This is a genomic window from Alkalibacillus silvisoli (assembly GCF_039521975.1).
In the GTDB taxonomy this organism is placed as follows: domain Bacteria; phylum Bacillota; class Bacilli; order Bacillales; family Alkalibacillaceae; genus Alkalibacillus; species Alkalibacillus silvisoli.
On record NZ_BAAACZ010000019.1, the window covers coordinates 1 to 57,671 of the forward strand.

A 57,671-nucleotide genomic window follows, 5' to 3' on the forward strand; every position below is an offset into this window, starting at 1 on the left:
CAATGGTTACATTGAAGGGATTAATAATCAAACCAAAGTGATTAAACGCCAAGCGTTTGGTTTTCGACGATTTGATCGCCTGCGTCGAAAAGTTTTATTGCATCATAAATATAAGAATATACAAGGCCAAATGGCATAAATAAGGAGTGCTCTTAAGAGAGCACCCCAACATTTGACTTAGAACCTGAAGAATCAAGCCATCAGAAAGTATCAAAATAGTTGCTGACCCATCCATAAAAGCGAAAGTTGTTGTGGATTACAACACATGCACCGACTAATTCAATTAAATAATGATAAATGATGATTAACCTGTCATACTTAATGAAATGGATACAAGTAGGATGAACAAGGCTGAAAAAGCCCAATATCAACATATCAATAGACGACTCCTTCATTTGAACCTAGCTAAATTTCAAACTATAATAAAGAAAATCGTATAAGGGAGAGTGTATGGGTCATGGTCAAACATAAAATCTATACAATGAGTTTTTCAAATGTCTATCCCCATTATGTTACGAAGGCAGAGAGAAAAGAGCGCACTAAAAGAGAAGTAGATGAAATCATCTGTTGGTTAACAGGCTATAATCAAGAAGAGTTAGAGGAGCAACTGGAAAGACACACAGACTTTGAAACCTTCTTTACGAATGCTCCCAAACTGAATCCTTCGAGGTCTTTGATCAAAGGTGTCGTCTGCGGTGTCAGAGTAGAAGACATTGAAGAACCCACTATGCAAGAAATTCGCTATTTGGACAAGCTGATTGATGAGTTAGCAAAAGGTAAAGCAATGGAGAAAATTTTATGGGACTCATAATAAAAATGATGGAGAAAGCCCCCTTTTTTAATACCTCTAAATTGCATCTCTAACCCAAAAAAATATTACAGCCTAAAAAACTAAAAAACACGCAACCCTTGTAAAGAATTGCGTGTTATATGATCACATTAACTTCATAGATATATATACTGCTCTCTAGTTAGACAGCAAGATTAACCTCTTTTAGCACCTCGACCTCCGCGACGGGATTCTGTATGCTTCTTAAGTGAGGCTAACTTATCTTCACTATCTTTCAAAAAATTACTCATTTTTGATTCAAAGCTTTCAGTTCGTTTTTTCTGTTGCTGTTTTTCGAACTGTTCATCTGCCTTTTTAATGGAAAGACCAATCTTACCATTATCTTCTACGTTCAATACTTTAACATCAACTTCATCACCGACTGATAAATGTTCATTGATGTCTTTTACATACTTATTAGCTACCTCACTAATGTGGACTAATCCTGTTGAGCCTTCTGGTAGTTCCACAAATGCTCCAAAGTTAGTAATGCGGGTAACTTTACCGCGCACCTTGCTGCCTACTTCAATTGACATAAAGAAAATGCTCCTCCTTAGAAATATTAAAAAATCTATTCTATACTATTATATATAAGCTTTTTAAAAAGTGTCAATAAGAAGGCTCTTCTTCATCTTCTGGTAATGTAAAGATAATTTCCCCTTCTTTAGAGAAAAAGTAATCTTTTCTTGCGATTTGCAGTAAATAATCAACATCATTTAACAACTCAACTTCACGCTCTAGGCTTTCTTGTTCACCTAACCCGGCTTGAAGTTCATTTTGGAGTTCTTCGTACTCGTTTTGCTTTTCATCATGAACCGCACGCTGTTGCATATAATAAGCAGAAAGTGTCCCAACTATTAAGAAGAAAAGGATTCCAAAAGCTACTAATCGACGAATTAGCAAACTTTTTTCACGTTTTTTACGCGCCAAAAATTCCTCTTGTTGTTTAACGTAATTGGAATCTATTTTTTTAACCTTATTCGTCTTTTGACTCCTCTTCTTTAACACTGTTCTGCCTCCTTTTCTCCCAAAGGTAAACGAGTATTTTCCACCAATTTCTAATTATATTATCGCAAGTTTGAGCCCAAATTATAAGGTGCTTTTTTACTATTCCTGGGATGAAAGGTGAAAGAATAGTGAAGATCACCTTAAATAATAGTATTATAACTTTTAGTAAAAACTTACCAGTTGCCACTATTATACTAAAAGTTAAAAAAAATATCCACACAGTAGGTCTAATTACAAATATTTCCGTTAAATTCTTAATAAAATAATAAACGTTAATTACTAGTCGTATAACAACTTCTAATAGCCTTAAAAAGAAAGATTGTATTAAAGCGTAATAAGCTGAAACTCCTAACAAAAAGGCTATCACTAAGTAGAACCGTAAAATACCGCCATTTGCTAGAAATAATAGATAATAGACTACAGAACCCATTGTAAGAAAAAATAAAACATCAATAAAAAATTGTTGCCAATATACTTGAGGCCTCAAAAGCCTCTTATAAGTATCAAATGCTGAAGTAGATAGAGCGCCCGCAAAAGCCATTGTTAACATAGTTATAAATTGTATACTTAAGGTCATTTAAACAACTTGCTAAAGATTCCTTTAGCTTGATTTTGCTTATTTTCATCAATATAGTCAAAGGAATGAATTTTCCCTTGAATCGTTAGAAAGCCTTCATCGACATTTAAGTTTTTCATATGCAAATTATGACCGCGTATTAATAAATAACCCGCTGTTGTCTTTAATAAAAACTCTTCTGTATCAAAACTATCAACATCTAATACACCTGTAACCTCAAGTTTACGGCGGTCTTTTAGCTTTAAATCATGTTCTCTTTTGGTTTCTCGTTCTCCTTGGTATAACTGTTTTTCATATGGCATGTCCTTCCCTCCTATTCACTACTACCGTATGACAGGAGGTAGATAAACATGCTATTAAATTGAATTTGATTCTATTTTTTCTTCTTCAATAACAGAGTATAACCTAGAAGTTTGGTCTTTTTTAACATGTTCTTGTAGTGATTCGACCTTGACAGTTAGCTTTTTATGGCCGTACTGAATCATCACTTCATCACCAACGTTAAGGTCAGTTGATGCTTTCGCTGATTGACTATTAACATGAATTCTCCCTTGATTTGCAACGTCTTTAGCGACTGTTCTTCTTTTAATCAACCTTGATAGTTTTAAAAATTTATCTAAACGCATAATTACACCTCATTTCATAACCGATTTAACTTAACTTGTTCCCAATAACCATCTAATTCTTCTAACGTTAATTCTGACAAGGTTTCATCGTTTTTTTTGACAAGCTCTTCTACTTGCTTAAACCGCGCTATAAACTTTTCGCATGTCCGGTTTAAGGCCACTTCAGAGTCTAGTTTGTAAAATCGACCTAAATTCACAACCGAAAATAACACATCTCCAAATTCCATTTCAGCTTCATCTATTGATTTATTCGATATCGCCTCATGAAATTCCTCTAATTCTTCTTGAACTTTATCAATTACAGGACCTTTTTCGTCCCAATCAAACCCTACTTTAGCTACTTTCTTTTGGATCTCCTTAGCATACAATAACCGCGGTAAGGCTTCGTTTAAACCATCTAATACTGATTCCTTTTTTGGTTTACCTTTTTGCTTAATCTCTTCCCAGTTGCTTACAACATCATCCGCTGAATCAACAGTAGTATCTCCAAATACATGTGGATGACGTTCAACCATTTTATCAGTTATATTTTTGATCACATCATCGACTGTAAAGTAACCATTCTCTGCTCCAATCTGACTATGTAACATCACTTGTAGTAGCACATCACCTAATTCTTCAGCGAGATGCTGATCGTCTTGTTGGTCTATTGCTTCTATTACTTCATAGGCTTCTTCAATTAAATAAGGCCTTAATGTTTCATGGGTTTGTTTTTGATCCCACGGGCAGCCACCTGGACCTCTTAGACTTGCAATCACTTCTCTTAATGCATTAAACGTATGATGTAATTCATGACGTGATTGTGGTTTTACATATAACGTAATTAAGTTACTAACCGGGAATTGATGGTCTAATTCATGTAACGACACGTTCTTAATCCACTCTTGGTCACTACCTGCTGCATGAACAATCGTAATAGGATAATCATGTGGTAGGTCTTCCATCAATGTAATCTTTACTTCTGATGCAGTAAATGTATCGAACACTTGGCTGATGAGTAAATGGTTTTCATATTGTATTTTCGCCCGGTCTAATGCCGTCCCATCTAATAATTGGAATCCTTCAATCGGATCTACTTGAATAGCAGTGAATAAAGGGTCAATAAAGCTTTGTCCACCTTCGATTTTAACGTCCACCTCATCAGATTGGATTAATAACTGTATAGTTCTTTCAGCAACCATAGGGTGACCTGGAACTGTATAGAATAGATCATCCACTGTTTTCGCTTTTTCTATTAAATCTCTCGCAATTTCCTCATACACATTTTCAAAATGTTCATTTTTTTCATAGAGCGAATCATAGCTTTTAAAATTGACCCCTTCTTGAACTAACTGCTCAATTACAGGATGATCCATTGTTCTTGTGTATACTTGACTACTATGTTGTAATTGCCGATAAACCCCTAAAGGAAGTTGCTCAATTGTACCAGCCCCTAATCCAAACACTTTAACCTGATGCATTTTCCTCCTACTTTCTTAGTTTATTTATTAAAGGTAGCCCCTCTAATATTTCTTGTTCTTCTTTAGTAAATAGTCTCCATTTATAGATTAAATATATAACAATCATAACACCCATAACACAAAGGCCTAATACAACTAACAGTAACAAAACTCTCTCATCTGTTGGAATAACCAAGCTTAATAGAGACGTTGAACTAGATACTGCTAACATCATAACGAACACAATCGCAACTGATTTTAATATAAATGGATAAACCCCATTTAAAGACAGTTTCGATGCCCATTTTTTATAGAAAATAATGACGACCACTATAGCTGCGATAATAGATGCAACACTCGCACCAACAATCCCATATTGTTGTATGAGAATAAGGTTTAGAATCGCTTTAATTACAAACAACAACACTAAGTATTTCACCTGTTTCAATCTAACACCATGCGCTTGTAACATAACGGATAATGTCATAATCATCGACAGTAAGAACACTAATACAACCATAAGCTGAATCGCAACTGTCCCATCACTAGATTGATAAAATAACGGATTTAACAAAGGCATAATCGCAATTAAACCTGCTGAGGCGCTTAGTGAAAATAATAACGTTAATTTAAATGCAAATACTTGATTCCATACAGATTGTTTAGATTGAATTGCCTCTTGATTTTGTACTGCTGGGACGATTGAAAATGCTAATGCTGCTGCAAAAACCAACCCTAATTGAATTAATGGATTGCCTCGGTCATAAATACCTTTTAAAATTTTGGCTTCTTCAAATGTCACACCGTAATGGCGTAAACTATTAATCATTGTAAATACATCAACTAATTGGACAATCAAATGTAAAATATGAGTCAAACTATAAATGACGATACCTGTTAGTAACGAGGCTAAAATGAGCCTAAGATTAATGTCAGTTGCTTGTTGATTCGAGATATTCCTTTTACGAAAGACGATTAACAAAACTGCACTTGCTACAATCATACCTAGAATCGTAGAAGCACTAGCAATCCAACCAATGTGATATAGTGAATAGTTAAAGTGAACGATGACTATGGTAGAAATAACGATGAGTATAACACGAATAAATTGTTCTATAACTTGTGATAACGCAACAACATTAGTTTGCTGTTGAAATTGGAAAACCCCTCTAAAAAATGCCGTCACTGGAATAAGTAAAAACAAGACACTTGTTGATCTTAACGGCCATAACAAACTGCTATCGCCCATTAACTGGACGAGTAAAGGTGCCATAAAATAAATAATCAAAAACAATGAAAAACCTATTACGACTAATAAATAAAACACCACAGACACGTTTTTATAACGAATCTGGGCGTTTTGTGAAGTGTAATATGTTAAAACGTGAGAAAAAGCACTTGGCAAACTATATATAGATAAGATTAAAGCTAATGAGATAACAGGATAAACTTGTTGATAAATATATAACCCTTCATCTCCAGCTAAGTTTTGCAATGGAATACGATAGACCATACCAAGCACTTTTCCTATTAATCCTGCAATGGCTAATATAACCGTACCTTTAATCCATGTATCTGATTTAGACATGTTGTTCCTCTCTTTACCGATCACATTTAGTAAAAACTTGGTTATATTATAGCACAATCCATAGTTATAAAGTTGATTTGAATTATTCCATTTGTCTTGCTAAAAAGTTACTAGCTGTTTCACACACTTTTGTTTCCACATCTGTAAGAGACCCTTTGTCTGAAAACATCATAATACTACCTACTGGATCTCCATTTGTCACAATAGGCTGGATTAAAAATGAAGCAACGCTTTCCTCATTTCCTTGAACTATTTCTAATGTATAGTCATTTCGTTCCACAACTGTTTCACGCTTTTCCATAGCATTCTCAATTGATTGTCCGATATTTTTATTTAAATAATCTTTCTTTGATGCTCCAGCGACAGAGATAAATTCATCTCGATCAGAAATTAAAACTTTATGGCCTGTTGCATCAAAAAGTGAATGCGCATACTCTTGAGCAAATTCACTTAATTCATTTATTGGTGAGTATTTCTTTAAGATGACTTCACCTTCACGATCAACGAAAATTTCTAAAGGGTCCCCCTCTCTAATGCGTAACGTGCGCCTTATTTCTTTAGGGACAACAACTCTTCCTAGGTCATCAATACGACGTACTATTCCTGTTGCTTTCATACTTTGCAATCCCCACTTTCTTTAATGTACTCATCTACTCATGAGTCTTAATGGTTTGTTCGTGTTTGTAGTATGAAACAACAGGAGAAAACTATTCATGATTTGGTTTATTTTTCACCTTATTTAGTTTTGATAAAATGTCTTCTAAAACATCGTATCGCTCGTTCTTATTTTTATTGGAGTATTGAATTATTACCTTTAACTGGTTGCCTTCAGTCCCAAGCTGAACCATTCGCCCATACTCATTTGCTAGCATAAATAATTCAGATCCATCCACTGTAAGGCTTGCTTCCTCTTGCATAAGCAATTCAATTTTATTGTTTTTCTCATGGACTGTTTCAATCTTTTCTTGTTGCGCTAAAAGACGAATACGCGCAACTTGCATTAATTCTTCTACTTCTTGAGGGTATGGGCCAAAGCGGTCTAATAATTCATCCTTGATCTCAAAAATCTCCTGTACTTCTTTTACTGCATGAATTCGTTTGTACATATGGATCTTCTGAGTCTCATCTTCTATATATTCACTCGGGATATAAGCATCTAAAGAAAGTGTCATTTCAACTTCAAATGGTTTCGTTTCTTCATATGTTTTCCCTTCTTGTTTAGCTTGAATAGCTTCATTCAACATTTGAGAATATAAATCAAACCCTACTGAATCAATAAATCCATGTTGCTCCGTTCCTAATAAATTGCCCGCACCTCGAATCGATAAGTCACGCATTGCAATTTTAAAGCCTGATCCTAACTCTGTGAATTCTTTAATCGCCTCAAGACGCTTTTCAGCTACTTCTGTTAGGACTTTATTTTGTTGATGAGTGAAATAAGCATAAGCTAACCTGTTTGACCGTCCAACTCTTCCTCTTAACTGATAAAGCTGACTTAAGCCCATCTTATCAGCATCATTAACAATTAACGTATTAACATTTGGAATATCGATCCCTGTTTCAATAATTGTTGTACTAACTAACACATCATAATTACCTTCAAGGAAATCTAGAATAATATTTTCTAATTCACGTTCATTCATTTGACCGTGAGCAAAAGCGACCCTGGCGTCTTCTACCAATTCATCAATCTCAGCTGCTACACGATCAATCATATCAACACGGTTATATAGAAAGAAAACTTGGCCATCACGTGACATCTCACGTTCAATCGCTTCTTTAACAAAAGGTGGATTATATTCAACTACATATGTTTGAATTGGAAAACGATTCTCAGGCGGTGTCTCAATAACTGATAAATCTCTTACCCCAACCATTGACATATGAAGCGTTCTTGGAATTGGTGTTGCAGTTAACGTTAACACATCGACATTAGACCTAAGCTGTTTAATTTTCTCTTTATGTTTAACACCAAACCGTTGTTCTTCATCAATAATTAATAACCCTAAATCTTTAAACTTAATATCTTTTGAAAGTAATCGATGAGTCCCAATAACAACATCAATTAACCCTTTCTCTAGCTGATTTAATGTCTCTTTTTGTTGCTTAGCTGTTTGGAAACGACTTAAAATACCAACGTTAATACCGAAATCCTGAAATCGTTCTTGAAATGTTTCAAAATGCTGTTGGGCTAGAATAGTTGTAGGGACAAGTAAAGCCGCTTGTTTGTTATCGACAATGGCTTTAAACGCCGCACGAATGGCTACTTCCGTTTTGCCATAACCAACATCTCCACAAAGCAAACGGTCCATTGGGCGCACTTTTTCCATATCTTCTTTAACTTCTTCAATACAACGTATCTGGTCTTCTGTTTCTTCATAAGGAAATGCTGCCTCAAAATCTTTTTGCATCTCTGTATCTTTTGAGAATGCGTGTCCTTTTGAAGATTCGCGTTCTGCATATAACTGAATTAAATCATCTGCAATATCTTCAACAGATGATTGGACGCGAGATTTGACCTTTTTCCATTCAGAACCACCTAAACGATAAAGCTTAGGCTCTTTACCTTCAGACCCGACATACTTCTGAACTTGGTCAATCTGTTCTACAGGTACAAATAATTTATCATTACCAGAATAGCGTAACACCATATAATCTTTATGAATGTCATTAACTTGTAATGTCTCAATGCCTAAATACTTACCAATACCATGGTTCGTATGTACAACATAGTCACCTGTTTCAAGTTCTTGATAACTCTTAATTCTCTCCGCATTAGAAATTTTTTGCTTCTTGCGCTTTTTCGGCATTTTCTTTTTAAATAATTCTTCTTCTGTTAATACAGCAAGTCTATAGCTAGGCATTTCAAAACCTTCACTAATACTACCCTTTATAATAATTGGCTCAGATACAGGTAATTCGGTTGTATCATGAGGTCTATGAACGATCATTTCATAATCATCTAATACCCGTTCAACTCTAGAAGCCCGTTCATCACTAGAGACTACAATGACAACAGAATACTGAGCTTGACTAAAGCGGTCCATTTCATTCTTTAACAGGTTCATTTGACCGTGGAATTGTTGCATTTGTCGACTTGAAATATTAACAATGTTTTCAGGTTTTGTATTTGGAATATGCCGTAAAAATAGCGACATATAAATTTTGGGGTATGTCACCTTATTCCAAACAGTTTGCCAATCAAATGATAGTTTCAAACCGTTAACCATCGAATGCTGGTCTAACATTTCAGTATACCAATTAGCCTCTTCACGATCTAATTGCTCAGCTGTTTCAGATATACGACTCATTTCATCTAATAACACAACACTTTCTTTAGGCAGATAATCTAGCAAACTACTTGGCTTTTGATATAGCAAGGTTAAATATTGATATATACCTGAGAATGTTTCGCCTTGTTCTAAACGCTCAATATCATAGTTTATCTTTTCATATAACTGTTCTTTTGCTGTCTCATCATTTAACTTTGCTAAAGACGTTTTAAGCATCTCTTTTAGCTGTTGAGCTGCTTCATACCTTTGTTCACTTGTAAAAACAAATTCATCTGCTGGTGTTAATTCAAACTGATCCACTTCACCTTGTGAACGCTGCGTTTCAGCATCAAAGAAACGAATCGACTCGACTTCATCATCAAACCATTCTATTCTAATCGGATACGCTTCAGTCAAAGGATAAATATCTACTATACCACCACGTCTACTCATTTCTCCTGGTGCATTAACTAAATCAACCATTTTGTATCCGAGACTTTGCATTTGCCTTACCGTCTCTTCAAACGGCATGATATCACCCGTACTTAATTTTAATTTATAATGGTCGATTAGTTCTTTAGGCGGTAACATCCGCTTCAATGCTGAAATAGGTACAACTAAGATTCCTTTTTGGCTTTTTTGCCATTGTTTTAATGCTTCAAGACGTTGGGCTTTAAGTTCAGGTGAGGAAGAGACTATTTCAGCTGCTAACAATTCATTAGCAGGATATAAGTAAACTTCTTGATCATCTTCAACTACGGATACTAATTCATCATATACCTTATGTGCTTGAGATAATTGATGGGTAACATAAAGAATTGGTTGATCAGTAGACTCGTGAACCATCGAGGCTAACACAGCTCTAGTAGGGTTGGTTAGCCCTGATACGAGCTGCTCATTCATCCCACCTTCAATCCCATCAATAATATGAGCAAAGTCATCTTGGTTTAGTAGAAAGTCTTTTATGTTTTTCATATATATCTCCTCCTTGCTACTTCGTCATATTACGTTTTAACCCAACAGAAAAATGCTTTGGTCTTCACCAAAGCGGCTCCTAATGGATAAAATTATCTTGTTCAAAAAGACTTGGGTTTTGTGTGAGAATCTCTTCACACTCTTCACAAACAAGAAGGACATTTAATTCACCTTGTTCATCTTCCTGTAATATCTCATTTAACTCATCATTTGATAACGGTTGTTCTTGTACGAGTTGTTGGACTTGATTAGAATCTTTCATTTCACCAATTGCTCTTAGGCAATGTCTACACTTTACCTTTACTGACACAAAAGAACCCCCTCTAAAAACTGTAACATAAAACACGTTACATCATGTTATGCGTAACCCTTCTTAAATGTTTTAATTCTTGATATTAAAACTAGTTATAGGTTTACCAAAGGTGAGGTTCCTTATTCAAAACGAACTATTGATTAAAGTCATTCATCACTTGTAAAAACGGCTTTTCACACCAAGCTTCACAAGCATCCATGGAACGACTAATAGATGGGGTGATGTCTTTTTGTTCCGCTTTTGAAAACTTACTTAATACATAATCTGTTACACTTTCACCGCCTTCAGGGCGACTAATTCCAAAACGAATACGATTAAAATCCTTTGTGCCTAACTGATCAATTATATCTCTTATTCCATTATGACCACCATGTCCACCTTTTTGTCTTAAACGAATCTTTCCAGTCGGTAAGTCAAGATCATCATAAATCACTAATACTTGATCAAGATCAATATTGAAGTAATCAACTGCTGCCAGAACTGATTGCCCTGAGCGATTCATATAAGTTTGTGGTTTAAGTAATAATACCTTTTCTCCGTTCCAATTTTCTTGGATATAATGCGCGCTAAATTTATCTTTTTTAAATTTCCAACCATTTAGAGAAGCCATGTGGTCAATCACTTGAAACCCAATATTATGTCTTGTTTTTTTATACCGTAAGCCTGGATTACCTAAACCGACAATGCATTTCATTATATGTAACTCCTTTATTCGTATGCTGTTATATATTATGGACAATTTTGTTATTCAATTACAAACAGATTGCTTTAACAGCTAGATGGCTATAAAAGTAGAAAACAGATCGAAGCTCACAACTTTGCATGACTTCGATCTGTTCACTTCAAGTAAATATCAAATTATTCTTCGTTTTTACCTTCGTTATCTGATTTCTCATTAATAACCTCAGGCTCAGCTTGTTCATCTCCAGCTGCTCCCTCTTCACCTTCTTCAGGAACATCTGCTTGTTGTGGTGGTAATACCGTCACAATCGTCGACTCATCATCATCTAGGATTTCGTAGTCTTTGTTTGCTTTGAGGTCGCCAACTGTAACACTGTCGCCAATATCTAATTCAGCTGAAGCTATTGTTATTTCATCAGGGATTTTGTTAGGTGTCGCTCGTACATTTAATGCATGCAACGTTTGCTGCATGACGCCACCTTCTTTTTCACCCTTGGATTCACCATCAATATTTACAGACACTTCAACATCAACCTCAGTAGACATATCTACTAAGTAAAAGTCAATGTGAGTTAAATCTTGTTTAATTGAATCAGTTTGATAATCATATAGCATTGCATCTAAAGACTTACCGCCTTCAATTTGTAATGAAAATACAGCGTTACGGCCTTCTTCTCTTACTTTTTTAACTAGATCCATACTATCAACTGAAACTGTTACTGGTTCTTTCCCTTTGCCGTATACGACTGCAGGTACTTGACCTTCTGCACGAATTAATTTGTTTGCAGAACGCCTTGTGTCTGGTCTTTCCTTCGCTTGAATTACTGCTGCCATGTGTTACAACCTCCGTTTTAAGAAATCTCTGATATTTACTCTTACCCTTTATTATACCTTTTTAAACGTAAAAGTAAAATTATATCAACAACAAGCCCGGTTGCAAGTTCTTAATGTCAAAGTCTAAAGATGTCGTTACACATTTAAAATCTAGGTTAAATTTTAACTTTTTTTCTTAGTCAAAAAGAGTGCTTATTGAACGGTGCTCATGAACACGTTTAATCGACTCACCAATTAAATTACCAACTGACAACGTAATAATCTTATCAGTTCCTAAATCATCAGTTAAGTTAATCGTGTTCGTCACAACACATTCTTTAATCGCAGAGTTTTCAAGACGCTCAATAGCAGGACCAGATAACACTGGATGTGTACAACAAGCATAAACTTCTTTGGCACCGTTTTCAATCATTGCGTTAGCCGCTAATGTAATCGTACCTGCCGTATCAATAATGTCATCAATTAAGATCGCTGTTTTACCTTCGATATTACCCACGATGTTCATCACTTCAGCAACGTTAGGTTGAGGGCGGCGCTTATCAATAATCGCAATTGGAGCTTTCAGACGATCCGCCATTTGCCTAGCACGTGTTACTCCACCATGGTCTGGGGATACGACGACGACATCTTCTAATTCTTTATCTAAGAAATAATCTGCTAAAGTTGGCACACCAACTAAGTGGTCAATCGGGATATCAAAGAAGCCTTGAATTTGAGCTGCGTGTAAATCTAATGTAACGACACGATCTGCACCAGCTGTTTCGAGTAAATCTGCTACTAACTTAGATGTAATAGGCTCTCTTGAGCGTGCTTTACGGTCTTGTCTAGCATAACCATAATAAGGCATAACAATATTGACAGTACGAGCTGATGCTCTTTTTAGTGCATCAATCATAATGAGTAGTTCCATTAGATGCTCATTAACTGGGTTGCTTGTAGATTGTACAACAAAAACATCGCAACCACGAATACTTTCTTCAATATTAATTTGAACTTCTCCGTCTTTAAAACGCTTAACAGAACACTTCCCTAACTCGACACCAACTGAATCGGCAATTTCTTGAGCTAGCTCAGGGTTAGAATTAAGTGAAAATACTTTTAAGTAAGGGTCTTGGTATTGATTAGGCATAGGACATAAACCTCCACTAATTAGTTTATATGAAATAGGCTAATGAAGCCTTAGTCTACGAACGTTTGTTTAAGCGCTCTAGGTAACCTTCTTTATTTTCTTGGCGAGTGCGGGCAATTGACAATGCTTTTTCAGGAACATCCTTCGTAATGGTTGAACCAGCTGCCACATAAGCACCTTTTTCAACTTTTACCGGTGCCACTAAGTTCGAATTACAGCCAATGAATGCACCATCTTCTATAACTGTTTTATGTTTAGAACGGCCATCATAATTAACCGTTATACTTCCACAACCAACATTTACATCAGCACCAATCTCAGCATCACCTAAGTATGATAAATGAGACGCTTTACTTCCTGTTTGCATACTTGATTTCTTCACTTCAACAAAATTACCGATTTTTACATCATCTTCAAGACGACTTTCAGGTCTAATGTGTGCAAACGGACCAATTTGTACATTTGAACCTACAAAACTATTGGATAGTACACTTTGTTTAATGGTAGAGGATTCACCAATTTCACAATCGGTTATTTCTGTATTTGGACCAATATGGGTATGGTTTTCAATAATCGTATCACCTTTTAGATGACTCCCAGGTTCAATTGTAACATCTGTTCCAATTTTAACATCAGCACCAATATATGTGGTGTCCGGGTCCACAATTGAAACACCACTTCGCATATGCTGTTCATTTATACGGTTTTTCATTAATTTTTCTGCTTTTGATAATGCGACACGATCATTTACACCAATTGTCTCATCAACATTTTTTGTTTGATAGGCGGCAACTTTCTCACCTTGACTATTAGCAATTTCTAAAACATCCGGTAAATAATACTCACCTTGTGCATTATCATTCGACACTTGTTTTAACGCATCAAACAATAATTGATTATCAAAACAATATGTACCTGTATTTATTTCTTTAACAGCCTTTTCTTTTTCATTTGCATCCTTTTCTTCAACAATTTTTTCAACATGGCCTTGTTCATTACGAATAATTCGACCATAACCAGTAGGCTCTTCTACGCCTGTTGTTAGTACTGTAACTTTAGCCCCTTCTTTCTCATGTTGATCCATTAATTGACTAATAGTTTCAGCTGTTAGAAGTGGCGTATCCCCACAAACGACAACCGTTGTTCCATTTTTGCCTTCCAAGGTTGAACTAGCCATTTGTACAGCATGCCCAGTCCCAAGTTGTTCTTCTTGAATGGCATAAGCTGTTTGATTACCTAATTGATCTTGGACGGATTCAGCACCATGACCGACAATTGTTACAATTTCATCCAATCCTGTATAGTTTAACTGGTCGACAACATGTTGAACCATGGATTTACCACAAACAGGGTGTAGCACTTTGTATAAATCTGATTTCATTCTTGAGCCAACACCAGCAGCCAGGACGACCGCAAAACGATTTGCCATGTTTTTCCCTCCACAATACGTATCATTAATTATATTTAACAAAGGGCTCTAGGAACCCTTATAATCGTCCATTATGAATATATCTCAAATACAGCCCTCATGCAACTTAATCAATCAATTGTTACGTGGTATTTTTTTGAACTTTTTTTGGAATAATGGTTTATAGTCTATAGCTTTCGGTTAAACATAAAAAAGAAGCTCAACCGAAATTGATTGAACTTCTCACACACAATTTTAAGAAGCACCTGCTTCTTCATATTCAACTTCTTCACCGACACGGTGGTATTCTTCTAATACGGCATCTTGAATTTTACCACGTGTACCGGAATTGATTGGGTGGGCGATATCTCTAAACTCTCCATCTGGAGTTCGTTTACTTGGCATCGCTACAAATAGTCCATTGTTTCCATCAATAACACGAATGTCATGTACAACGAACTCATCATCCAATGTAATCGATGCGATCGCTCGCATACGACCATCCGTATTCACGCGACGAAGCCTTACGTCAGTTACTTGCATTATGTCTCACCACCTTTTAGATATATAAACTTACAAATGATGACATAAGCCTTACACTTGATCATAAATATTGTATAAGACCCTCTATATAATAAGATTCAACACCCACTTCGAAATTCCTTCAAAGAAATTTATTTTTTATAATTTTGTGACAAAGATTTAATATAAACGCTCTGTAAGTTCGTTGTTGTTATTGTGATTCGCTTTCGGTGGACGCTTTCACCAAAAGGGCACAAGTGCAACATCTGCTCAAACTTCCCTACGGTCATTTGTCGCAGTGTTTTCTTTGCCGCAGCACGGCTCAGAGCCAAACAGCTTAGTGTTTTGCACCGAGGAAGCCTACTTCGGAGCGTTACTAGCCAGACACAGGTGTATCTCTCGGCAGAAAAACATTGCCTTTAGGGGTCTTTAGAGACTCGTGCTATTCCCGTGACGACCTGGACAGTCTAATGTCGACGCCTGCCACAGGACGTACTTACACAGGACGTGGTGGCTTCCGCGTAGCAAACACGACGTTTTAAGATTTTAGCGGAAGGACCTAAATGTTAGTCGACCAGGAGTCGCCACCTTCGCTCATCACAATACAACAACTTAGAGCAACCTTTTAAATAATCAACACTAAGCTTTAACAGAGACAATATAAAAGCAACAGAACGTAGTGGCTTAATTACGCATCAGAATGTTTTTAGATTTAGTGGAAGGGGCTAAATGTTAGTCAATAAAAAAGGTTCTAAATCAAATGTTGGGGTGCTCTCTTGGGGGGCACTCCTGATTTATTCCATTTGTCCTTGTATATGTTTATATTGATGATGCAATAAAATCTTTTTGCGAAAGCGATCAAATCGTCGGAATCCAAATGAGGATAACAAATCAGGAGCTTGCGTGCTTTTTTGTCTTTTTTCCTTTAGGAGAGGGTTTCCACTAGCTGTTTCTAGCATTCGAGGCATCGCGTGAGGCGGCGACTCCTGCGGGAACAGCGCGAGCCGAAGATCCACTTTGGCAAATGCTTTTCTTGCCAAAGTTAGCTGAGGCCGTGCCCCGGCAAAGAAAACACTGCGAAAAATGACCGTAGGGAAGTTTGAGCAGATGTTGCACTTGTGCCCTGCGGGTGAAAGCGTCCGCCGGTAAGCGATGCCTCGAATGCCTCCACCCAAACTTGTCAGAATTTTATCCAAACCCTAACATATATATTAGAGCCATAAAAAAAGAAGAGGAATTCCCCTTCTTTAAAATGAGCCTAAGTTTAAGTTACATAAGTTATTTTTCATCAAAATAGTTGCCTGGGACTATTTTGATCGCTTCGGTACGCTCATCGACTTCTTGGATTTTTAATAATGAAATATAATCATCAACACGTCTTTCTTCATCTTCATCCTCTGCCTCAGCTAAAACACCAATGCCTTTAACTGTTGCATTAAACTCTTCCATCAAATTTTCCATTCCTTTTATTGTACCGCCAGCTTTCATAAAATCATCAACTAGTAATACGTTAGAGCCTTCTGGAATACTCCTTTTAGCCAGTGCCATTGTTTGGATTTTCCGTGATGAACCTGACACATAATTGATGCTAACAGTAGAGCCTTCTGTCACTTTAGGATCTCTTCTAATAATAACAATTGGGACATTTAACACTTCTGCAATAGCATAAGCTAAAGGGATTCCCTTTGTAGCTACCGTCACAATATAATCAACTTCTATATCTCTAAACGTTGCTCCGAATACTTTGCCGATTTGACGAACATAATTGTTATCGCCTAACACATCACTCATATAAATATAGCCACCCGGTAAAATGCGCTCAGCATCTTCTAGCACTTTAATTAACTGTTCAATAAAATAACGACCATTATTAAAGTCGTAATCTGGAATATATCTCACTCCGCCTGTCGCACCTGCAGTTGTTTCGATTCTTCCAACCCCTAATGACTGAAACATCTCATCGATAATATCAATATCTTCACTAACAGATGATTTGGCTGCTTCAAACGTATCAACAAAATACGGTAAAGAGATTAACTTCCTAGGGTTTTCTTTAAAATGGTACGTCATTGCCACAATTCTTTCACTACGTTTCATATAATACACCTCAAAAACCGAATATTACACTATAATATATCATGAATTATTTGTAATTACTACATTTAACGCAATGAATGAACAATATACACTTCTTGACAAAAACCTTTTAAGCTATTGTATATACGGTCAGCCTTTGATTCCTGCTTTACTAACGCATAAACTGTAGGCCCACTACCACTCATTAACACGCCATCAGCTTCTGCGTTAACCATTTGTTCTTTTATTTGAGGAATTTCTTTATGCATACTAACTGTAATGGGCTCCAAAACATTTTCTAAACGGTCACAGACACTACTAAAATCCTGATTGTTTAATGCTTTTATAACTTTTTTTGTGTGTGGATGCTTCATGCGTTCAAAGTTAACCCGATCATAAACCTCTTTTGTGGACACTCCAATATTAGGTTTTGCTAGTACGACATAACATGGAGGTAAGGGAGGTAAGGGATCTAAAACCTCTCCACGCCCTGTTGCTAATTGAGTTCCACCTTGAATACAAAACGGAACATCAGACCCTATTTGTTCTGCCATTTTCTCCATTTCACGATTCGTTAAGTTGGTTGTGAATAGGCGGTTTAATCCTCTAATCGTTGCAGCAGCGTCACTACTTCCACCAGCTAAACCGGCTGCAACAGGGATATTTTTATCAATTTCAATTTTGACACCAGATTTAATACCGCAATACTCTTTAAATACTTGTGCAGCTTGATATGCTAAGTTACGGTGATCATCAGGAACAAATCGATTTTCTGAATCAATGACAACCTTATTAACGTTTAAACATTCAAAGCCTAAACGATCAGACAAATCGACTGTCGTCATCACCATCTCTACTTCATGATAACCGTCATCTCTTTTATATAAAACATCTAATGTTAAGTTAATTTTGGCGGGCGCCTTCTCATAAATCAATGTCTTTCACCTACTGTTTTTATTGTCACCGTGATTGTATCATAAACCTATCCCATTCGCTCAAATAATTTCAACGTCCTTAAGGCTACCAACTGTACTAAGAACACAGTCCAATTATATATAAAAAAAGCAGGCCTTATAAAAGACCTACTTTAAAAATGTCCAACTTAACGTTGGTCCTTTTCCATTTGTTCTTGTGCCATCTCAACTGCTCTTTTTACCATGTTACCTGCATCACGAGATTTAATCCCGCCCCAACCTTCTCTTTGTACAGTGTCGTAAAAACCTAATTCCTTTGCGACCTCTTCTTTGAAACGATCAGACATAACTTTACGCCTTCGACTCAACGGATCACAACCCCTTCTGTCATTTATTACGACACGCTTATTATATGTACTTCTTGAGAATTCGAAACATGGAAAGTGTTGAGGATGTTAGCAAAAAGAAGTAATGCAGTAGAAGCTACCGCGAATTAAGCCATCTTGGTGATTTCGTCTGTGAAGGTAATTTTGACCGTTTCAGTCAAAACATCAGCGTAACTGTAAGATACACGTTCAAACGAATGCTCGTCTTGATCGAGTTCAACAATGAAAACCGATGGATAGGTTTCAGATAATATGCCACAACGTTCAATTGTTTTGCGACGTCCACCGTTAGCTTCTAAGGTTAAACGTTGACCAATCTTTACATCTAATGCTTGTTTAATTTCACCCAATGTTTTTCCCATTAGACTCCACCTCACTGTTAATAATATACCATATACCGGCTGATAAGTCAAAAATTTTTCATTATAACAATATACTCGCTACAATGTCAACAATATATCTAATCCTTTTCTTAACATTACCTAAATAGAGGAATTCATACATTAATAGACATTATTCGATTCTGACTTTTCGCCAAAAAGAAAAACACCGCGCAGTCACGCCGTGTTTTAATAAAATTTATTCATCATCTTTGACTTTTTCATTTGTAATGGGTAAACCTTTCAAATAAGGTAAACCGATTCGAAATAAACCACGTGTCTCTATGCCACCAATCCCTTTTTCTCGTGTTATTGTTTTATTTATAACGTCATAAAGATCGACTTTCTCCATGAAAGAGGTATAACCAATTTTAGCAATGACATAAACAGGGTCTAATGCGTGAATATTAATTCGTGTAGGAGAACTTGCAAAATTAGCACCAGCTTTAATAAGGGATTCAAAATGTGACTGACAAGCCCCAGCAAATATAACGAGCTGATCTAAACTAGGCTCCACTTTTCTTGCTTCTCTCACCGCTTCAACAAAAAATTTGCTATTACGATAAGCCCTTATATCGTTTTCTTCACCTTTTTGTTTCGAATATGAATCATGACCAGTAAGAACTAATATATCTGGCTGAACCTTCTCCATTAATTCACGGACCTTAAGTGGCATTTCAGCTTCTTCAACATGAATGCCATGAACTTGTAAGCCAAGTCGTTTATATAACATCACACACTTCTTTAAAAATAATGCATCACCATCGATGTGAAGGACTTTAGGGCACAGCTGAAACTGAGCCACTTCTTCTTCTTTAGCTGATGTTGGCTTTGCATAATCTCGAAAGGACCGCAAATAATAATCTTGCCTAAACATACGATAAGATGTAGCTTCCTTTTGACGGACCTGTTGTTCAATCTTGTGTCTTTCTTCATTTTTAACACGTCTTAAGTCATCCAATGGTGCATCTGCTTCTAAACGAAAGTTCTCACCAAAAATGACAGCTTGATTGTTATACGTTTTTTGAATTCGAAATAACAAATCATGTCCATAAGAATGACGTGTTACAATTTGACCTTTATGCCAACTCATCTCCGTTCTCCCTTTCACTTATTTCCTTCTCTTAATAAAGTATTGTTGAAAGAACAGAGTGTGCATTCGCCTCCTAATCTAAATTGATTTAGTTTGAGGATTTTGTCCTAACCTCTTTTTAAGATACTTACTTACCTAGCCAACTGTCGATCAAAGGCGTCTGCTAACTTTGCAAACTCTTCTAATGTTAATGATTCACCTCGACGTGATGGCTCTATATTCGCCTCATTAAAAACTCGTCCTAACCTTTCAGTATCCAATTTATCTTCAAAAGCTCGTTTTAAATTATTTTTCAACGTTTTACGCCTCTGGCCGAAGCTTGCTTGAACGACTTCAAAATACAGGTCTTCATTTTCAACTTGAATATAAGGTTCTCGACGGACAGTTAACTGTAATATAGCTGAATCAACATTGGGCTGTGGAATAAAACAAGTTTTAGGCACATTCATAACGACTTTTGACGTTGTATAATATTGAACTGCTATAGATAACGATCCATAATCTTTCGTATTTGCATCAGCTGACATTCTAGCTGCCACTTCCTTTTGCATCATAACGGTTATTGAATCAATCGGTAAATGACTAGATAATAACTTCATTAAAATCGGGGTTGTAATGTAATACGGCAAATTAGCCACTACTTGAACAGACTGACCTTGTTGAACATTTTCTTCAATAAATGCTTCTAAATCAACTTCTAAAATATCTTGATTAATTACAGTTACGTTATCATACGGAGCTAGCGTATCCTCTAACACTTCAATTAAGCGGCCGTCGATTTCAAATGCATAAACGTGTTGGGCTTGTTTTGCTAATTGTTCTGTTAATGCTCCGATCCCAGGTCCAATTTCAATGACTATACTCTTATCATCTACATTTGCTTTCGATACGATATTCTCTAGTATATTTACATCAATTAAGAAATTTTGACCTAGGCTTTTCTTAAATGATAAATTGTGCCTTTCCATAATCGCTTTTGTTCTTGTAATTGTTGCTATTGGCTTCATTCACTATTCCGCTCCTCTGCCAAAATTTCTACCATAACAGTTTTAAAAGTTTTAAGGTCTATTTGAAACATGTTTAAGCGTTTTTCTAATTGTTTAGCATTCGCATAACCAATCTTTAATCGATCACCTAAAAACTCACGTCTAGTTTTAGCTTTAGACCCACCCATTAATCCATATTGAACTAAATAGGGCCGCCAGTCTATTTCATCATAAGAACCTTCTCTCACTTCATATACAGCCTCTAACGCGCGTTTCAAATCATCTATTTTAGCATGCTCAACTCCTAAACCTCTTTTACCCTTAGCTTGTCCTTTTGGTAAGAAAGCATGTTTACACCCAGAGACATGTTCATCAATAATTCGGCGTATTCGTTCGCCTGGATAATCTGGGTCAGTAAAAATAATCACACCACGCTTTTCTTTAGCATGCCTGATTTGTTCAATCGTCTTGTCATTAATCGCTGAACCGTTTGTCTCGATCGTATCAGCGTCGACAGCAAGCTTCACTCTTACTGTATCATCCTTACCTTCTACGACAATGACCTCATTAATTTCCATCATTAGCTTCCTTCCTTACACTTACATGAGCTTATAATAAATAAAAAAGATAACCCTTTTACTATACGTTATAAGTATAGCAGGGTTATCTTTAAATCGAAAAAGATTGTTAGTCAATTACACGAACTTGAACTGTTCTGAAACCCCAATTCATCGCTTCTGATTGTGAGTCAACTAATATATCAATTTTATTTCCAACAATGGCTCCACCAGTATCTAATGCAATTGCAGTAAATGTTTCATTTGGTGTTTTGACTTCAACAGTTGAGTATAATGGAATGACATTAGGATCAACAGCAACAATTCTCATACCATCATAATGAATTGAGTTGGTAACATCGACTCCAGTAGCTGTTTGACCAGTACAACCAGACGAGCAATTAGCTGTATACTTCGTTGATGTGAACTCTTTAAACTCACCTGATGAAGACGAAGCTAATTGAACTTCTTGTTGTTCTTGTTGTTGTTCTTGTTGTTGTTCTTCCTTCGTACCTTCAGCAACAACACGATCAACACTCTCTTCAACAACTTCCTCATCAACTAATTCGCGCGAAACAACTTCACCGTTTTCTTTTACAACTTCATATTCCTGCACTATTTTACCTTCTTCACCTGGTTCGACAACTTCACTTTCCCCGCGCAGAATTGAATCATCATCACGTGTTTCTGTGTCATAAGGAACATTTTCTTCTACTGTTTCATAGTCTATAGACACACGAATAATTTCAATTGAGCGTTGGTCTCTAACCATTTGCGACGGTTCTACATTTAATTTGTCATGCTCTTTTAACTCAATCCCTTCCTGGTTGAGTAAGCTTTGAACCGTTTGGTTATGGACTATCTTAGATGTTTCTTCTCCACCATCTACAATTTCCACTTCAAATGCTGTACTAATAGCAATATGCATCTGATCTTGTATAGAATCTTCTAATGAAACCGACATTTGGTCATACTCTGTAAAATCTATATCTTGTTCTTCAAAAAAGTCTTTTACTGTATTTTCAGTTGTATAGTAATGGTCTGTATATTCATCTGTCGTTACAATAACTTCTCTTGCCTGATTTAATGTGATATCCATACCATCTGTAATTTCTGAATCGACATCCACTGATAGATGATCATGTTCTCCAACTTCAATCTCAAGTTCATCTAACAGCTCATCTACCGTGTCTGCTGTTGTAACAATTGATTGCTCTTCTTCGTCTAATACAATAGTTACCTCAGCCCTCATAGAATCATAGACAAAAAAAGTAATTGAGGCTAAAACTAAAATGCTTGCGAACAAGGTGAGGGCTATTTGCTTAAAGCCAAAGCGATTTAGACCCTTTTTCGCCTGTTCTGAACTTGCCATAAAAAATGCCTCCTCTGTACGCACTCGATTATAGGCACCTAGTAGATATAAGTCAAATAAAATTTAGTTAAAAGAACATTACATGTTTATTACAAGTAATCCCTTTGCCATAGAATACTAGACTTAAGCAGGTACCTACATGCCATCATAACCAAAACAGGCCACTCTTATACGTACGTGCATGAGACATTTTTATGAATGCATTTAAACTAGATTTTAAATAATTCCTTTGCATTTTGATTGGTTTGTCTTGCCACTTCCCCTACTGATAAATCCTTTAATTCTGCTATTTTTTCTGCCACTAACTTAACATATGCTGGTTCATTTCGTTTTCCACGATTAGGATGAGGCGCTAAAAATGGACAATCTGTTTCAATTAGCAACTTGTCAATCGGTATTTCTTGCGCTACAATCTTTGGGGCTTTCGCGTTTTTAAACGTAACAGGCCCACCTAATGAGATATAAAAGCCCATGTCCAAGCAAGCTTTAGCATATGATACATCATCATTATAGCAATGCATAATGCCTCCAACTTCTTCTGCATTTTCTTCTTGTAAAATATCTACAATATCTGCTGTCGCCTCACGATTATGAATAATAATTGGCATATTAACACGTTTAGCTAAATTAATCTGTTTACGAAACACTTCTTTTTGGACAGATTTTGGTGAACGGTCCCAATGATAATCAAGACCCATCTCACCTATAGCGACTACTTTTTCATGAGAGCTTAACTCTTCAATCCATGTTAAGTCTTTATCTTGCATATCAACAGCATCGACTGGATGCCAACCAACTGCTGCGTAAATAAAATCATACTGTTCAGCAATCTCTATTGCTAATGGAATTGTTCCTCGATCAAAGCCAACGACGACCATGTGAGTAACACCTTCACCAAGTGCTCTTTGTATCACCTCATCACGATCTTCCATAAATTGATCGGCATTTAAATGGACGTGTGTATCAAATAACATAAATAATCGCTCCTTAACTGGGTTCACAAAACAAAAGGGAACGTATTTGTAAGCGTCCCCTTTTTGTTTATAGTTTTATTTAATTGATGTTCCATTTGGTAATGATTGGTCAACGGTTGCTAATGATAAGTTCCCCTCATCATCCTCACCAGCTAAAATCATACCTTCTGACAATTCCCCTCTTAATTTGGCTGGTTTTAAGTTGGTGACACAGATTACCTTCTGTCCCATTAATTCTTTTTCTGAATAATGTTCAGAAATACCTGAGATGACTTGTCGTTTTTCTGAACCTAAATCTATTTGGATCTTCAAAAGCTTATTTGTTTTTTTCACTTTCTCAACATGGACAACTTCTGCTACTTTGAAGTCGACTTTGAAAAAATCATCAATTGTAATTTCATTTGATTGATCATCATCCTCAGCTGGTTGAGCTGGCGTGTTTTTAGTCATCATATCTTTAATCACTTCTACTTCTTCTAAAGTATCTAAACGAGGGAATATCGGCTTTCCTTTCTTAACGACTTGTGCCCCTTGAACTAAATCATGTTGTGCTATACTATCCCAAGTTTTTAGTTCATCAGCTTCAATACCTAACTGCTCAAAGATTTTATCAGGTGTTGTTGTTAAAAATGGTTGTAGCATAATCGCAAGTTGACGAAGCGATTCTACTAGATGTGCCATAACATTTCCTAAGCGTCCTTTTTGCGTTTCATCTTTTGCTAAATTCCACGGTTCATTTTCATCGATATATTTATTCGTACGGCTAACAAACTGCCATAGTGTTGAAAGCGCTACAGAAAACTCCATATTATCCATCGCTTGCTCAACTTCTTGCTTCGTTTGATTAGCCAATTCTATTAGGTTCTTATCATACTCTGTCTCATTTAACACAATAGGTGGAATCTCCCCACCAAAGTACTTGTTAACCATGGCAACTGTTCGGTTTAATAAGTTACCTAAATCATTAGCTAAATCATAATTTGAACGTTCTACAAATGCTTCTGGTGTAAAGACACCGTCTGCACCAAAAGGTACTTCACGAAGTAAGTAATAACGTAAAGAATCTAGCCCATACCGTTCAATTAAATCGACGGGGTCAACAACATTACCTTTCGACTTAGACATTTTACCATCTTTCATTAATAACCAACCGTGCGCAAATACTTTTTTAGGTAACGGTAAATCGAGTGCCATTAACATAATTGGCCAGTAAATAGTATGGAAGCGAACAATTTCTTTACCGACTAAATGTACATCTGCTGGCCAAAACTTTTGATAACGCTCATCGTTGTCTGTTCCGTACCCTAATGCTGTAATATAGTTAGTTAATGCATCAATCCATACATATATAACATGCTTTGGATCACCTGGGACTTTAACTCCCCAGTCAAATGTTGTACGTGATACAGCCAAATCTTCTAAACCTGGCTTAATGAAGTTATTTAACATTTCATTTTTACGGCTTTCAGGTTGGATGAATTCTGGGTTATCTTCATAAAACTGAACAAGCCGATCAACATATTTACTCATTTTAAAGAAGTACGACTCTTCTTTAACTTTTTCGACAGGGCGACCACAATCAGGACAATTCCCTTCATCTAATTGACGGTCTGTAAAGAAGGATTCGCATGGCGTACAGTACCAACCTTCATACTCATCAAGGTAAATGTCACCTTGTTGAAGGAGTTGATCGAAAATTTTCTCAACGATTTCTGTGTGACGCTTTTCTGTTGTTCTAATAAAGTCATCATGTGATATATCTAATTTTCCCCAAAGCTGTTGAATTCCGCTCACAATACCATCAACGTAAACTTGTGGCGTCACACCGTCTTCTTCTGCTTTTCGTTGGATTTTTTGGCCGTGTTCATCTGTACCGGTTAAATACATTACATCATAACCTCTTAAACGCTTATAACGCGCCATTGCATCACCCGCAACGGTCGTATAAGCATGTCCAATATGTAAGTTACCGCTTGGATAATAAATTGGTGTTGTAATATAAAACGTATTTCGCTCTTCTGGCATGGCTTTACCTCCTATATTTAAATGCTTCCTAACAATTAAAAACTTTAATCCAATTAATTAATATAACTAATGATATAACTAGGTACTATTGTAACGATTAAATGACACAATTTCCATTGATATTCATAGTTTATCTATTAAAATCTTACAAGTAATGTCAATCATACATGTTGTTTCAAAATGAAACAATTTCCTCTTATTTTAATTATAATTAATTGACTCCACATACAAAGAGTGGTAAATTTAAAGCGAAAGATAGCGAATTCTATTGATCGAGAGGGGAGAAACTATTATGAAATCAACTGGTATTGTCAGAAAAGTAGACGAATTAGGAAGAGTTGTGATTCCTATCGAATTGCGTCGTACACTAGACATAAACGTAAAGGACGCATTAGAAATCTACGTTGACGATGATCAAATCGTACTTAAAAAATACCAGCCGAACATGGCTTGCCAAATTACTGGCGAAATCTCTAACAATAACATTTCTGTTGGAGATGGTAGCATCGTCCTTAGCAAAGAAGGCGCAGAAAAGCTAATCGACGAAATCCAAAACAAAATGAGCTAAAAAAGAATTGAGATTATGAGATTAAACGGGGCGATGATGCCCCGTTTTTTATTGATGAAAATCATTATAAACGTCGCGACTTGAAAGGCCACGCTCTTGTGCCACCTTTTTAACGGCGGCTTTCGTTTTTAGCCGTTCCTTCTCCATATAATACTCTACGTGCTCGACTAAAGATAAGTCCTCCCACCAGTAATCTTGTTTCATATACAAACCATCTAATGGTTCAACAATGATGCAAAACTCACCACGTATTTCAGCTTCTTCTGTTAAAGTCCAATCATATACCTCTTTAATAGAACCACCAATATACTCCTCGAACTTTTTCGTTAATTCTCTAGCCAGTGTAACCCGTCGTTCTTCATGATATACCTCTCTCATCACCTCTATTGTTTTTTTAATTCGGTAAGGTGATTCATAGAAAATTAACGTATGCTGGCTTTGGTCTAAGCTTTCTAAAGTATTAACGAGTTCTTTTTTCTTTTTCGGTAGGAACCCCGAAAATGTAAACGTATTCGTTGGAAGTCCTGAACCAACTAAAGCACATAAAGCTGCATTAGCCCCTGGTAAGACGACAACATCAACCCCTTCATCTCGCGCTTGACTAACAAGCTCATATCCCGGGTCAGAGACTAATGGCATTCCTGCATCACTGACTAAAGCAACATTTTGACCATCTTGTATATACTTTAAAATATCTCGAATTCTTCGATCATCACTATGATCATGAAAACTAATTAAAGATTTATTTAACTCAAAGAAATTCAATAACTTTTGAGTCTGCCTAGTGTCCTCACAAGCAATTAAATCTGCTTCTTCCAATACTTTTAAACACCTAAAAGTTAAATCTTCTAAATTGCCAATAGGAGTTGGAACGATATATAATTTAGCATCATCCGATTTAAAGCTTTTTTGAATTTGGGCCATGAGCAGAACTCCCTTCTTCACCGTACAATATTTTAGTCATTTCTTTTGTATAATCCCCATTTTCCTCATGAATATATAAGGGTGGCTCAACTTTTAAATCAGGCTGGCCATCTTTAGCCAATTCAACTAAGACAATGTTCGCTTCTTTATTCCGCTTCGGGTATACAAACTTTAACCGTTTAACTTCAAGTCGATACTGTTGGGCGATGACAATCATTTCCGATAGGCGATTAGGCCGATGAACAATTGAAACTTTACCTCCAGATTTTACTGATCGACTGCAAGCTTTTAGCACATCATTTAAATCACAGTAAACTTCATGGCGAGCAATCGTTAAATGTTCATTTTGATTCCGTTTTTCTGGTGTTTTCGTTTTGAAGTAAGGTGGATTACACGTTACGACATCAAAAGATTGATTAAACTGCTTCGTCACATCTTTTAAATCACCGTGAATTAAATTAATTTGTTCCTCTAATTGATTTAATTGTACATTTCTTATTGCCATATCATACAACCGCTCTTGAATCTCAACACCAGTCATTTTCGCTTGTGAGCGTTTTGATATAAATAAAGGAATAACGCCATTACCCGTACATAAATCTAACACTCGTCCACGTTTAATTGGTAAATAAGTAAAATCAGCTAATAATACAGCATCGACTGAAAAAGCAAAGACAGTTGGACTTTGAATAATTTGTCTTTTTCGATCAGCTAATAAATAGTCAATTCTTTCATCACCTTTTAACTCTACCATGTCTCTAATACCCTTTCGTACTACAATATATAATCCAACTCTACATAAAACACCCTTTACCACATATATTGCAGTAAAGGATGTTACATATCAGTTTATATTTAATTAAAAAACTTTAAACAAAACATACAATCTTCTTCTTCACGAGGAGTGCCAAAATAAACATGACAAATATGAAAACCTTCCTCATAAATTCGAGCTAAATTATCATAACCCTCACCGACATTTTTGGAAGGAGCATGCTCTTGATTATGTTGCTCTTCTTGTGTTAAATCATCTAAACGTTGACGCAAATGATGATTTTCATGTGCTAGTTGATGGTTTTCTTCCATTAACTGTACGAGGTCGTTTTTTAATAATGAAAAATCCTTTTGTAAGTCTTCAAACTGTTTTTCTAAGTGTGAAAAACGGTCTAAAACCTCTTTTTTGTTCACAACATCCACCTCATTACTCTGTTGCTGGAACGGAAATTGCCCCTTCGTCAATTAATTCATCTAACGTATACTCTACGACACGTTCCATATCCGATAATTCAACTTGTACTAATCGTTCTAACATATTTAATCCGACAACTTTACCTGAACCTTGCGATGTTTTTAAGCTTTCTCCAATATCCGGAAGTTCTTGTTTAGCATCTTCATACATATCATTTTCATATTTCAAACAACACATCAATCGACCACATAAACCAGATATTTTAGCTGGGTTTAGCGATAAGTTTTGATCTTTCGCCATTTTAATTGAGACAGGCTCAAAATCACCTAAGAACGTTGAACAACAAAGCATACGTCCACAAGGGCCAATACCGCCAAGCATTTTAGCTTCATCACGAACCCCGATTTGTCTTAGTTCGATTCTTGTTTTAAATACAGCAGCTAAATCCTTAACTAAATGACGGAAGTCTACTCGACCATCTGCTGTAAAATAAAATATGATTTTATTACGGTCAAATGTATACTCAGCATCAACTAAATTCATCTCAAGTTGATGTTCTTTAATTTTATCAGAACAAACATTAAATGCCTCTTCAGTCATTTCATTATTTTCACTTACTGTTAGCTTATCTTTCTCATCAGCTACACGAATGACTTTCTTAAGCGGAAGGACGACATCCTCTTCATCTACTTGTTTATTCGCAATAACAACTTTCCCAAACTCGACTCCGCGTACTGTTTCAACAATAACGTAACCATCCGTTGTTAAGTCAGCATCGCCGGGGTCAAAATAATATATTTTACCCGCTTTTTTAAAGCGAACTCCAATTACTTCTAACAATTTATATCACCTCTGCAATTGAAGGACTAAATGTTCCATTGCAAGTGTATTGTGAACATTATATGCTAACTTACGCTTTGTTTGTAATAGTTCATAAACACATGTCTTAGCTTCACTTAACGATATAGCGTATTGATATTGTTCTAGCTTGTCTTGTTGATCTGTTAGCACGATCATATGATGTCTATCTAAATGATACGAGATAAGATCTTGATACCATAACAACAGCAAATCTATACCTAACTCCTGTTGGTGGCGTTCTTGGAAATGATTTAACCACACTTGATGGAGAAACAGATAACCTTCTTCTTTAGGATTCATCACCTTATCTATTAATTGTATCACTATTCTTCTTGCTTCGGCAAACCAACTATCTTGGCTTAGGCCCTCACCTTGATTTAGATCAATATTAAGAGCTGCGAAGATTCTTGCTGTTGACTCTGGCACGCCCGTCTTAGCAAATTGTTCGTATAAGTCATGATCTTTCAATGGGTGAAATTGAATTCGTTGGCACCTTGAAAGAATCGTATTTAATACAGAGCCCATATTTTCAGTGATTAAAATCGCAATCGTTTGTCTGCTAGGCTCCTCTAAAAACTTTAATAATCGATTGGCAGCATTAGTCGTCATTTTCTCAGCTTCATATAAAATATATACCTTTTGATTAGATTCTAACCCTGTATAGGTGTATTCTTTTTGTAAATATCCGATTTGATCCTTTTTTATGGATTGGCCTTCAGGTTTAATTAAATGAAGGTCCGGGTGGTTTCCTGATTGAATTCTTTTACAAGAACTGCATTCATGACAAGGATAACTCGATCCATCTTCTACATTTTCACAAAAATACCTCATCGCAAACAAAAGACTGGCCTTTTCTTTGCCAGTCCCCTTTGGTCCGTGAAATAAATATGCATGGGCAATTCTGTTTTTAACAATACTATTTTGCAACATCCGCGTTGCAACAGGTTGCACTTCACGTAATTGTGACCATGTCGTCATCTTCATTCACCCTGTTCTATTACGCATATAAATTCATTAGCATTCCTTTGATTTCACCAATTACATCTAATACGTCAATTGAGTTTTTCTCTTGGTCTAATACATCATTTGTTAATTGCACAAGTTTCTCATCAACTTGTTTTACTAAAGTTAACGTTTGGTTTCCGCCATCTAAGTCCCATTTCCTAGATTGTTCAAGCTCTAGACCATAATTAACTGCTTCTTGAACAAACTGTTTAACCATTCGCTTATACTTCCCTAAGTCCTGGAATGAACGAAACTTAAAAACCCTTTCTCCTTGTTTCGTTAGATCTGTTAAAAGACGGTTTAATTCACCTTCTTTAAGTTTTTGGGTTTCTTGAGAGACCACACCTTGAAATGATGAGTTTGAACTTGGTCTTTTTGGTTTATTTTGTTGAGACGCTTCTACTTGTGCACGGATATCTTGGCTTACTTTCACAAAGTGTCACTCCTACTAAAATTGGTGAAAAGCATCAACTGGAAGAACAAAAACTGTCGCTCCACCAACTTCTACTTTAACCGGTTTTGGAATATAAGAATCAGCATTTCCACCCATTGGTGAGATTGGTGCTACCATTTGCTCTCTGTGACTGCAGTTATCTTTAATGATCTCTAATGCACGGTCAATATCGTCATCATCACAACCAATCATCAATGTCGTATTCCCTTCTTTTAGAAATCCACCACTTGAAGATAATTTAGTTGATTTAAAATTTTCTTCTGTTAATGCATCTGAAAGACGGTTTGAGTCCTTATCTTGAACAATCGCAAGGATTAGTCTCATCCTTTTCCTCCTCTTAAACGTAACTATTCTTAATACTATTATAACAAGTTTTCTGACTATTTAGCACTTGATATGATTATTTTTTTAAAAATGATCGTACAACAGATTCACACTCAGATTGTACACGGTCTAATGACTGTTCTGCATCAATGCTTTTGATCCGGTTGGGAAATTGTTCCTTTAATATATTATAAGCCATCTCTACTTTTTCATGAAAATCTAATTTCTCTAGATCAAGTCTGTTTTTTTCACGAGAGTCATTATCACTAATTCGCTCAAGCCCTACTTTAGGGTCCAATTCAAATAAAATCGTTAAATCTGGCATACAATTTTCTATTGCAAATTCATTAACTTGATAGACCTCATCAATTCCAAGACCACGTGCATAGCCTTGATAAGCTAAGCTACTATCAATAAAGCGATCACATAACACGATTTTACCTTGATTTAAAGCGGGAATGACACGCTCTACTAAGTGTTGTCTTCTAGCAGCTGCATATAGTAATGCTTCTGTACGGCTATCCATTGCAGTATGTTCTTTATTTAAAATGACTTCACGAATTTTTTCTGCAATTTCTATTCCACCGGGTTCCCGTGTTGCTATTACTTCATAACCTTCATTCATGAACTGCTCTGATATATGTTGAATAACAGTTGTCTTACCCGCACCTTCTACGCCTTCAAATGTTATAAATAATCCACTCACTATATTTATCTCCTTAATAATTAATATAAACTTTAACTCCTTGATCTAGTCGTTTACTTTGCTTTTGGATGTGTGATTGTTTTTCCATTGCCTGTTTAATTGTATTAACGGCATGTTTGGTAATTGGTTCGCCATTTAAAACAATAGGAATCCCAGGTGGATATGGAATAATTGACTCAGCAGCAACACGCCCAATAGCTTTCTCCCATCTGACCCACTCTGACTTTTTTTGTTTTAGTTCATAATAAGAATATGGAAAGCGCCTTAGCTCGTTTATAAATAGATCATTGTTTACTATTTTATCATGCTCGCGATATTTCTCTAGACCTTTTATACAATCAACTATAACTTGACTTTGTTTATGGCGTAGCTCTTTGTTAACTTCAATCCCATGAATCATTAAAAGTTGGTTATGATCTACCATTTCTACATGAATACCTTGTTTATGTAAGATGTCTAACACATGATCCATATTTAAATACAATGAGGTGATCACCGTTTTTAATGGATCATCGATTCCTTCTCTTGTTGGTAATACATCGATTAAAGGTAATTGATTAATGGATTCATTAAAATGTTGTATTTCATCGTATAATTCTGTTTGTTCCTTTTTTGAATAGTTAGCTATATATCGCCTAGCTAAATCCAGGCTCATCATAATTAAATAAGATGGACTACTAGATTGGACGACTTGTAAGTAATAAGCTAAGCGTTCTTTTTTAACTCGCTTTGAATTGATATGTAAAAATGATCCCATCGTTAAAGCAGGTAATGATTTATGAGCTGATTGAACAACAAGATCAGCCCCACACTGTAAAGCAGATTTAGGATAAGGAAACTCAAAAGAGAAGTGAGCCCCATGCGCCTCATCTACTAATACAGGTACATTAAATTGATGAGTAACTTCAACAACGGACGATAAATCATAAGTCGTTCCGAAATAATCTGGATAAGTTAGGATGATCGCTTTTATGTTGGGTTCTTCTTCTAAAGCCTGCTTCACTGTTTCAAAAGAAATATCGGTATACCTTTGAACGTCTTGATTATATTTGGGTGAAATTAATATTGGTTTTGCACCTACCAGATCCAAAGCATGCATAATAGATTTGTGGCTATTACGTTGAACTAAGACGAGATCATCAGCTTCACAAACAGATAAGATCATAGCTAAGTTGCCTGAAGTCGTTCCATTTACTAAAAAGTATGTCTCATCAGCTCCATAATATTGAGCTGCAAGTTGTTGTGCTTGTAAGATCGGCCCCTCAGGTTCATGTAGATCGTCTAACCCTTTAAGCTCTGTTAAATCGTATGCAAGCATTTCATTAAATGCATGGAGTTCTGTTGGAATAATTGTCCCATTTTTATGTCCTGGGACATGAAAGGAATAACTTGTATTTTTTAAATGATTTTGCATCGCCTCATATAGAGGAGCATTTCGTTGGTCCATATTGACACCTTACTTAAGCTAGTTTTACCTTTATTGTACACGAAAATAGACCAATTAACACAGACAGGACACCTAAAACAAAATACCCTTTAGGATCGTTCGTAAAGATAACAAGCTCATACGTTCTTTCAATTCATGTTATAATAAAAGAATATACAATAGTAAAAATAAAGATTTTAGACACATACTTAATTGTTTTCACTAAGATAAATATTAGAGGTGATTATCCAAATGTTAGATCATCAATCCATTGAACATAAATTACATGAAGTGCTTTCAGATGACAATATTTTAATCAATGAACCATTAAATAACCATACTTATACAAAGTTAGGTGGCAAAGCGGACTTCTTTGTTACACCGGTCACTTATGAATCTGTTCAAGACGTTGTTAAATTAGCCAACCGAGAACAAGTCCCATTTACACTCCTTGGTAATGGATCGAATTTAATAGTGAAAGATGGTGGCGTGAGAGGAATCGTATTAAGTTTAAAAAAGCTTGATCAAATTACTGTCGATGGCCATGAAATGATTGCCCAAAGTGGCGCACGCATTATCGACGCATCAAGAGAGGCTTTAACTGAGCATTTAACAGGGTTAGAATTTGCTTGTGGAATCCCAGGTACAGTTGGCGGCGCATTATTTATGAATGCAGGAGCTTATGGCGGGGAAATTAAAGATGTTTTAAAAGAAGCAGTCGTTGTCGATCGTGAAGGTAACCTTTTAACATTACCAGCTGATGCATTTGATTTACAATACCGCCATAGTAACATTCCAGAAAACGGTTATATCGTACTAGAAGCTTTATTCGAATTAAAACCGGGTAATTATGATTACATTAAAGACGTCATGGATGATTTAACGTATAAACGTGAATCCAAACAACCACTTGAATACCCTTCCTGTGGCAGTGTATTCAAACGACCCCCTGGCTATTTTGCCGGTAAGTTAATTCAAGATAGCGGCTTGCAAGGAAAAGGCATAGGTGGAGCAGAAGTTTCTAAAAAACATGCTGGTTTTATTATTAATAAAAATAACGCAACAGCAACTGAGTATATTCAATCAATTGAAATGGTCCAAAAAACAGTTAAGGACAAATTCGATGTGGCACTAGAACGTGAGGTGCGAATTATCGGTGAAGATCTTGAAAAATAGCAGAAGCGGCTTCATTAGCCGCTTCTGCTTTATATTTATAAGGGGGGTTATCTATTAAGTTATGACATTGTTTGATTTTGTAAACGGCGCAATTTCATACGATCAACATAGTATTGATACTGTTCATCATCAGGGCTCGTATTAACAATCTCTCTTTCACAACTTTTACAAATAAATGTCGTTAAAACATAGATTCCATCTTGTCTAAACTCCTCGCAAATTTGGCAATGATTAAGGTTAATTGATTGACCTTCCATCGTCTCCCACCTCCACTAACTAGAGTGGACAACTTAATAGATTTTTATACATATCTATTAAACTTTTTTTAATAAACTGCGAATAAAAAAGAGGCGCATTCGCACCCCTCCCTGAATTAAACTTATAAAATTAATAAATGGATCGCAACTAATGCACCAACACCAAAGATACCTAAAAACCCAGCTATTACTGATGTAAACAAATTAATAGGAATATGCAAGCCGAACATCGAACCAAAAACATTGGCAAAGAAAATAAACAAAGCACCTATAATAACTTTTAATACACCCTTCGATGCCCATTGCATAAACTTAAGTGGTGGCCCAAAGAATAATAACAACACAACGACCGCTAAAAATGCTAATGTCACAACTATTGGATCCATATTTGATCTCCTTTCGCTTGTCCTACTAATACGCTATGTCATCACTCGTATTAATAGAACATAAAAAAGAAAATCTTTTATAGATCCCGTCTTCCTTCTAATGCCTTAGATAAGGTAACTTCGTCTGCATACTCTAAGTCCCCACCAACCGGTAGTCCATGAGCAATCCGAGTTAAGTGAACTCCAGATGGCTTCACTAGCCTCGAAATATACATTGCTGTTGCTTCTCCTTCAACATTCGGGTTAGTCGCTAATATTAACTCTTCTACCTCTTCATCTTTTAAGCGTTCAATTAAAGACGAAACATTAATATCTTCTGGCCCAATCCCTTCCATAGGAGAAATCGTACCGTGTAAGACATGATACTTTCCTTGAAAATCTTTCATTTTCTCCATTGCGATGACATCTTTAGGATCTTGTACGACACAAATGATTGAATTGTCACGTTCTTGATCACTACAAATGCTACACGGGTCTTCATCAGTAATGTGTCCACACACACTACAATGTGTTAATTCACGTTTAGCATTAACGAGTGATTTTGCAAAGTCTAAAACGTCATCTTCTTTCATATCTAGCACAAAAAATGCCAGGCGTGCGGCAGTTTTTGGACCTATACCTGGCAATTTCGTAAAACTATCAATTAATTTCGTTATCGGTTCTGGATAATACATGATGGCATGCCTCCTAGAACATTCCCGGCATATTCATACCTTTCGTAAACTGTCCCATTTTTTCATTTGTTGTATCGTCAACTTGCTTTAACACATCGTTTGTAGCAGCAATGATTAAATCTTGTAGCATATCTACATCATCTGCGTCGACAACTTCTTCATTGATTTCAACATCTGTAATCTCTTTCTTTCCATTGGCTACAATTTTAACCATACCGCCACCAGCAGTTGCTTCAAAAGTCATTTCATGAAGCTCTTCTTGCGCTTTCATCATTTTCTTCTGCATTTTTTGCATTTGTTTCATCATGTTATTCATATTGCCCATACCTTTCATAATAAGATTTTCCTCCTTAAGAATCCTTGACCTCTATTAAATCCTCGCCAACTAACTTCTGAGCCTCTGTAATTAATTGTTCATCTTCATTGCTTTGTTGTGTTGACTCCTCACCTTGTTCACTTTGACTTTGATCAGGTTGTTGGCTTAAAAAGTCTTCTCTTATAGAGTGCCATTCTTCCTCAGGAATTGGAATAATCGTAAGCCTATTTCTTAAATATTCACTCAAAGCTGTTTCCACCATCTCTTGATTTTCTTGAATGAGTGAACAATGGATCTCAAATTTAAACGCTAAAATAAGCGATTGGGAGGAGGCTGCTTTAGGCTGACTATTTACTAGTTTAGCATGTGCTGGCGGACTTGTCTTTTTCAATCCGTCCATAAAGCTAGCCCAATTTGATTTAACTTTATTTATATCCTCTTTAGTTGCCTCAGCCAAGGTTTTTCGTACCTTTTCATAAGGTACTTTATATTTATTTTGACGATTCGGACTTTGGCGTTTTTGTGTCTCACTTCGAGGTTGTTCTGTATTAGTCGCTACACCTTGTTCTTTTAATGCCTTAAGCTCTTTTTCTAAGGTCGCTATTTGTTGTAATAATTCTGGTGAAGCGGATTGTGTTTGTGCTTGTTCCTCCTTCTGACTACTCACTTCTTGTATGTTAAGTAAGGCGACTTCAACTAAGATCTTAGGGCTATTCGTCCACTTCATATCTTGTTGTGTTTGATTCAATATGGATATAGCCTCTTCTAACCAATGCGGCGTTAATAACTTTCTTACTTGATGGAACTGTTCATTAGGGATCGCTCTAACTAATGCTTCTTCAATCCCCTCTGCACTATTATACATATACAAATCACGTAAAAAGTGAATAAAATCAAAGACGAAACGACTCGGATCTTTTCCTTCTTGCATCATGTGATCAAGCAAGGTTAAAGCTTCTTTTCCATCTTGATTAACGAGAGCATCGATCGTAGCTAACAATTGCTCTTGGGCGATCGAGCCCGTTACAGCTAACACATCTTTCATGTAAATATGACCATCTTCACTATATGCGATCGCTTGATCTAATATACTTAACGCATCGCGCATACCACCCTCAGCTGTTAATCCAACATGAATGACTGCATGCTCATCATACTGAATACCACCATCATCTAAAATCAATTTCAAGCGATCAACAATAGCTTGCTGTGAAATACGCTTGAAATCAAAGCGTTGACACCTTGAAATAATCGTGAGTGGAATTTTGTGCGGTTCAGTTGTCGCTAGAACAAAAATAACGTGAGCTGGTGGTTCCTCTAACGTTTTTAACAAGGCGTTAAATGCACCTGTCGATAACATATGCACTTCGTCAATAATATAAACTTTATACGGTACTGCACTCGGAGCATACTTTACTTTATCCCTAATCTCACGGATATCGTCGACTCCATTATTGGATGCGGCATCAATTTCAATAATGTCTGATATCGAATGATCTTGTATTCCTTTACATGCATCACATAATCCACAAGGTTCTTTAACTGGTGAGTGCTCGCAATTAATAGCTTTAGCAAAGATTTTAGCCGCACTCGTCTTCCCTGTCCCTCTAGGTCCAGTAAACAAATAGGCGTGTGCTACTTTGGACTGTTCAATTGCATTTTGAAGCGTTCTTGTTATATGTACTTGACCGACGACATCTTGGAATTGTTGTGGTCGCCAAACACGATACAAAGCTTGATATGCCATGGACATAATCTCCTTTTAATTCCTCTTCTTTATTATAACTGATTCGATTCAGACATTTCAAAATGAAACAGAGAATTTTACTAATTATATAGAAAAACTCACCTGATTCCCAGGTGAGTTCCTTAAATATGTACGCCGTGCACCCATCTTCGATAAAGTAACTCATAAGCGTTACGTAAGATCCTAGCTCGGTTCAGGTGACCCTGCGACACACAAGAATGACCGCTTACTGCTGCTTCCTTCCGGATCTGACAGGGTTCACGGGTTCTCATTGCACAGGACCCAAACGTCAACACTATTCACTTACGGCAGACCTTAAAGTTACTTTACCTCAGACGGGAATTCAGTCCCACTATAGCGGATTGTGGGTAACAGGGCACCGCTACCTCCCCACCTAGCACGGCAAGTGTTAATATAATATTTGCGCTTTAATTAGCGCATATACAAGTATATTATTTTTTAAATAAAAATGCAATGCATATCATGAACCAATATTTTCTCCTACTTGGAATGTTTTTTCTGTTGACGTAGCTTACGAAAAAAGTTCGTTAATAGCTGAGAACACTCTTGTTCTAACACACCACTTTCAACAGTTGCTTGATGATTAAACTGTGGCTCTTCAAGTAAATTAGTAATGGTTCCTGCACAACCAGCCTTTTGATCCTTCGCTCCATAAATGACATGCGGAATACGTGCTTGAATGATAGCACCAGCACACATTGGGCAAGGCTCGAGTGTAACATATAATCGGCAATTTTCTAAACGCCAACTTTTTAAAACTTCATTAGCCGCTTCAATTGCATACATCTCAGCATGTGAAGAACTTTTTTGAGAGGACTCTCTTATATTGTAACCTGTTGCAATAATCTCATTATCATAAACTATAACAGCCCCAATTGGAACCTCACCTATTGCTTCTGCTTTTTTCGCTTCATTAATCGCTTGATTCATGTAATATTCATGCATTTAATTCACCTCTAGGCTTATGAACATCTATAACTTTTTAGCATACCTATAGTAACTGACACATACATTCAGGAAAGAATAAATTGGAAAGGAGTGTGCTCATTGCTCATACACGTCATTCAACAAGGTGATTCTGTTTACTCTTTATCAAACCGTTACCAAGCGCCAATAGAAGACATTATTGAAATAAATGAGTTGGATCAACCAGAGAGTCTTGTTGTCGGTCAATCCTTAGTTATACCGGCCACTCAATACACTGTGCAAGAAGGGGACAGCTTTTATTCAATCGGTCAACGGTTAAATATTCCGTATGAGTTATTAGCATCATATAACGACTTAGATTTAAATGAACCATTAATGATTGATCAGGTATTACAATTGCCTGAACCAGATCGTCGTACCATTACAACTAATGCTTACATTGAGCCATTTGGTGATACTGTTAGTGAGAACTTAATTCAATCAGCTTGGGCTAGAACCCCATTATTAACATACTTAGGTATGTTCAGTTATGAGGTAAATCCAGACGGTTCACTCACCCCTCCGCCACTTGATGATATTCCGAACATTGCTCAAACTAATAATACAGCATTAATGATGGTAATTACAAACTTACAAGAAGGTGCTTTTGACCAAGAGCTAGGTAGAATTATATTAACTGATGAACAAGTTCAAGATCGCTTACTTGATGAGATTATTCGTATTGCTAATGAAGTCGGTTATCAAGATATTCACTTTGATTTTGAATTTTTACCACCTGAAACCAGAGAAGATTATAACAATTTCTTAAGTAAAGCAAGTGAGCGACTTAGTCCCGAGGGGCTCCTCATCTCAACCGCACTTGCTCCGAAAACAAGGCCAGACCAACCAGGTGCATGGTATGAAGCACACGATTATGCTGCACACGGAGAAATTGTAGACTTCGTTGTTTTAATGACCTACGAATGGGGTTATGGTGGAGGTCCGGCTATGGCTGTATCACCAATTGGTCCTGTTCGTGAAGTAGTAGAATATGCCTTAACTGAGATGCCAGCTGACAAAATAATACTCGGTCAAAACACTTATGGATATGACTGGACATTACCATATGTAGAAGGTGGCGAACCTGCTGAAGCCATTAGTCCAAATCAAGCAATTCAAAGGGCAAGAGAGTATAATCAAGCAATTGAATTTGATGAAGAAGCACAGGCACCCTACTACTTCTACTGGGATGAAGCAGGTAATCAGCATGAGGTTTGGTTTGAAGATGCGAGGTCAATTCAAGCAAAATTTGACCTCATTAACGAGCTTGGATTAAAAGGGATTAGTTATTGGAAACTTGGCCTATCCTTCCCACAAAATTGGGCACTACTAAATTACAATTTCGATATTGATAAAATTGTTTAAACTATAAAAACTTCTCTCAGCTTAAAAGGTGATAAATCATAAGCTTGTTGTAAACCTCTTTGCTTAATATCTATTTTAGACACTTGTTTGTACGCAATTTCTACTTTAAAAGGGTTAGCAAATGGGTTAGGCGTAACAGCAACTGACTGTTCGTCTAGCCATTTTGCTTTGATTTCCCCGGTAATTCCATTAAACCGTTGTCTAAACCCTTCTTTAAACATTGGGGTTTCTTCTTCCTTAGAAGTGCCAGGTTCATTTAGGAACATATATAAAGACAAGTCGTCACAAAACTGAAGTAGGTGAAAGTGAAAATCAATATACTTTTCAGGTACTTGAGCTTTAAGTATTTTTTTAATTTGATTTTGTCGACTCATTTCCCGGGAAATGAAGTTGGAAATAGTCGGATCTAAAGAGTTTCTATCGAAAAATGAAGTATAATGTAAACTACATAATAAAGCTGCATATTCGGAGTGATCTTCAACTTGATTAATCCCTTGTTCATAGTGTTCAACTTTAGGTTGTAATGGGAAATCGATAAATGAATGTGGCTGGCCTTTCTCCTTATTCCATAATGGTTCACGATCTAATGGAATCCATGCACAGTCGTGTTGACTAACTGCATACTCCACCTCATTTCGATAAACAGTACCTTCAAATATCGATGAACTCCATTGACTAGCCAACTCGCCACTTACTAAAGCATGATCATGTTGTGCCATCATCTTAAAATGATCATAAAAAGAAGTCACGATCATGACAACCTCTCCTTTTATGTATAGTTATAAAAGCCAGCCCAAGATAGACCCCTTAAGCCGGCTTAATTAATTTTACTTTAAAAAATCCGTATAATATCAACTTAATTAGCCAATTGCTTTAATGATTCGCGGTTAAATGCAGGTAAATCATCAGGCTTGCGACTTGTTACTAAGTTATGACAGACAACAACTTCTTCATCTTTGAAATTAACTCCTGCATATTCCATATCAACTGCAATTGATTTAAAACCTGTTGCAACACGACCTTCTAATGCTTTAGCTGTAATTAACAATTGCGGGCCATGACATATAGCAAAAACGGGTTTATTTTCATTCATAAAATGCTTAACAAATTTAACAAAACGCTCATCTGCTCTTAATATATCCGGAGAGAAGCCACCAGGAATGAATAATGCATCAAAATCTTTCGGATTCACTTCATCAATCCCGTGGTCAATAGCTACTTCAACTTCTCCCTTTTTTCCTGTTACAACTTGATTCTTTTCTTTCTCAATCGTTACAACACTATGACCTTCATTTCGAAAGGCATTAGCCGGTTCAGTGTACTCACTATCTTCAAATAGGTTAGTCATAACGCAAGCAACTAACTTAGACATAGAGAAACGCCTCCTTTTATTAATCAATGATTAACCTAAAAGCACTATTCCCTAATTATTCAAATTAAAAACTGAATTTAAGTATCATGTTGAAACTGTTGAAAGATTGAATGTCCTTTAGCTTGATACACCTCTTTTCCTAACAAATCATTGATAATCTCCATATTCCGTTGGATCGCTAAACCTAAATTAGTCGCGGCTGTACCATGCGAATGTTCAATATTAGTCACCATGTAAAAATGGTGGTCTCTTTCTTGTTTAAAATCTAAGCGGTAATGGCGAGTTATTTTAAACAATAAGTCTTCCCGGTCCTCCCAATGTATTTTATTTTCAAAGCGTTCCAAAAACCATTGAGGAATATTCGGTTTATAACCCGTAGCTAATATCACCTTCTCCGTTTGATAATTAAAAGACTCTTCTTGTTGCCACTGTTCACATTGAATCTCGTAAAACTCACCAGAAGGTTTAATTTCCTTAACGTCAGTTATGGGCTGTATCGTTACCTTAGGGTCCTTCTCACCAATTGAGTAATGATACAACATATCATATATACCCTCTAAGGTTGATTCATCAACACCATGGCGTAAAGGGTCTAACGAATCTAACGTTTCTTTTCGCTTTTCAAAATCTAATTGATGGAAGTAATCCACATATTTTGGTGAGAAAAACTCTTGACCAATTTTTGCGGACTCAAGTTGGAAGATGCCTTTACTTCGTGTAAACCATGTTAAATGAAATTCTTTATTCTCCCTTTCCTCAAGCAAATCATAAAAGACCTCAGCAGCACTCTGACCTGAGCCAACAATCGTTATATGATTTGAATTAAGCAATTGTTCTTTATAATATAAATAACGGCTTGTATGCAAGACATCATCTTCTCGTAAGTTTTCCGTTGAATCGAGTACAAAAGGTTCTGAGCCTGTTGCCATGACAACATGTTTTGTAAAATACCTCGACGTTTCCATCGTTTCCTGATCCTCTATTACAACTTCATAATGAGGTGTTTCTGCATCTTGATGGTCAATAATATCTACTACACGTTGACCGAAAATTAAGCCACTGATTTGGTCTGTAGCCCATTGAAGATAATCATTATACTCTTGTCTAGGTATTTCCATTTTCTGAAAGAAATAAAACTTATATAACCTCCCATGCTCATGTAAGTAATTTAAAAAGCTATAACGACTTTTAGGATTAGCAAATGTAACTAAATCAGCTAAGAAAGGGATTTGTAAATCTGTTCCCTCAATTAACATTCCAGGGTGCCAATCCATTTGAGGCGTTTGATCAAAAAAGATTCGATCAACATCTTCTAAATCTTCAGTTAAGGCAGCTAAACCTAAATTATATGGGCCAATTCCGATGCCGATAAATGTGTATAACTTATGTTGCATTTCGATCACATCCTTTCACTTTTTTATTAGTATGTACTTATTTACGTTTCCTAACGACTTATGACTTAAACTACTTTATAAAACTATACAAGACAGAGACTGGAACAAAATTAGTTGAGTAATAAAAAATCCGAACGACTCATCATAGATGAACTCGTTCGGATTTTGACGCTTCGATCCCATTACATCAAAACTACTCCACTTTATTAGCTATTCAACACGCATCAATTTTAAAGACTTATAGCTTTTTTAAAAGCTTCTTAAATTCATATTATTCTTCTAATGTTGATGTGTCGCCTTCAGGTAAACCTAGCTCCCTAGACTTCAGTAGTCGGCGCATAATTTTACCACTACGCGTTTTTGGAATAGCTTCTGTTACTTCGATTTCACGAGGTGCAGCATGTGCTGCAAAACCTGTCTTTACATACTGACGAATGTCTTCTAATAATTCGTCTGATTCTTCATACCCTTCGTTTAAAGCAATAAAAGCCTTTATAATCTCCCCACGTTCTGGGTCAGGCTTACCAATGACTCCTGCTTCAGATACCGCTTCATGCTCAATTAATTTACTTTCAACTTCAAATGGTCCAACTCGCTCACCAGATGTATTAATCACATCGTCAAGACGCCCTTGGAACCAGAAATAGCCATCCTCATCACGATAAGCACTATCACCTGAAACGTACCAACCATTTAAGAAATAACTCTCATACTTCTCTGGACGCTTATAAATGGCGCGCATCATTGAAGGCCAGCCAGCTTTGATCGCTAAGTTCCCCATTTGATTCGGTGGTAATTCTTCACCTTGATCATCAACAATTGAGGCAACGACACCTGGAATTGGTTTACCCATTGAACCAGGTCGAATGTCCATTGACGGGTAATTACAAATTAATTGTGCACCCGTTTCTGTCATCCACCACGTATCATGAATTCGTAATTCAAATGCTTTCTTGCCCCAGTAAATCACTTTAGGGTTTAATGGTTCACCTACACTTAAAATGTGACGAACACTCGATAAATCAAACTGTTTAACAGTCTCTTCTCCAATGCTCATTAATTTACGGAAGGCGGTAGGAGCTGAATACCAAACAGATACATTATAATCATCTAAAGCACCATACCATGCCTCTGGTGTAAAGCGGCCACCCACAACAACGTTCGTTACACCATTTAACCATGGGGCAAAAATTCCATAACTCGTACCTGTTACCCAACCTGGGTCAGCTGTACACCAATAAACATCACCTTCTTGTAAATCTAACACCCACTTACCAGTTTGATAATGCTGAACCATCGCATTGTGTACGTGATAAACACCTTTTGGTTTACCTGTTGAACCTGAAGTGTAGTGAATTAACATACCATCTTCTAAATCAACCCACTCTATATTAAATTGATCACTAGCTTGATCCATTTCTTTATGGTAATCAACATAACCGTTTGAAATATCTTTGGCTTCACCAACTAAAACGACTTTCTCAAGGTTTGGTAATTCCTTTACAGGGACTCGTGATAATAGTTCGGGTGTTGTAATTAACATTTTGGCTTCACTATCTTCTAAGCGGTCTTGGACAGCTTGCTCCATAAACGCTTCAAACAGCGGTCCAGCAATAGCGCCTACTTTTAAAACACCAAAAAACGAAGCGTAAAACTCAGGGGATCTCGGCATAAATAGAAATACACGATCGCCTTTTTCAATTCCTTGACTTTTTAAAACGTTAGCAAACTGATTACTTTTTAGACTCAATTGTTCAAAAGTTAAGGATTCTTTTCGATCTAAAGCAACATAATGTAATGCTACTTGATCTTTCTTATCAGGGTTTTCAGCGTGACGGTCGACCGCTTCATAAGCAATATTTACCTTCCCTGTATCATTCCAAGAAAAAGCTTTTTTCGCTTCTTCCCAATTGAAGTTTTGGTAAGTTTCTTCATAGTTAACTAAATTGTGTTGATTACTTTTAGCCTTTAAAACGCTTTCACTCACAACCATCACCTCATCCTTTATTTTTAATAAAACATTACAAATTTTAAAAATATTCTAGTAATGATATTGTATAGTAAAATATCAATTTTTAAAAGTCCTTAATTTCAATATCTACCCATTTTTTGAGAAAGCTTGGTTAATTGACCTAGACTCAACAAAAGGAAAAACAGACCTTAGAAAGTTAGGCACTTATACAGGGGTCGATGAGTATTATGATACAAATAAATTTTTATTGGGGGAGTATCCACATGTATAATGCTTCACACGATAGTTATAATTATGGTCATATAAATGGACCTCATCACACCTATCCAACACATCAAAAAACACATCCAATACCAATGTTTAACAGTACCCGTGAAGAGCTAACTAACCTTTTGTTAGCAGCCAAGGAAAGTCAGCAACTATCATTTGATCAGATCGCACAAGATGTTGGGGGCAGTAAAGAGTGGATCGCAGCTGTTCTATTAGGTCAACAATCCATGAACGCAGATGACGCCATTCGATTAACGCAGGTACTTCATGTTGATCCTTATATAGCCAACCTTTTACAAAGGCCACCTATAAGAGGCTCTTTGGATCAAACTGTACCGACTGATACATTAATTTATCGTTTTTATGAAATAATGCAAGTTTATGGAACTACATTTAAAGCACTCATTAACGAAATGTTCGGAGATGGAATTATGAGTTCTGTTAACCTCGAAATTGGTGTCGATAAAAAACCAGACCCAGAAGGTGAGCGGGTCGTCATTACGTTAGACGGTAAATTCCTCCCCTATGAAAAGTGGTAAAAATAAAGGTGACTCTAAAATCGTTAAACGACTTTAAAGTCACCTTTTTATTCTTATACAAGGGGCAATAGGAGATATTCCAAAAGCTTATGTTTCAACAGGACCTTCCCAATCTAACATTCCACCAGCCATATTTTTCACTTTAAAACCACGTTGTTCTAAATACTGTGTTGCCTTTCCACTACGGCCACCTGAACGACACACCATAAGTGGATTTCAACTTAATTAATATAAATAAAAGTAAAGAAAAAACAAAATAACCATCACAACCATCAATCCAGAAATAAGCCAAACAAGATGAACAGCAGGTTTAAATGTCTGTTCATTAATTTGTGTTCGTTTGCGCTCATAGTGGACAGTTCCGATAATAGCTAAGGCTGTACGAATCCATGCTAAATACGTTCGTTCATTAGCCAGATGTTGTTGTATATAGTTAGAATCTTTTGTTGGTTCGATTTAAAACAGCCCCTTAATGAAAAGCCATACATAACGTTATTTTACACATTGGTTAATAGAATAATACTGGATTCGGCCTTCATACTTATCATACCAACCTGCTTTTTTCACTAAATCTTTAACTGGTCCTTTCATATTCGCAATATTAACCTCTACACCATAATCATCATACTCTTGGATTAGTTCATCTAACTCATCAATCGCTACAGCATCCATATCATTGACTGCTGAAAAATCTAATATGATTTGATTAGTATCAGGCTTTTTGTCTAACAACTTTTCTAATTTATTTTCTAAGAATGCTATGTTCGCAAAGTATAGTGATTCATCAATCCGAAAGATGATCGTGTTAGGAAATGTTTTAGCTTCAGGGAAACGTTCAATATTACGATACACACCTTCTCCTTCTAAATACCCTAACTCAGCTACGTGTGGGTAAGCACTACGCCAAATAAATACGACTAATGAAAAAACAATTCCTGTTAAAATACCAGTCTCAATACTCGTCAATAGTGTTGCGAAAAACGTAACAGCTAAAGTCCAGCCGTCTGCACGTTTTACTTTAAATAAGTGAAAAGCTTCTTTCACATCAATTAATCCATATACAGCTACGATAATAATCGCCGCTAACGCTGATTGCGGTAGGTAGTAAAACCATTCTGTAAAAAACAATAACGTCAAAATGATCATAACAGCAGTAATAATGGTTGCCATCCCTGTTCTTGCCCCAGACTGATAGTTAACTGCTGAACGCGAAAAACCACCTGTCACTGGAAAGGCTGAAAAAAAGGAACCAACTATATTCGTAGCACCTAAACCATTTAACTCTTGATTAGAATTAATTTTGTAACCTTCTTTAGCTGCAAGCTTCTTTGCCACAGCTACCGACTCCATAAACCCGACAAACGCGATTGTTAAAGCGATTGGAAGTAAAGCTGAAATAGAATCCCAACTCACTGACGGTAAAGATAAAGAAGGTAAGCCTGAAGGGACGTCTCCAACGATTGCAACACCTTGATAATCAAGGTTAAACAAATATACTGCTAAACTTGTCGCAACGACTACCACTAATGGCCCTGGTATTTTAGGTACATATTTTTTAAATAATATCAAAATGACGATACTTCCAATACCTAAAGCAACTGTTTGTAAGTGGACCGCATTTAAGTTCACAACTGCTTCAGTTAGTAGTTCCAACACATTACCTTTACTCGGCAATTCAATTCCAAGTAACCCACTTAACTGCGATAAGGCAATAATAATAGCAGCAGCTGACGTAAAACCACTAATAACAGCATGTGATAAAAAGTTAACTATAAAACCGAGTTTAAATAAGCCCATAGCAAGCTGGATGATACCAACCATGAGTGCTAGTAGCAAAGCATAGGAAATGAATTGATCGCTTCCTGGCTCAGCTAATGTAGAAACACCGGAATAAACTAATAAAGACACCATAGCAACTGGACCAACAGCTAATTGTCTAGATGATCCTAATAACGCATATATAATGAGTGGAATAGTTGATGCATAAAGACCCATAACAGGTGGTAAGCCAGCAAGCATTGCGTAAGCCATACCTTGAGGAATTAACATAATTGCAACGATCAGACCTGCAATTAAATCACCTTTAAAATCCATTCCGTTATAGCGTTTAAGCCAGTCCACCGACGGTACGTATTTACTTAACATATTTTCACCTCTCTTACTTTTAACTGCACCTTTGTGCAAAAATTAAGAAGGAGCCTCAACCGCTCCTTCTTAATACATCCTTTATCTTACTGCACACCGGTTTGGTCCAATTTCCATTTCACGCTCTTCTTCTTCACCTGGTGTTTCTTTACCCATGTTAGTAAAACGAATTTTTTCGTGTGAATTTGGTTGAGGTGGTAGGTTTTCTGTTACCATCTTACGGAATTCATCTTCATCTTCAACTTGCAGACCATCGTTGTTCTCAAATAGAACACCTAACTTCTCTTGTACAGAACCGTCGTTGTTTAACTCTTCTTTGAAAGAGAAGTGTGCAGGTAATACGATTAAATCATCTGATAGTTCTTTGTAACGTTTATATAACGTCTTACGTAAATCGCCTACCCAATCTTCTGCTTTACCTGCTAAGTCAGGGCGTCCAATTGATTCAACGAATAAAATATCACCAGACATTAAATACTTCTCATCAACGATAAATGAAGTTGAACCGATTGTGTGTCCTGGAGAATATAGTGCTTGCACGTCAATTTCAGATGATCCAACTTTAATTTCATTGCCATCTTCAATTGGCTCATAATCAAATTGTACTTCTTCAGCATCTTTTGGTGGTAAATAGTAAGTTGCCCCTGTTTTCTCAGCAATTGTGCGGCCACCAGAAATATGGTCTGCGTGTAAGTGAGTATCTAGTGCATATTTAATTTTTGCACCTTTTCCCTCAGCAAAATTTATAAATGTATCCGCCATACGTGTCGCATCAATTACAGCAGCTTCGCCATCTGAAATGACCATATACGATAGGCAACCTTTACCTAGGCGTACGAACTGATATAGCTCACCGTTCCCTTCTAAGACACCAACTTTAACTGGCTCTAAATGTTCACTCCAAGCTTTCATTCCACCTGTTACTGAATAAATATTATCAAAACCTGCATCAACTAATTGCTCAGCAACAAACTGTGATGAACCACCTTTCGCACAAATAACAGCAACATCTTGATCTTCTGGAATTTGATCTTGGATTGGTTCGATTCCATCCATTAAATCAAAGTAAGGTTTGTTTAGATGTTCAAAGCTGTCACTTTCTACTTTCCAATCTTCAAACGCATCTTCATTACGTACATCTAGTAAAAACAAGTTATCTTGGTTCACTACTTTTTTTGCTAATTGGTCTACTGATAACTCTTTAAAGCTCATAAATGATACCTCCTATAGTATTACTTAAGCTTTTTCTACATCTCCATCCCATTCACTCATACCTGGTACAACATTCGTCACATTTTTATAACCTTTTTCAGAAAGTTTCTGAGAGGCTAGGTCACTTCTATTCCCTGTACGACAAACGACAAATATTTCATCGTCTTCACTTAGTACATCAGCTCGATGATCTAATTCACCTAAAGGAATTGATTTTGCACCTGGAATATGACCAAATGCGTACTCTGCTGATTCTCGAACATCTACAATAGTGGCATTCCCAATTGCCATTTTTTCTTTAAGTTGCTCGTTATTTACGATGTGTTCAAATGATGTTTCACCTTTAGCCTCTTCATCGCTTACTTTACGAATATAATGCTTAAGTGTGTCACCATCTTCTTTAAATCCTAAATACTGATGCCCAGTACTCTCAGCCCAAGCTTTCATATCTGCCTTAGTGCCTGGATCTGTCGCTTCAACTAACAACACTTTCCCTGAACCAATGTTTTTCATTTCTTTTTTCGTCTTTACAATCGGCATCGGACAAGCCATACCCTTTGCATCTAAAATGTGATCGGATTTAATTTCAGCCATGCAAAATCCCTCCAAATTTATTTTTCAACAGGACCTTCCCATTCCAACATTCCACCAGCCATATTTGTTACATTATAGCCACGTTCTTCTAAATATTGCGTTGCTTTACCACTACGACCACCTGAACGGCAAACCATAATGTATTCTTCATTCTTTTCTAATTCATTTTCACGAAATTCGATTAATCCTAATGGAATATGCTTTGCACCTGGAATGATACCTTGTGCGACTTCTTCTGCTTCTCTTACATCAATTAAGTTAAGTTTTTCACCATTTTCTAAACGTTCTTGTACTTCTTTAATTGTAACTTCCTTCATAGTAAACCCTCACTTTATAAGTTGTTATTTGTTTATGGATAATAGGTGGCAACTTTTTTCTAAAATTGCCGCCTGTTCTACTGCTTAAATAAATAAATTAATAGCACCATCTTCACCTTCAGAGATATAAGCTGCTACACCACCATACTTAATATCATCTAACAATTCTTCTTCTTTAAGCCCTAATAAATCCATGGTCATTGTACATGCTAGTAGTGTAATCTCTTGTTCTTGAGCCATTGAAATTAAGTCATCTAACGGCATCGCGTTGTGCTTTTTCATAACATTTTTAATCATCTTAGGTCCCATACCAGCAAACTGCATTTTCGATAGTGGTAATTTTTCAGCACCTCTTGGCATCATTTTGCCAAACATTTTTTCCATAAACGTTTTACTTGGACGTAGTTTTTCGTCTTTTCTTAAAGCGTTTAATCCCCAAAATGTGTGAAAAATCGTTACGTCATGGTCATAAGCTGCAGCACCATTAGCAATAATATAAGCAGCCATCGCTCGATCATAATCTCCACTGAATAAGATAATATTTGTTTTCTTTTGTTCTGACATCTTAATTCCCCCTCATTTTTATACCCCCAAAGGTATATATTCCAATAAAAAAACTTAGCCTTTTTCGACGTAAAACGTATATACACCGTCTTCTTCTTTTGTCTCTAATAGTTCATGACCTGATGATTTCGTCCATGCTGTTAAATCACTTTTTGCTCCTGCATCTGTTGCGACAACTTCTAATACTTCACCAGAGTTTACTTCTTCGATTGCTTTTTTCGTTCTTACGATTGGCATTGGGCATGCTAAACCTTTTGCGTCTAATGTTTTTGTGATATTCATTGTTATTCCTCCTAATTTTTCTTTTAACTAATACCATATGGGGTATATTATGTTATAAAATAAATTGTGTCAACCCTTTAACCTTTTAATACTTTAACGGCTTTTAACTAATAAGTTGACAGCTTCTTTAACTCGATCGTCTGTGTTTTCACCATTCTCTTCAGCTTCTCTTACACACTCAATTAAATTCTCACTTACAATCACACCAATTGTTCGGTCAATAGCTGTTCGACTTGCTGAAAGTTGTGTAATTACTTCCCTACAATCTTCACCTTCTTCCATCATACGAAGAACTCCACGCAACTGACCTTCCAAACGTTTTATTCTATTTTTAACTTTTGGATCGTATTCCATTTTCATGACTCCTTTCCAAATACATTGAAAGTTTACTGTTTAACTTACACATTCATCTTATACCCCTGTAGGTATTTTGTCAAACGTATTATTCATAGTAGGTTGTTAGTAATCACTCTAAGAAGTTTTAAACAAGGGGATTCAATGAGGATCAAGAGTCGTAGCTTTATTTATTCAGGTAGGGGAAAAACAAAAAAGCTGATATCTAATAAGATATCAGCCTTTTTCACTAGTTTAGTTATTCTCTTCCTGCTGCTCTTGTTACATTAAAGTCAGATACTGGTAGAGCTCTTACTGGTTCTAGGCAAGAAATCGCAACAAAGTCACAAAGGTCAACTTTGATACAGATTCCTGTTCTTTGTAGTCCTGTTGCACCATCGAAGTAATCACATACATCTCTCTTCTTTCTGCCTGGGCACTGACCATTACCGTTAACAGGTAATAGAAGTTCTAGGTCCGCACAGCAGTCTTTATAAACTTTACTGACACGGAATATCGGTGATTCAAAGCAGTTGAATTCTGTTACATTATTTACAACGGATTGTAATACCCCGCTACCTAAGAACGGTTTACAGCTTCCTTTACAGTATAGAATAAATGGAATTGTGTCATTACCAGTTGTAACTGCTGGCGATACTAAATTTTGAATGGATTGCTTACAGCTTACATCACACTCAGGTGTTGTAATCTCATCTTGTGCTGCTGCAATTTGTCTTACCGTCTTACATACACACTTACTATCCTTGCAATCGAAGTCTTTGCAATCATCCCACATGTTAATTTCACTCCTTTATTGTATCGTTATTATAGATTATGTTGGACAACAAAAAGTGTATAGGTGAGTGGCAAGATTTTGACCATATTTTTCAAAAGTAGATTTTTGTCCAATTATGACTAAAAATTTGATATGATGGAGGGCAGTAATATTTATGTTTCGAATGGAGGAATGAAGGTGAATTCTAAACATGTGCCATTCATCGCAGTAGAAGGTCCAATTGGCGTTGGTAAAACGTCTTTATCTAAAAAGATTGCGACACATTTTTATTTTCATTTATTAAAAGAAATTGTCGAAGAAAACCCATTTTTAGGCAAGTTTTATGACAATATTGAAGAGTGGAGCTTCCAAACGGAGATGTTTTTCCTATGTAATCGATATAAACAACTAGAAGATATAGGAAAGCATTATTTAAATAACGAAAAGCCTGTTGTTTCAGACTATCATGTTATGAAAAATATGATTTTTGCTAAACGGACACTTCAAACACATCAATTTGATAAATATGAACAAATATTTAATATCTTAACTAAAGATATGCCAAAGCCTAATGTGATGATTTATATTCATGCAAGTCTAGATACATTATTAACACGGATTGAAAATCGTGGACGTGAGGTAGAACAAAATATCCAGCCTGCTTACTTAGAACAGCTTTCATATGATTATGATGTTTTTATGGATCATTTTGAAGCTGAAAATCCTGATATACCCGTCATTCGATTAAACGGAGATGAACTCGATTTCATTAAACACCAATCTGATTTAGATTACATCTTGTCAATTGTTAAACAACATATCCAAAAAGGAGAAGTCTTATCATGAACCAATCAAACCCATATGAAATCCCTAACAATGCCGTTATTACGATCGCAGGTACAGTAGGGGTTGGAAAATCCACGATGACTAAGGCATTAGCAAATGCGTTAAATTTTAGAACATCTTTTGAAAAAGTCGAGAACAATCCTTATTTAGATAAATTTTATTCTGATTTTGAACGCTGGAGCTTTCATTTACAAATTTATTTCCTTGCTGAAAGGTTTAAAGAGCAAAAAAGGATCTTTGAATACGGAGGCGGGTTTATTCAAGACCGTTCTATTTATGAGGATACAGGGATTTTCGCTAAAATGCACTATGATAAAGGGACAATGACACCTACAGATTATAATACGTATACCAACTTGTTTGACTCGATGGTGATGACACCATACTTTCCGCATCCTGATTTATTAATATACCTAGAGGGTTCTTTTAATGATGTGTTAGAACGTTTAAGAAGCCGTGGACGTCAAATGGAACAAGAAACACCAATTGAGTATTGGAAAGAGATGTATGAGAGATATGAAAATTGGATTAATAACTTTAATACTTGTCCTGTCATGCGTATTAATATTAATGATTATGACCTTATAAATCCAAACACTTCTATAGAGCCAATCCTTGAGCGAATAAGTGAACACATCCAAATATCAAGGAAATTTATTAAATCATAAAGAAATCCCAGCCCTTTAGCTGGGATTTCTTTATGTTATGAAACTTGTTCTTCTTGTGAAGCTTCTTGTTTTTGATTTGACTTTGATTTTTTAGAATCATCAACAATCATATTGCTACGACCAGTTAAATTACCACCTTCTTCAATAACCAATACACCCATTGTAATATCACCATTAATAACACCTGTTGCTTCAATTCTTAAGGTCCCAGAGGCATACACATCACCATTCACTTGACCTGCTATAGTTAAATCACGTCCTTTAACATCCGCTTCTACTTTACCCTCAGAACCTATGACTATATCACCATCACAACGAATATTTCCTTTAAAGTCACCATCAATCCGAATACTTGCTTGTGTATTTAAGTCCCCTTCAAATTGAGTTAAAGCCCCAATGACAGTATCAACATTATTGATCAGTTTTTCTTGTTTTGAAAACATGTTTAAAACCACCTTTTAATCATTTAAAACACGTTGTAAAAAAGACATATATGGATAAGGATCGACCGTTTCACCACTTCTAATAATTTCATAATGTAAATGAACACCAGTGCTTCTTCCTGTTGAGCCCATAAGACCAATTAAATCCCCTTGTTGCACTTGTTCACCCACTTCAACATCTAACTCTCCTAAGTGAGCATACCTTGTCTCATATGAATTAGGATGATCAATAATGACAGACAAACCATACCCACCATCTCGTCCTGCAAAAGAAACAATACCATCACCTGTTGCATAAATCTCTGTTCCCCAGCCATCAGCTAAATCAATGCCACTATGATAAGCTTCTGTTGATGTAAACGGATCAGATCGATAACCGTATTCAGACGTAATTCTCTCTGTATCTGCCGGCCAATATACTGGAATTGTTTCTAAATCTGTCTTAACTCCTTCAAGTTGATCAATGGCATTCTCATAACGATCAACTAATGATGGAGCTGATTGTTTTAGAGAGGTTAAATCGATCGTCTCATCTTCCTCTTTAATTGATTTACTGGGTTGGATATCTTTACGATCAACCGCAAGTTCTATTCCACCCTGTGGTCCCTCTTCATCAAACGCAGTAATCTCATTTGGCTCTAGAGTTGCAATCATTTCAGTCAGCTGTTCTTCTAGTAGTTCCAATTCCTCTATATGCATTTCAATTTCTGTTCGATCATCTTCATATGTAGTAATTTGTTCTTCCTGTTCTGTTAATACTTCTTCTACTTGTACAACCGTTTGTTTTAATTGTGTATTTTCATTTGATAATTGACTTACAAATGTTAAAGAACCAATCAAACTTAATGTGAGGATTGCTATACCAGTCATAAAACTGAATACTAAAAACTTACTTAATGATAAATGTTTCACTTTTTGACTAGCATCAGATACAACTAATATTCGCCATTTGTTAACACGTTTCATAAAAGGTACCTACCTTTGACCTTAAACTCTAACCGTGAGTTTATGTACTATTTGAATCTTCTATACAAAATTAGATATAAAAAAAAGGCTACTAAAACGTAACCATTGCTGTCTATGCTGATAATTATTAAATTATATGGCGGAGGAGGAGGGATTCGAACCCCCGCGGGCCGTGAAGCCCCTGGCGGTTTTCAAGACCGCTCCCTTCAGCCGGACTTGGGTACTCCTCCGTGAACTGACAAAATAAAATATATCACATGATTCGACACGTTGCAAGGTAAAATAATAAATTCATAAATATTTTTACCTAAAGAGTCAAATTGCAGCAAAAGTTTACAAACCTTTAATCGCCAACGTTTTATAGTATACCACAGGCAATCTCGAATTATAAAGGGTGAATTTGAATTTATTGCGGAAATTTTAAATAGAGGTTTAGGCTCCTGTTTTATTTACTAGAGCCTAAACCTCTAAATTGACTTTATTTAACTGAAATTCGCTCTACATTCCCCATATACGGGCGTAACGCTTCTGGTATTGTCACTGAACCATCTTCATTTTGATAGTTTTCCAATATAGCAGCTACTGTACGGCCAACTGCTAAACCAGAACCATTTAAAGTATGGACAAATTCAGGTTTTGCATTCGCCTCACGACGGAATCTTAACCCAGCACGTCTAGCTTGAAAAGCCTCAAAGTTTGAACATGAAGAAATTTCACGATATGTGTTATAACTTGGGATCCAAACTTCTATGTCATACTTTTTAGCCGCAGTGAAGCCTAAATCAGCTGTGCACATATTCATCACACGGTATGGTAGTTTTAGTAATTGTAAAACTTTCTCCGCATGAGAAGTTAACTCTTCTAAAGTGTTATAAGAATCCTCTGGCTTAACTAATTGAACAAGCTCAACTTTATTAAACTGATGCTGTCTAATTAATCCTCTCGTGTCACGACCCGCAGAACCTGCTTCACTTCTAAAATTCGTACTAAAAGCTGCAAACTTCTTCGGTAAATCCTCAAGCGTTAATATTTCATCTCTGTGGACATTCGTTACAGGAACTTCTGCAGTTGGAATTAAGAAATAATCCAAATCTTCAAGTTTAAAGACATCCTCACCGAATTTAGGTAATTGTCCTGTTCCAGTTAAACTACTGCGATTAACGATTTGTGGTGGTAGCATTTCTTCATAACCATGTTCATCTGCATGTAAATCCATCATAAAGTTAATCAGTGCACGCTCCAAACGAGCACCTAACCCTTTATAAAAGGCAAAACGACTACCGGTTACTTTGGATGCACGTTCAAAGTCGATAATATCTAGCTCATCAGCAATATCCCAGTGAGGCTTTACCTCGAAATCAAACGTTGGCACTTCACCCCAGTGTTTAACACCAATATTGTCATCTTCAGTCTCACCCACTGGTACTGTTTCATGTGGAACGTTAGGAATGGATAAAAGTAATTCATTTAATTTTTCTTCTACCTCATTTAGTTGACCATCAATTTCTTTAATACGATCGCCAACTTCACGCATTTCCTTAATTAAATCATCAGCATCTTGTTTTTCTTTCTTGAGTCGAGAAATTTCTTTAGAAACTTCATTACGACGAGCTTTTAATTCTTCTGATTCTTGAATATAAGCTCGTCTCTTCTCATCCCAGTCTAAAAACTGGTCTAAGTCTGTTAAATCTTCACCACGATGTTGCATTTTTACTTTAATTTCATCAAAATTTTGCCTTAAAAACTTTAAATCAAGCATGCTTATACCTCCTATATTTTCATAATTATTAAAACCTAATCAGTTTTAAAATAACGCTCTGTTAAAGTCCGTTGTTGTTATTGTGAATCGCTTTCGGTGGATGCTTTCACCCGCAGGGCACAAGTGTAACATCTGCTCAAATTTCCCTACGGTCATTTGTCGCAGTGTTTTCTTTGCCGCAGCACGGCTCGAGCTAAACAGCTTCATCGATTAAACATCTTAGTGTTTTGCACCGTGGAAGCCTACTTCGGAGCGTTACTAGCCAGACACAGGTGCATCTCTCGGCAGGAAAACATTGCCTGTGGGGTCTCGAGACTCGTGCTATTCCTGTGACGACCCGGACGGTCTAATGTCGACGTTGGCCACAGGACGTGGCCGACTTTAGTCGACCAGGAGTCGCCACCTTCACTCATCACAATACAACAACTTAGAGCAACCTTTTAAATAATCAACACTAAGCTTTAACAGAGCTTAAAATAAAAAAACGTCCCTTTACTACACGAAGTAGTAAAGGGACGAGGTTATATTTCCCGCGTTGCCACCCTTGTTAAAGAGACATTCTCTTCCAACTCAAGCTAGCTATAACGTTGCTAAACCCGGATTAACTTACTTAGAATTCGGTTAATCTGCTAAAGGATGGATTCACAACTTGTTTATACTAGTTCTCAGCAACCACTAGCTCTCTTAAATAAACAAATGCCGTTACTATTTCCTTTTAAACGCATTTCATTTCATATTTATAGACACAAATATACCTTATATTTTACACAGATGCAAGCTTCTTTGTTTTGGCTACCTCAACCATATCAACAAAATAAGAGACAAGGCGATGGTCATCTGTTAATTCTGGATGAAAGGCAGTTGCTAAGTAATGGCCTTGCTTAGCAGCTA

66 protein-coding genes, 1 tRNA gene, 1 other RNA gene, 1 pseudogene and 1 other annotated feature (1 of these 70 running past the window's edge) are annotated in these 57,671 nt (G+C 36.4%); of the genes and pseudogenes, 8 read left to right on the forward strand and 61 right to left on the reverse strand.

All coding sequences use genetic code 11. The features are described from left to right. A partial coding sequence (locus tag ABDZ63_RS12065; RefSeq protein ID WP_343783992.1) for a transposase occupies positions 1-139 on the forward strand: 139 nt, incomplete at its 5' end. Between the two features lie 318 nt (positions 140-457). Then, complete coding sequence (locus tag ABDZ63_RS12070) at positions 458-811, forward strand: DUF2200 domain-containing protein (RefSeq protein WP_343783801.1); 354 nt, start codon at positions 458-460, stop codon at positions 809-811. A gap of 173 nt (positions 812-984) precedes the next feature. Here the strand turns inward: ABDZ63_RS12070 and ABDZ63_RS12075 are convergent, their stop codons facing one another. The 26 genes from ABDZ63_RS12075 to metG form a co-directional block, all read right to left on the reverse strand. Continuing rightward, positions 985-1,365, reverse strand: coding sequence for a S1 domain-containing RNA-binding protein (locus tag ABDZ63_RS12075; RefSeq protein WP_343783802.1), 381 nt, complete (start codon positions 1,363-1,365; stop codon positions 985-987). A gap of 73 nt (positions 1,366-1,438) precedes the next feature. Beyond that, a complete protein-coding gene (locus ABDZ63_RS12080; RefSeq protein ID WP_343783804.1) occupies positions 1,439-1,837 on the reverse strand; it encodes an FtsB family cell division protein in 399 nt (132 codons plus the stop codon). Further along, positions 1,806-2,414: a spore cortex biosynthesis protein YabQ gene (gene yabQ, locus ABDZ63_RS12085; protein ID WP_343783806.1), complete on the reverse strand. Its 609-nt coding sequence runs from the start codon at positions 2,412-2,414 to the stop codon at positions 1,806-1,808. Before yabQ ends, ABDZ63_RS12080 begins: the two co-directional genes overlap by 32 nt. Continuing rightward, entirely contained in the window at positions 2,411-2,716 is a 306-nt protein-coding gene (yabP, locus tag ABDZ63_RS12090) for a sporulation protein YabP (protein WP_343783808.1), read from the reverse strand. The genes yabQ and yabP overlap by 4 nt, the downstream gene beginning before the upstream one ends. A gap of 54 nt (positions 2,717-2,770) precedes the next feature. Further along, a complete protein-coding gene (locus tag ABDZ63_RS12095) occupies positions 2,771-3,040 on the reverse strand; it encodes an RNA-binding S4 domain-containing protein (RefSeq protein ID WP_343783810.1) in 270 nt (89 codons plus the stop codon). A 14-nt stretch (positions 3,041-3,054) separates the two neighbouring features. Beyond that, positions 3,055-4,500 carry a bifunctional methyltransferase/pyrophosphohydrolase YabN gene (yabN, locus tag ABDZ63_RS12100; RefSeq protein ID WP_343783812.1) on the reverse strand — a complete coding sequence of 482 codons (1,446 nt, stop codon included), beginning with the start codon at positions 4,498-4,500 and terminating at the stop codon, positions 3,055-3,057. A gap of 7 nt (positions 4,501-4,507) precedes the next feature. After that, the gene (locus ABDZ63_RS12105; RefSeq protein WP_343783814.1) at positions 4,508-6,067 is read right to left on the reverse strand and encodes a polysaccharide biosynthesis protein; all 1,560 of its coding nucleotides are present in this window, start codon (positions 6,065-6,067) and stop codon (positions 4,508-4,510) included. Between the two features lie 82 nt (positions 6,068-6,149). After that, on the reverse strand, positions 6,150-6,683 hold the full coding sequence (gene spoVT, locus ABDZ63_RS12110) for a stage V sporulation protein T (RefSeq protein WP_343783816.1): 534 nt from the start codon (positions 6,681-6,683) through the stop codon (positions 6,150-6,152). A 91-nt stretch (positions 6,684-6,774) separates the two neighbouring features. Next, positions 6,775-10,314: a transcription-repair coupling factor gene (gene mfd, locus ABDZ63_RS12115; RefSeq protein ID WP_343783818.1), complete on the reverse strand. Its 3,540-nt coding sequence runs from the start codon at positions 10,312-10,314 to the stop codon at positions 6,775-6,777. 79 nt (positions 10,315-10,393) lie between these two features. Further along, the gene (locus ABDZ63_RS12120) at positions 10,394-10,624 is read right to left on the reverse strand and encodes an anti-sigma-F factor Fin (RefSeq protein ID WP_343783820.1); all 231 of its coding nucleotides are present in this window, start codon (positions 10,622-10,624) and stop codon (positions 10,394-10,396) included. A 136-nt stretch (positions 10,625-10,760) separates the two neighbouring features. Further along, a complete protein-coding gene (pth, locus tag ABDZ63_RS12125; RefSeq protein ID WP_343783822.1) occupies positions 10,761-11,321 on the reverse strand; it encodes an aminoacyl-tRNA hydrolase in 561 nt (186 codons plus the stop codon). A gap of 164 nt (positions 11,322-11,485) precedes the next feature. After that, positions 11,486-12,142 carry a 50S ribosomal protein L25/general stress protein Ctc gene (locus tag ABDZ63_RS12130; RefSeq protein WP_343783824.1) on the reverse strand — a complete coding sequence of 219 codons (657 nt, stop codon included), beginning with the start codon at positions 12,140-12,142 and terminating at the stop codon, positions 11,486-11,488. A 175-nt stretch (positions 12,143-12,317) separates the two neighbouring features. Continuing rightward, on the reverse strand, positions 12,318-13,271 hold the full coding sequence (locus ABDZ63_RS12135; RefSeq protein ID WP_343783826.1) for a ribose-phosphate diphosphokinase: 954 nt from the start codon (positions 13,269-13,271) through the stop codon (positions 12,318-12,320). A 55-nt stretch (positions 13,272-13,326) separates the two neighbouring features. After that, entirely contained in the window at positions 13,327-14,700 is a 1,374-nt protein-coding gene (gene glmU, locus ABDZ63_RS12140) for a bifunctional UDP-N-acetylglucosamine diphosphorylase/glucosamine-1-phosphate N-acetyltransferase GlmU (protein WP_343783828.1), read from the reverse strand. Between the two features lie 234 nt (positions 14,701-14,934). Then, entirely contained in the window at positions 14,935-15,222 is a 288-nt protein-coding gene (spoVG, locus tag ABDZ63_RS12145; RefSeq protein ID WP_017186526.1) for a septation regulator SpoVG, read from the reverse strand. A 773-nt stretch (positions 15,223-15,995) separates the two neighbouring features. Continuing rightward, positions 15,996-16,397: a hypothetical protein gene (locus tag ABDZ63_RS12150; RefSeq protein WP_343783831.1), complete on the reverse strand. Its 402-nt coding sequence runs from the start codon at positions 16,395-16,397 to the stop codon at positions 15,996-15,998. A gap of 82 nt (positions 16,398-16,479) precedes the next feature. After that, positions 16,480-17,298: a pur operon repressor gene (gene purR / locus ABDZ63_RS12155; protein ID WP_343783833.1), complete on the reverse strand. Its 819-nt coding sequence runs from the start codon at positions 17,296-17,298 to the stop codon at positions 16,480-16,482. Positions 17,299-17,363: 65 nt separating this feature from the next. Continuing rightward, entirely contained in the window at positions 17,364-18,212 is an 849-nt protein-coding gene (ispE, locus tag ABDZ63_RS12160) for a 4-(cytidine 5'-diphospho)-2-C-methyl-D-erythritol kinase (protein WP_343783835.1), read from the reverse strand. Between the two features lie 167 nt (positions 18,213-18,379). After that, entirely contained in the window at positions 18,380-18,559 is a 180-nt protein-coding gene (locus tag ABDZ63_RS12165; protein ID WP_343783837.1) for a small, acid-soluble spore protein, alpha/beta type, read from the reverse strand. Positions 18,560-18,684: 125 nt separating this feature from the next. Next, entirely contained in the window at positions 18,685-18,939 is a 255-nt protein-coding gene (veg, locus tag ABDZ63_RS12170) for a biofilm formation stimulator Veg (RefSeq protein ID WP_343783839.1), read from the reverse strand. 217 nt (positions 18,940-19,156) lie between these two features. Then, the gene (gene yabG / locus ABDZ63_RS12175; protein WP_343783841.1) at positions 19,157-20,050 is read right to left on the reverse strand and encodes a sporulation peptidase YabG; all 894 of its coding nucleotides are present in this window, start codon (positions 20,048-20,050) and stop codon (positions 19,157-19,159) included. A gap of 131 nt (positions 20,051-20,181) precedes the next feature. Next, a complete protein-coding gene (gene rsmA / locus ABDZ63_RS12180) occupies positions 20,182-21,057 on the reverse strand; it encodes a 16S rRNA (adenine(1518)-N(6)/adenine(1519)-N(6))-dimethyltransferase RsmA (RefSeq protein WP_343783843.1) in 876 nt (291 codons plus the stop codon). Beyond that, positions 21,054-21,614: a ribonuclease M5 gene (gene rnmV, locus ABDZ63_RS12185; RefSeq protein ID WP_343783994.1), complete on the reverse strand. Its 561-nt coding sequence runs from the start codon at positions 21,612-21,614 to the stop codon at positions 21,054-21,056. Before rnmV ends, rsmA begins: the two co-directional genes overlap by 4 nt. 109 nt (positions 21,615-21,723) lie before the next feature. Then, positions 21,724-22,965 carry a resuscitation-promoting factor gene (locus tag ABDZ63_RS12190; protein WP_343783845.1) on the reverse strand — a complete coding sequence of 414 codons (1,242 nt, stop codon included), beginning with the start codon at positions 22,963-22,965 and terminating at the stop codon, positions 21,724-21,726. 209 nt (positions 22,966-23,174) lie between these two features. Continuing rightward, positions 23,175-23,939: a TatD family hydrolase gene (locus ABDZ63_RS12195; protein WP_343783847.1), complete on the reverse strand. Its 765-nt coding sequence runs from the start codon at positions 23,937-23,939 to the stop codon at positions 23,175-23,177. A 75-nt stretch (positions 23,940-24,014) separates the two neighbouring features. Beyond that, a complete protein-coding gene (gene metG / locus ABDZ63_RS12200; RefSeq protein ID WP_343783849.1) occupies positions 24,015-25,964 on the reverse strand; it encodes a methionine--tRNA ligase in 1,950 nt (649 codons plus the stop codon). 292 nt (positions 25,965-26,256) lie between these two features. On the opposite strand from metG, the gene abrB reads away from it, so the two are divergent. After that, positions 26,257-26,532: a transition state genes transcriptional regulator AbrB gene (abrB, locus tag ABDZ63_RS12205; protein WP_343783851.1), complete on the forward strand. Its 276-nt coding sequence runs from the start codon at positions 26,257-26,259 to the stop codon at positions 26,530-26,532. 48 nt (positions 26,533-26,580) lie between these two features. Here abrB and rsmI read toward each other — a convergent pair whose 3' ends face one another. From rsmI to ABDZ63_RS12250, 9 genes are all read right to left on the reverse strand, one after another. Beyond that, positions 26,581-27,456, reverse strand: coding sequence for a 16S rRNA (cytidine(1402)-2'-O)-methyltransferase (rsmI, locus tag ABDZ63_RS12210; protein ID WP_343783853.1), 876 nt, complete (start codon positions 27,454-27,456; stop codon positions 26,581-26,583). Further along, on the reverse strand, positions 27,431-28,210 hold the full coding sequence (locus ABDZ63_RS12215; RefSeq protein ID WP_343783855.1) for a tRNA1(Val) (adenine(37)-N6)-methyltransferase: 780 nt from the start codon (positions 28,208-28,210) through the stop codon (positions 27,431-27,433). The genes rsmI and ABDZ63_RS12215 overlap by 26 nt, the downstream gene beginning before the upstream one ends. A 101-nt stretch (positions 28,211-28,311) precedes the next feature. Continuing rightward, positions 28,312-28,644, reverse strand: a complete 333-nt coding sequence (gene yabA / locus ABDZ63_RS12220; RefSeq protein WP_343783857.1) for a DNA replication initiation control protein YabA — start codon at positions 28,642-28,644, stop codon at positions 28,312-28,314. A 13-nt stretch (positions 28,645-28,657) separates the two neighbouring features. After that, complete coding sequence (locus ABDZ63_RS12225) at positions 28,658-29,485, reverse strand: PSP1 domain-containing protein (protein WP_343783859.1); 828 nt, start codon at positions 29,483-29,485, stop codon at positions 28,658-28,660. Between the two features lie 6 nt (positions 29,486-29,491). Continuing rightward, positions 29,492-30,484, reverse strand: a complete 993-nt coding sequence (holB, locus tag ABDZ63_RS12230) for a DNA polymerase III subunit delta' (RefSeq protein WP_343783861.1) — start codon at positions 30,482-30,484, stop codon at positions 29,492-29,494. Positions 30,485-30,503: 19 nt separating this feature from the next. Further along, entirely contained in the window at positions 30,504-30,944 is a 441-nt protein-coding gene (locus tag ABDZ63_RS12235) for a YaaR family protein (RefSeq protein WP_343783863.1), read from the reverse strand. Between the two features lie 15 nt (positions 30,945-30,959). Next, the gene (locus ABDZ63_RS12240; RefSeq protein ID WP_343783865.1) at positions 30,960-31,289 is read right to left on the reverse strand and encodes a cyclic-di-AMP receptor; all 330 of its coding nucleotides are present in this window, start codon (positions 31,287-31,289) and stop codon (positions 30,960-30,962) included. Positions 31,290-31,365: 76 nt separating this feature from the next. Then, on the reverse strand, positions 31,366-31,995 hold the full coding sequence (tmk, locus tag ABDZ63_RS12245) for a dTMP kinase (RefSeq protein WP_343783867.1): 630 nt from the start codon (positions 31,993-31,995) through the stop codon (positions 31,366-31,368). Positions 31,996-32,008: 13 nt separating this feature from the next. Then, complete coding sequence (locus ABDZ63_RS12250; protein WP_343783869.1) at positions 32,009-33,442, reverse strand: aminotransferase class I/II-fold pyridoxal phosphate-dependent enzyme; 1,434 nt, start codon at positions 33,440-33,442, stop codon at positions 32,009-32,011. A gap of 231 nt (positions 33,443-33,673) precedes the next feature. On the opposite strand from ABDZ63_RS12250, the gene murB reads away from it, so the two are divergent. Then, positions 33,674-34,597, forward strand: a complete 924-nt coding sequence (gene murB / locus ABDZ63_RS12255; protein ID WP_343783871.1) for a UDP-N-acetylmuramate dehydrogenase — start codon at positions 33,674-33,676, stop codon at positions 34,595-34,597. Between the two features lie 59 nt (positions 34,598-34,656). On the opposite strand, the gene ABDZ63_RS12260 is transcribed toward murB, so the two are convergent. From ABDZ63_RS12260 to tadA, 7 genes are all read right to left on the reverse strand, one after another. Beyond that, positions 34,657-34,854 (reverse strand): sigma factor G inhibitor Gin, encoded by a 198-nt coding sequence (locus tag ABDZ63_RS12260; RefSeq protein ID WP_343783873.1) that lies wholly within the window; start codon positions 34,852-34,854, stop codon positions 34,657-34,659. Positions 34,855-34,976: 122 nt separating this feature from the next. Next, a complete protein-coding gene (locus ABDZ63_RS12265; RefSeq protein ID WP_343783875.1) occupies positions 34,977-35,240 on the reverse strand; it encodes a pro-sigmaK processing inhibitor BofA family protein in 264 nt (87 codons plus the stop codon). A 77-nt stretch (positions 35,241-35,317) separates the two neighbouring features. Then, on the reverse strand, positions 35,318-35,914 hold the full coding sequence (gene recR, locus ABDZ63_RS12270) for a recombination mediator RecR (RefSeq protein WP_343783877.1): 597 nt from the start codon (positions 35,912-35,914) through the stop codon (positions 35,318-35,320). 13 nt (positions 35,915-35,927) lie between these two features. Further along, entirely contained in the window at positions 35,928-36,248 is a 321-nt protein-coding gene (locus tag ABDZ63_RS12275) for a YbaB/EbfC family nucleoid-associated protein (protein ID WP_343783879.1), read from the reverse strand. Positions 36,249-36,264: 16 nt separating this feature from the next. Then, positions 36,265-37,977: a DNA polymerase III subunit gamma/tau gene (dnaX, locus tag ABDZ63_RS12280; RefSeq protein ID WP_343783881.1), complete on the reverse strand. Its 1,713-nt coding sequence runs from the start codon at positions 37,975-37,977 to the stop codon at positions 36,265-36,267. 135 nt (positions 37,978-38,112) lie between these two features. Then, an RNA gene (gene ffs / locus ABDZ63_RS12285) (signal recognition particle sRNA large type) lies at positions 38,113-38,380 on the reverse strand. Between the two features lie 98 nt (positions 38,381-38,478). Beyond that, positions 38,479-38,943, reverse strand: coding sequence for a tRNA adenosine(34) deaminase TadA (gene tadA, locus ABDZ63_RS12290; protein ID WP_343783883.1), 465 nt, complete (start codon positions 38,941-38,943; stop codon positions 38,479-38,481). A gap of 102 nt (positions 38,944-39,045) precedes the next feature. On the opposite strand from tadA, the gene ABDZ63_RS12295 reads away from it, so the two are divergent. Then, the gene (locus tag ABDZ63_RS12295; RefSeq protein WP_343783885.1) at positions 39,046-40,329 is read left to right on the forward strand and encodes a glycosyl hydrolase family 18 protein; all 1,284 of its coding nucleotides are present in this window, start codon (positions 39,046-39,048) and stop codon (positions 40,327-40,329) included. Here the strand turns inward: ABDZ63_RS12295 and ABDZ63_RS12300 are convergent. The 4 genes from ABDZ63_RS12300 to acsA all read right to left on the reverse strand — a co-directional run bounded on the left by ABDZ63_RS12300 (position 40,326) and on the right by acsA (position 45,088). Further along, a complete protein-coding gene (locus ABDZ63_RS12300) occupies positions 40,326-41,084 on the reverse strand; it encodes a DUF3891 family protein (RefSeq protein WP_343783886.1) in 759 nt (252 codons plus the stop codon). The genes ABDZ63_RS12295 and ABDZ63_RS12300 overlap by 4 nt on opposite strands. Before the next feature lie 101 nt (positions 41,085-41,185). Then, complete coding sequence (locus tag ABDZ63_RS12305) at positions 41,186-41,701, reverse strand: type 1 glutamine amidotransferase domain-containing protein (protein WP_343783888.1); 516 nt, start codon at positions 41,699-41,701, stop codon at positions 41,186-41,188. 77 nt (positions 41,702-41,778) lie between these two features. Continuing rightward, positions 41,779-43,095, reverse strand: coding sequence for a lysine N(6)-hydroxylase/L-ornithine N(5)-oxygenase family protein (locus tag ABDZ63_RS12310; RefSeq protein WP_343783890.1), 1,317 nt, complete (start codon positions 43,093-43,095; stop codon positions 41,779-41,781). Between the two features lie 271 nt (positions 43,096-43,366). Next, positions 43,367-45,088 (reverse strand): acetate--CoA ligase, encoded by a 1,722-nt coding sequence (gene acsA, locus ABDZ63_RS12315; protein ID WP_343783892.1) that lies wholly within the window; start codon positions 45,086-45,088, stop codon positions 43,367-43,369. Positions 45,089-45,330: 242 nt separating this feature from the next. Between acsA and cynS the strand changes: the two genes are divergently transcribed. Continuing rightward, positions 45,331-45,876 (forward strand): cyanase, encoded by a 546-nt coding sequence (cynS, locus tag ABDZ63_RS12320; protein WP_343783894.1) that lies wholly within the window; start codon positions 45,331-45,333, stop codon positions 45,874-45,876. A gap of 87 nt (positions 45,877-45,963) precedes the next feature. Here cynS and ABDZ63_RS12325 read toward each other — a convergent pair. From ABDZ63_RS12325 to ABDZ63_RS12370, 10 genes and pseudogenes are all read right to left on the reverse strand, one after another. Continuing rightward, positions 45,964-46,086: pseudogene (locus ABDZ63_RS12325) on the reverse strand (rhodanese-like domain-containing protein); the annotation flags it as partial. A 15-nt stretch (positions 46,087-46,101) separates the two neighbouring features. Beyond that, a complete protein-coding gene (locus ABDZ63_RS12330; protein WP_343783996.1) occupies positions 46,102-46,332 on the reverse strand; it encodes a YidH family protein in 231 nt (76 codons plus the stop codon). A gap of 36 nt (positions 46,333-46,368) precedes the next feature. After that, positions 46,369-48,021: a SulP family inorganic anion transporter gene (locus ABDZ63_RS12335; RefSeq protein ID WP_343783896.1), complete on the reverse strand. Its 1,653-nt coding sequence runs from the start codon at positions 48,019-48,021 to the stop codon at positions 46,369-46,371. Between the two features lie 81 nt (positions 48,022-48,102). Next, a complete protein-coding gene (locus ABDZ63_RS12340; protein WP_343783898.1) occupies positions 48,103-49,233 on the reverse strand; it encodes an MBL fold metallo-hydrolase in 1,131 nt (376 codons plus the stop codon). A 24-nt stretch (positions 49,234-49,257) separates the two neighbouring features. Continuing rightward, entirely contained in the window at positions 49,258-49,827 is a 570-nt protein-coding gene (locus ABDZ63_RS12345) for a sulfurtransferase TusA family protein (RefSeq protein WP_343783900.1), read from the reverse strand. Between the two features lie 17 nt (positions 49,828-49,844). Further along, positions 49,845-50,144, reverse strand: coding sequence for a rhodanese-like domain-containing protein (locus ABDZ63_RS12350; RefSeq protein ID WP_343783902.1), 300 nt, complete (start codon positions 50,142-50,144; stop codon positions 49,845-49,847). An 84-nt stretch (positions 50,145-50,228) separates the two neighbouring features. After that, on the reverse strand, positions 50,229-50,708 hold the full coding sequence (locus ABDZ63_RS12355; RefSeq protein ID WP_343783904.1) for a DsrE/DsrF/DrsH-like family protein: 480 nt from the start codon (positions 50,706-50,708) through the stop codon (positions 50,229-50,231). 54 nt (positions 50,709-50,762) lie between these two features. Beyond that, positions 50,763-50,990, reverse strand: coding sequence for a sulfurtransferase TusA family protein (locus ABDZ63_RS12360; protein WP_343783906.1), 228 nt, complete (start codon positions 50,988-50,990; stop codon positions 50,763-50,765). A gap of 93 nt (positions 50,991-51,083) precedes the next feature. Beyond that, positions 51,084-51,344: a metal-sensitive transcriptional regulator gene (locus ABDZ63_RS12365; protein WP_343783908.1), complete on the reverse strand. Its 261-nt coding sequence runs from the start codon at positions 51,342-51,344 to the stop codon at positions 51,084-51,086. Positions 51,345-51,582: 238 nt separating this feature from the next. Continuing rightward, on the reverse strand, positions 51,583-52,119 hold the full coding sequence (locus ABDZ63_RS12370; protein ID WP_343783910.1) for a CotY/CotZ family spore coat protein: 537 nt from the start codon (positions 52,117-52,119) through the stop codon (positions 51,583-51,585). Between the two features lie 171 nt (positions 52,120-52,290). Here ABDZ63_RS12370 and ABDZ63_RS12375 point away from each other — a divergent pair, with 171 nt between their 5' ends. Beyond that, the gene (locus tag ABDZ63_RS12375) at positions 52,291-52,944 is read left to right on the forward strand and encodes a deoxynucleoside kinase (RefSeq protein ID WP_343783912.1); all 654 of its coding nucleotides are present in this window, start codon (positions 52,291-52,293) and stop codon (positions 52,942-52,944) included. After that, positions 52,941-53,612 (forward strand): deoxynucleoside kinase, encoded by a 672-nt coding sequence (locus ABDZ63_RS12380; protein ID WP_343783914.1) that lies wholly within the window; start codon positions 52,941-52,943, stop codon positions 53,610-53,612. The genes ABDZ63_RS12375 and ABDZ63_RS12380 overlap by 4 nt, the downstream gene beginning before the upstream one ends. Positions 53,613-53,647: 35 nt before the next feature. On the opposite strand, the gene ABDZ63_RS12385 is transcribed toward ABDZ63_RS12380, so the two are convergent. The 5 genes from ABDZ63_RS12385 to pdxT all read right to left on the reverse strand — a co-directional run. Continuing rightward, positions 53,648-54,055, reverse strand: a complete 408-nt coding sequence (locus tag ABDZ63_RS12385; protein ID WP_343783916.1) for a bactofilin family protein — start codon at positions 54,053-54,055, stop codon at positions 53,648-53,650. Between the two features lie 15 nt (positions 54,056-54,070). After that, positions 54,071-55,021: a M23 family metallopeptidase gene (locus ABDZ63_RS12390; protein WP_343783918.1), complete on the reverse strand. Its 951-nt coding sequence runs from the start codon at positions 55,019-55,021 to the stop codon at positions 54,071-54,073. 137 nt (positions 55,022-55,158) lie between these two features. Then, a tRNA-Ser gene (locus ABDZ63_RS12395) sits at positions 55,159-55,251 on the reverse strand. Between the two features lie 248 nt (positions 55,252-55,499). Then, entirely contained in the window at positions 55,500-56,780 is a 1,281-nt protein-coding gene (gene serS / locus ABDZ63_RS12400; RefSeq protein WP_343783920.1) for a serine--tRNA ligase, read from the reverse strand. A 508-nt stretch (positions 56,781-57,288) separates the two neighbouring features. Further along, positions 57,289-57,509, reverse strand: a binding site (T-box leader). Positions 57,510-57,543: 34 nt separating this feature from the next. Then, on the reverse strand, positions 57,544-57,671 hold the final stretch of the coding sequence (pdxT, locus tag ABDZ63_RS12405) for a pyridoxal 5'-phosphate synthase glutaminase subunit PdxT (protein ID WP_343783922.1). It continues 469 nt past the right edge of the window; 128 of the gene's 597 nt are visible here — the last part of the coding sequence; the start codon falls outside the window, past its right edge — the gene reads right to left on this strand; it ends in the stop codon at positions 57,544-57,546.

Excerpts from the sequence above, each read along its gene's own strand:
- rsmI (WP_343783853.1), bottom strand. The coding sequence starts at position 27,456 with ATGGCCCAAATTCAAAAAAGCTTTAAATCGGATGATGCTAAATTATAT.
- ABDZ63_RS12095 (WP_343783810.1), bottom strand. The coding sequence starts at position 3,040 with ATGCGTTTAGATAAATTTTTAAAACTATCAAGGTTGATTAAAAGAAGA.
- ABDZ63_RS12250 (WP_343783869.1), bottom strand. The coding sequence starts at position 33,442 with ATGGACCAACGAAATGCTCCTCTATATGAGGCGATGCAAAATCATTTA.
- ABDZ63_RS12075 (WP_343783802.1), bottom strand. The coding sequence starts at position 1,365 with ATGTCAATTGAAGTAGGCAGCAAGGTGCGCGGTAAAGTTACCCGCATT.
- mfd (WP_343783818.1), bottom strand. The coding sequence starts at position 10,314 with ATGAAAAACATAAAAGACTTTCTACTAAACCAAGATGACTTTGCTCAT.
- spoVG (WP_017186526.1), bottom strand. The coding sequence starts at position 15,222 with ATGCAAGTAACTGACGTAAGGCTTCGTCGCGTGAATACGGATGGTCGT.
- ABDZ63_RS12365 (WP_343783908.1), bottom strand. The coding sequence starts at position 51,344 with ATGGAATACGATCCAAAAGTTAAAAATAGAATAAAACGTTTGGAAGGT.
- ABDZ63_RS12305 (WP_343783888.1), bottom strand. The coding sequence starts at position 41,701 with ATGTCTAAGTTAGTTGCTTGCGTTATGACTAACCTATTTGAAGATAGT.
- dnaX (WP_343783881.1), bottom strand. The coding sequence starts at position 37,977 with ATGGCATATCAAGCTTTGTATCGTGTTTGGCGACCACAACAATTCCAA.
- ABDZ63_RS12345 (WP_343783900.1), bottom strand. The coding sequence starts at position 49,827 with ATGGCTGAAATTAAATCCGATCACATTTTAGATGCAAAGGGTATGGCT.
- cynS (WP_343783894.1), top strand. The coding sequence starts at position 45,331 with ATGTATAATGCTTCACACGATAGTTATAATTATGGTCATATAAATGGA.
- ABDZ63_RS12350 (WP_343783902.1), bottom strand. The coding sequence starts at position 50,144 with ATGAAGGAAGTTACAATTAAAGAAGTACAAGAACGTTTAGAAAATGGT.
- metG (WP_343783849.1), bottom strand. The coding sequence starts at position 25,964 with ATGCCAGAAGAGCGAAATACGTTTTATATTACAACACCAATTTATTAT.
- veg (WP_343783839.1), bottom strand. The coding sequence starts at position 18,939 with ATGGGAAAAACATTGGGTGAAATTAAACAAGCATTAGATGTAAAGATT.
- ABDZ63_RS12355 (WP_343783904.1), bottom strand. The coding sequence starts at position 50,708 with ATGTCAGAACAAAAGAAAACAAATATTATCTTATTCAGTGGAGATTAT.
- recR (WP_343783877.1), bottom strand. The coding sequence starts at position 35,914 with ATGTATTATCCAGAACCGATAACGAAATTAATTGATAGTTTTACGAAA.
- purR (WP_343783833.1), bottom strand. The coding sequence starts at position 17,298 with ATGAAACGTAGTGAAAGAATTGTGGCAATGACGTACCATTTTAAAGAA.
- ABDZ63_RS12105 (WP_343783814.1), bottom strand. The coding sequence starts at position 6,067 with ATGTCTAAATCAGATACATGGATTAAAGGTACGGTTATATTAGCCATT.
- spoVT (WP_343783816.1), bottom strand. The coding sequence starts at position 6,683 with ATGAAAGCAACAGGAATAGTACGTCGTATTGATGACCTAGGAAGAGTT.
- yabP (WP_343783808.1), bottom strand. The coding sequence starts at position 2,716 with ATGCCATATGAAAAACAGTTATACCAAGGAGAACGAGAAACCAAAAGA.
- rnmV (WP_343783994.1), bottom strand. The coding sequence starts at position 21,614 with ATGGAAATTAATGAGGTCATTGTCGTAGAAGGTAAGGATGATACAGTA.
- pth (WP_343783822.1), bottom strand. The coding sequence starts at position 11,321 with ATGAAATGCATTGTCGGTTTAGGTAATCCAGGCTTACGGTATAAAAAA.
- rsmA (WP_343783843.1), bottom strand. The coding sequence starts at position 21,057 with ATGAAGCCAATAGCAACAATTACAAGAACAAAAGCGATTATGGAAAGG.
- ABDZ63_RS12385 (WP_343783916.1), bottom strand. The coding sequence starts at position 54,055 with ATGTTTTCAAAACAAGAAAAACTGATCAATAATGTTGATACTGTCATT.
- ABDZ63_RS12130 (WP_343783824.1), bottom strand. The coding sequence starts at position 12,142 with ATGGCAGCAGTAATTCAAGCGAAGGAAAGACCAGACACAAGGCGTTCT.
- acsA (WP_343783892.1), bottom strand. The coding sequence starts at position 45,088 with ATGGTTGTGAGTGAAAGCGTTTTAAAGGCTAAAAGTAATCAACACAAT.
- yabN (WP_343783812.1), bottom strand. The coding sequence starts at position 4,500 with ATGCATCAGGTTAAAGTGTTTGGATTAGGGGCTGGTACAATTGAGCAA.
- tadA (WP_343783883.1), bottom strand. The coding sequence starts at position 38,943 with ATGCATGAATATTACATGAATCAAGCGATTAATGAAGCGAAAAAAGCA.
- yabG (WP_343783841.1), bottom strand. The coding sequence starts at position 20,050 with ATGAGTTGGCATAAAGGTCAAATTGTAACACGTCATTCTTATGGACAT.
- ABDZ63_RS12360 (WP_343783906.1), bottom strand. The coding sequence starts at position 50,990 with ATGAATATCACAAAAACATTAGACGCAAAAGGTTTAGCATGCCCAATG.
- ABDZ63_RS12190 (WP_343783845.1), bottom strand. The coding sequence starts at position 22,965 with ATGGCAAGTTCAGAACAGGCGAAAAAGGGTCTAAATCGCTTTGGCTTT.
- holB (WP_343783861.1), bottom strand. The coding sequence starts at position 30,484 with ATGACGACATGGTCACAATTACGTGAAGTGCAACCTGTTGCAACGCGG.
- ABDZ63_RS12135 (WP_343783826.1), bottom strand. The coding sequence starts at position 13,271 with ATGCCTAATCAATACCAAGACCCTTACTTAAAAGTATTTTCACTTAAT.
- ABDZ63_RS12335 (WP_343783896.1), bottom strand. The coding sequence starts at position 48,021 with ATGTTAAGTAAATACGTACCGTCGGTGGACTGGCTTAAACGCTATAAC.
- ABDZ63_RS12310 (WP_343783890.1), bottom strand. The coding sequence starts at position 43,095 with ATGCAACATAAGTTATACACATTTATCGGCATCGGAATTGGCCCATAT.
- serS (WP_343783920.1), bottom strand. The coding sequence starts at position 56,780 with ATGCTTGATTTAAAGTTTTTAAGGCAAAATTTTGATGAAATTAAAGTA.
- glmU (WP_343783828.1), bottom strand. The coding sequence starts at position 14,700 with ATGGCAAATCGTTTTGCGGTCGTCCTGGCTGCTGGTGTTGGCTCAAGA.
- ABDZ63_RS12215 (WP_343783855.1), bottom strand. The coding sequence starts at position 28,210 with ATGGTAGAGTTAAAAGGTGATGAAAGAATTGACTATTTATTAGCTGAT.
- ABDZ63_RS12265 (WP_343783875.1), bottom strand. The coding sequence starts at position 35,240 with ATGGATCCAATAGTTGTGACATTAGCATTTTTAGCGGTCGTTGTGTTG.
- ABDZ63_RS12390 (WP_343783918.1), bottom strand. The coding sequence starts at position 55,021 with ATGAAACGTGTTAACAAATGGCGAATATTAGTTGTATCTGATGCTAGT.
- abrB (WP_343783851.1), top strand. The coding sequence starts at position 26,257 with ATGAAATCAACTGGTATTGTCAGAAAAGTAGACGAATTAGGAAGAGTT.
- ABDZ63_RS12340 (WP_343783898.1), bottom strand. The coding sequence starts at position 49,233 with ATGAGCTTTAAAGAGTTATCAGTAGACCAATTAGCAAAAAAAGTAGTG.
- ABDZ63_RS12260 (WP_343783873.1), bottom strand. The coding sequence starts at position 34,854 with ATGGAAGGTCAATCAATTAACCTTAATCATTGCCAAATTTGCGAGGAG.
- ABDZ63_RS12300 (WP_343783886.1), bottom strand. The coding sequence starts at position 41,084 with ATGATCGTGACTTCTTTTTATGATCATTTTAAGATGATGGCACAACAT.
- ABDZ63_RS12370 (WP_343783910.1), bottom strand. The coding sequence starts at position 52,119 with ATGTGGGATGATTGCAAAGACTTCGATTGCAAGGATAGTAAGTGTGTA.
- ABDZ63_RS12375 (WP_343783912.1), top strand. The coding sequence starts at position 52,291 with ATGAAGGTGAATTCTAAACATGTGCCATTCATCGCAGTAGAAGGTCCA.
- ABDZ63_RS12240 (WP_343783865.1), bottom strand. The coding sequence starts at position 31,289 with ATGAGACTAATCCTTGCGATTGTTCAAGATAAGGACTCAAACCGTCTT.
- yabQ (WP_343783806.1), bottom strand. The coding sequence starts at position 2,414 with ATGACCTTAAGTATACAATTTATAACTATGTTAACAATGGCTTTTGCG.
- ABDZ63_RS12380 (WP_343783914.1), top strand. The coding sequence starts at position 52,941 with ATGAACCAATCAAACCCATATGAAATCCCTAACAATGCCGTTATTACG.
- ABDZ63_RS12275 (WP_343783879.1), bottom strand. The coding sequence starts at position 36,248 with ATGAAAGGTATGGGCAATATGAATAACATGATGAAACAAATGCAAAAA.
- ABDZ63_RS12070 (WP_343783801.1), top strand. The coding sequence starts at position 458 with ATGGTCAAACATAAAATCTATACAATGAGTTTTTCAAATGTCTATCCC.
- murB (WP_343783871.1), top strand. The coding sequence starts at position 33,674 with ATGTTAGATCATCAATCCATTGAACATAAATTACATGAAGTGCTTTCA.
- ABDZ63_RS12195 (WP_343783847.1), bottom strand. The coding sequence starts at position 23,939 with ATGTTATTTGATACACACGTCCATTTAAATGCCGATCAATTTATGGAA.